General features: G+C 37.4%; 53 protein-coding genes, 1 rRNA gene and 2 riboswitches (1 of these 56 running past the window's edge). Of the genes, 39 read left to right on the top strand and 15 right to left on the bottom strand.

Annotation, left to right across the window (positions count from 1 at the left end; genetic code table 11):
• Window positions 1-77, top strand: the end of a protein-coding gene (locus J4G36_RS17345) for a twin-arginine translocase TatA/TatE family subunit (RefSeq protein WP_210471679.1). It extends 115 nt beyond the left edge of the window; only the last 77 of its 192 coding nucleotides appear in the window; the start codon falls outside the window, past its left edge; its stop codon occupies window positions 75-77.
• 16 nt (window positions 78-93) lie between these two features.
• On the top strand, window positions 94-867 hold the full coding sequence (gene tatC / locus J4G36_RS17340; protein WP_210471678.1) for a twin-arginine translocase subunit TatC: 774 nt from the start codon (window positions 94-96) through the stop codon (window positions 865-867).
• A 37-nt stretch (window positions 868-904) separates the two neighbouring features.
• Here the strand turns inward: tatC and J4G36_RS17335 are convergent, their stop codons facing one another.
• A complete protein-coding gene (locus tag J4G36_RS17335) occupies window positions 905-1642 on the bottom strand; it encodes a CPBP family intramembrane glutamic endopeptidase (protein WP_246880700.1) in 738 nt (245 codons plus the stop codon).
• 184 nt (window positions 1643-1826) lie between these two features.
• Between J4G36_RS17335 and groES the strand changes: the two genes are divergently transcribed.
• Entirely contained in the window at window positions 1827-2111 is a 285-nt protein-coding gene (gene groES / locus J4G36_RS17330; RefSeq protein ID WP_172373519.1) for a co-chaperone GroES, read from the top strand.
• 57 nt (window positions 2112-2168) lie between these two features.
• Window positions 2169-3806 carry a chaperonin GroEL gene (gene groL / locus J4G36_RS17325; protein WP_210471677.1) on the top strand — a complete coding sequence of 546 codons (1638 nt, stop codon included), beginning with the start codon at window positions 2169-2171 and terminating at the stop codon, window positions 3804-3806.
• A 105-nt stretch (window positions 3807-3911) separates the two neighbouring features.
• Here the strand turns inward: groL and J4G36_RS17320 are convergent, their stop codons facing one another.
• Both J4G36_RS17320 and J4G36_RS17315 read right to left on the bottom strand, forming a co-directional pair.
• Window positions 3912-5072 (bottom strand): tyrosine-type recombinase/integrase, encoded by a 1161-nt coding sequence (locus tag J4G36_RS17320; RefSeq protein ID WP_210471676.1) that lies wholly within the window; start codon window positions 5070-5072, stop codon window positions 3912-3914.
• Window positions 5073-5094: 22 nt separating this feature from the next.
• Window positions 5095-5997 carry a helix-turn-helix domain-containing protein gene (locus J4G36_RS17315; RefSeq protein WP_256439619.1) on the bottom strand — a complete coding sequence of 301 codons (903 nt, stop codon included), beginning with the start codon at window positions 5995-5997 and terminating at the stop codon, window positions 5095-5097.
• Window positions 5998-6143: 146 nt separating this feature from the next.
• On the opposite strand from J4G36_RS17315, the gene J4G36_RS17310 reads away from it, so the two are divergent.
• The 13 genes from J4G36_RS17310 to J4G36_RS17250 all read left to right on the top strand — a co-directional run bounded on the left by J4G36_RS17310 (window position 6144) and on the right by J4G36_RS17250 (window position 21315).
• Window positions 6144-6446, top strand: a complete 303-nt coding sequence (locus J4G36_RS17310; protein ID WP_210471674.1) for a MerR family transcriptional regulator — start codon at window positions 6144-6146, stop codon at window positions 6444-6446.
• Between the two features lie 135 nt (window positions 6447-6581).
• Window positions 6582-8222: a DUF927 domain-containing protein gene (locus J4G36_RS17305; RefSeq protein ID WP_210471673.1), complete on the top strand. Its 1641-nt coding sequence runs from the start codon at window positions 6582-6584 to the stop codon at window positions 8220-8222.
• 364 nt (window positions 8223-8586) lie between these two features.
• Entirely contained in the window at window positions 8587-9573 is a 987-nt protein-coding gene (locus J4G36_RS17300; protein WP_210471672.1) for a DUF3800 domain-containing protein, read from the top strand.
• Window positions 9574-10095: 522 nt separating this feature from the next.
• Entirely contained in the window at window positions 10096-11724 is a 1629-nt protein-coding gene (locus J4G36_RS17295) for a DUF6119 family protein (protein WP_210471671.1), read from the top strand.
• A gap of 23 nt (window positions 11725-11747) precedes the next feature.
• The gene (locus J4G36_RS17290) at window positions 11748-14498 is read left to right on the top strand and encodes a type I restriction endonuclease subunit R (RefSeq protein ID WP_210471670.1); all 2751 of its coding nucleotides are present in this window, start codon (window positions 11748-11750) and stop codon (window positions 14496-14498) included.
• 212 nt (window positions 14499-14710) lie between these two features.
• Window positions 14711-15205, top strand: coding sequence for a restriction endonuclease subunit S (locus J4G36_RS17285; RefSeq protein WP_210471669.1), 495 nt, complete (start codon window positions 14711-14713; stop codon window positions 15203-15205).
• 2 nt (window positions 15206-15207) lie between these two features.
• A complete protein-coding gene (locus J4G36_RS17280) occupies window positions 15208-16761 on the top strand; it encodes a type I restriction-modification system subunit M (protein WP_210471668.1) in 1554 nt (517 codons plus the stop codon).
• A 3-nt stretch (window positions 16762-16764) separates the two neighbouring features.
• The gene (locus J4G36_RS17275) at window positions 16765-18012 is read left to right on the top strand and encodes a restriction endonuclease subunit S (RefSeq protein ID WP_210471667.1); all 1248 of its coding nucleotides are present in this window, start codon (window positions 16765-16767) and stop codon (window positions 18010-18012) included.
• Window positions 18013-18432: 420 nt separating this feature from the next.
• Entirely contained in the window at window positions 18433-18948 is a 516-nt protein-coding gene (locus tag J4G36_RS17270) for a DUF6141 family protein (RefSeq protein ID WP_210471666.1), read from the top strand.
• 171 nt (window positions 18949-19119) lie between these two features.
• Window positions 19120-19608 carry a hypothetical protein gene (locus tag J4G36_RS17265; RefSeq protein WP_210471665.1) on the top strand — a complete coding sequence of 163 codons (489 nt, stop codon included), beginning with the start codon at window positions 19120-19122 and terminating at the stop codon, window positions 19606-19608.
• Window positions 19609-20209: 601 nt separating this feature from the next.
• Window positions 20210-20383, top strand: a complete 174-nt coding sequence (locus tag J4G36_RS17260) for a hypothetical protein (protein WP_210471664.1) — start codon at window positions 20210-20212, stop codon at window positions 20381-20383.
• Window positions 20384-20599: 216 nt separating this feature from the next.
• Window positions 20600-20911 (top strand): hypothetical protein, encoded by a 312-nt coding sequence (locus J4G36_RS17255; protein WP_210471663.1) that lies wholly within the window; start codon window positions 20600-20602, stop codon window positions 20909-20911.
• A gap of 122 nt (window positions 20912-21033) precedes the next feature.
• Entirely contained in the window at window positions 21034-21315 is a 282-nt protein-coding gene (locus tag J4G36_RS17250; RefSeq protein ID WP_210471180.1) for a DUF1871 family protein, read from the top strand.
• Between the two features lie 231 nt (window positions 21316-21546).
• Here J4G36_RS17250 and J4G36_RS17245 read toward each other — a convergent pair whose 3' ends face one another.
• The 4 genes from J4G36_RS17245 to J4G36_RS17230 are packed head-to-tail and all read right to left on the bottom strand — an operon-like array spanning window position 21547 to window position 24824.
• Window positions 21547-21786 (bottom strand): hypothetical protein, encoded by a 240-nt coding sequence (locus tag J4G36_RS17245; RefSeq protein WP_210471662.1) that lies wholly within the window; start codon window positions 21784-21786, stop codon window positions 21547-21549.
• Window positions 21783-22229, bottom strand: coding sequence for a hypothetical protein (locus J4G36_RS17240; RefSeq protein WP_210471661.1), 447 nt, complete (start codon window positions 22227-22229; stop codon window positions 21783-21785). Before J4G36_RS17240 ends, J4G36_RS17245 begins: the two co-directional genes overlap by 4 nt.
• 23 nt (window positions 22230-22252) lie before the next feature.
• Entirely contained in the window at window positions 22253-24391 is a 2139-nt protein-coding gene (locus tag J4G36_RS17235) for a pLS20_p028 family conjugation system transmembrane protein (RefSeq protein WP_210471660.1), read from the bottom strand.
• Entirely contained in the window at window positions 24381-24824 is a 444-nt protein-coding gene (locus tag J4G36_RS17230) for a hypothetical protein (RefSeq protein ID WP_210471659.1), read from the bottom strand. Before J4G36_RS17230 ends, J4G36_RS17235 begins: the two co-directional genes overlap by 11 nt.
• A gap of 352 nt (window positions 24825-25176) precedes the next feature.
• Between J4G36_RS17230 and J4G36_RS17225 the strand changes: the two genes are divergently transcribed.
• The 3 genes from J4G36_RS17225 (at window position 25177) to J4G36_RS18600 (ending at window position 29995) form a co-directional block, all read left to right on the top strand.
• The gene (locus tag J4G36_RS17225; protein WP_210471658.1) at window positions 25177-26109 is read left to right on the top strand and encodes an NADP-dependent oxidoreductase; all 933 of its coding nucleotides are present in this window, start codon (window positions 25177-25179) and stop codon (window positions 26107-26109) included.
• Window positions 26110-26597: 488 nt separating this feature from the next.
• A complete protein-coding gene (locus J4G36_RS17220) occupies window positions 26598-29642 on the top strand; it encodes an efflux RND transporter permease subunit (RefSeq protein ID WP_210471657.1) in 3045 nt (1014 codons plus the stop codon).
• Between the two features lie 146 nt (window positions 29643-29788).
• Window positions 29789-29995 carry a hypothetical protein gene (locus J4G36_RS18600; RefSeq protein WP_368668803.1) on the top strand — a complete coding sequence of 69 codons (207 nt, stop codon included), beginning with the start codon at window positions 29789-29791 and terminating at the stop codon, window positions 29993-29995.
• A 45-nt stretch (window positions 29996-30040) separates the two neighbouring features.
• Here J4G36_RS18600 and uvsE (J4G36_RS17215) read toward each other — a convergent pair whose 3' ends face one another.
• Both uvsE (J4G36_RS17215) and uvsE (J4G36_RS17210) read right to left on the bottom strand, forming a co-directional pair.
• On the bottom strand, window positions 30041-31006 hold the full coding sequence (gene uvsE, locus J4G36_RS17215; protein ID WP_210471656.1) for a UV DNA damage repair endonuclease UvsE: 966 nt from the start codon (window positions 31004-31006) through the stop codon (window positions 30041-30043).
• A 38-nt stretch (window positions 31007-31044) separates the two neighbouring features.
• On the bottom strand, window positions 31045-31998 hold the full coding sequence (gene uvsE / locus J4G36_RS17210) for a UV DNA damage repair endonuclease UvsE (protein ID WP_210471655.1): 954 nt from the start codon (window positions 31996-31998) through the stop codon (window positions 31045-31047).
• Window positions 31999-32226: 228 nt separating this feature from the next.
• Between uvsE (J4G36_RS17210) and J4G36_RS17205 the strand changes: the two genes are divergently transcribed.
• Both J4G36_RS17205 and ypfJ read left to right on the top strand, forming a co-directional pair.
• Window positions 32227-32532, top strand: a complete 306-nt coding sequence (locus J4G36_RS17205) for a monooxygenase (protein WP_210471689.1) — start codon at window positions 32227-32229, stop codon at window positions 32530-32532.
• 149 nt (window positions 32533-32681) lie between these two features.
• Window positions 32682-33527 carry a KPN_02809 family neutral zinc metallopeptidase gene (gene ypfJ, locus J4G36_RS17200; protein WP_210471654.1) on the top strand — a complete coding sequence of 282 codons (846 nt, stop codon included), beginning with the start codon at window positions 32682-32684 and terminating at the stop codon, window positions 33525-33527.
• A gap of 63 nt (window positions 33528-33590) precedes the next feature.
• On the opposite strand, the gene J4G36_RS17195 is transcribed toward ypfJ, so the two are convergent.
• Complete coding sequence (locus J4G36_RS17195) at window positions 33591-34097, bottom strand: hypothetical protein (RefSeq protein ID WP_210471653.1); 507 nt, start codon at window positions 34095-34097, stop codon at window positions 33591-33593.
• A gap of 274 nt (window positions 34098-34371) precedes the next feature.
• Between J4G36_RS17195 and J4G36_RS17190 the strand changes: the two genes are divergently transcribed.
• Window positions 34372-35292: a DUF1672 family protein gene (locus tag J4G36_RS17190; RefSeq protein ID WP_210471652.1), complete on the top strand. Its 921-nt coding sequence runs from the start codon at window positions 34372-34374 to the stop codon at window positions 35290-35292.
• Between the two features lie 85 nt (window positions 35293-35377).
• Here the strand turns inward: J4G36_RS17190 and J4G36_RS17185 are convergent, their stop codons facing one another.
• Window positions 35378-36019, bottom strand: a complete 642-nt coding sequence (locus J4G36_RS17185; protein WP_210471651.1) for a hypothetical protein — start codon at window positions 36017-36019, stop codon at window positions 35378-35380.
• A 156-nt stretch (window positions 36020-36175) separates the two neighbouring features.
• Here J4G36_RS17185 and J4G36_RS17180 point away from each other — a divergent pair, with 156 nt between their 5' ends.
• Window positions 36176-37246, top strand: coding sequence for a tartrate dehydrogenase (locus J4G36_RS17180; RefSeq protein WP_210471650.1), 1071 nt, complete (start codon window positions 36176-36178; stop codon window positions 37244-37246).
• A gap of 49 nt (window positions 37247-37295) precedes the next feature.
• Here the strand turns inward: J4G36_RS17180 and J4G36_RS17175 are convergent, their stop codons facing one another.
• On the bottom strand, window positions 37296-39098 hold the full coding sequence (locus tag J4G36_RS17175; protein WP_210471649.1) for a DNA ligase D: 1803 nt from the start codon (window positions 39096-39098) through the stop codon (window positions 37296-37298).
• A 104-nt stretch (window positions 39099-39202) separates the two neighbouring features.
• Here J4G36_RS17175 and ku point away from each other — a divergent pair, with 104 nt between their 5' ends.
• From ku to J4G36_RS17155, 4 genes are all read left to right on the top strand, one after another.
• Window positions 39203-40033, top strand: a complete 831-nt coding sequence (ku, locus tag J4G36_RS17170) for a non-homologous end joining protein Ku (protein ID WP_210471648.1) — start codon at window positions 39203-39205, stop codon at window positions 40031-40033.
• Between the two features lie 19 nt (window positions 40034-40052).
• Window positions 40053-40256: a hypothetical protein gene (locus J4G36_RS17165; protein WP_210471647.1), complete on the top strand. Its 204-nt coding sequence runs from the start codon at window positions 40053-40055 to the stop codon at window positions 40254-40256.
• Window positions 40257-40381: 125 nt separating this feature from the next.
• A complete protein-coding gene (locus tag J4G36_RS17160) occupies window positions 40382-40963 on the top strand; it encodes an NADPH-dependent FMN reductase (RefSeq protein WP_246880697.1) in 582 nt (193 codons plus the stop codon).
• A gap of 179 nt (window positions 40964-41142) precedes the next feature.
• Window positions 41143-41598, top strand: a complete 456-nt coding sequence (locus J4G36_RS17155; protein ID WP_210471687.1) for a flavin reductase family protein — start codon at window positions 41143-41145, stop codon at window positions 41596-41598.
• A 53-nt stretch (window positions 41599-41651) separates the two neighbouring features.
• On the opposite strand, the gene J4G36_RS17150 is transcribed toward J4G36_RS17155, so the two are convergent.
• Complete coding sequence (locus J4G36_RS17150) at window positions 41652-42665, bottom strand: AI-2E family transporter (RefSeq protein WP_210471646.1); 1014 nt, start codon at window positions 42663-42665, stop codon at window positions 41652-41654.
• Between the two features lie 126 nt (window positions 42666-42791).
• Window positions 42792-43625, bottom strand: a complete 834-nt coding sequence (locus tag J4G36_RS17145) for a CPBP family intramembrane glutamic endopeptidase (RefSeq protein WP_210471645.1) — start codon at window positions 43623-43625, stop codon at window positions 42792-42794.
• A 134-nt stretch (window positions 43626-43759) separates the two neighbouring features.
• Here J4G36_RS17145 and J4G36_RS17140 point away from each other — a divergent pair, with 134 nt between their 5' ends.
• Complete coding sequence (locus J4G36_RS17140) at window positions 43760-45097, top strand: MATE family efflux transporter (RefSeq protein ID WP_368668802.1); 1338 nt, start codon at window positions 43760-43762, stop codon at window positions 45095-45097.
• On the opposite strand, the gene J4G36_RS17135 is transcribed toward J4G36_RS17140, so the two are convergent.
• Complete coding sequence (locus J4G36_RS17135; RefSeq protein ID WP_210471643.1) at window positions 45094-45993, bottom strand: diacylglycerol/lipid kinase family protein; 900 nt, start codon at window positions 45991-45993, stop codon at window positions 45094-45096. The two genes, J4G36_RS17140 and J4G36_RS17135, sit on opposite strands and share 4 nt — an antisense overlap.
• Window positions 45994-46110: 117 nt before the next feature.
• On the opposite strand from J4G36_RS17135, the gene J4G36_RS17130 reads away from it, so the two are divergent.
• From J4G36_RS17130 to J4G36_RS17085, 10 genes are all read left to right on the top strand, one after another.
• Complete coding sequence (locus J4G36_RS17130; RefSeq protein WP_210471641.1) at window positions 46111-46452, top strand: DMT family transporter; 342 nt, start codon at window positions 46111-46113, stop codon at window positions 46450-46452.
• Window positions 46453-46465: 13 nt separating this feature from the next.
• Complete coding sequence (locus J4G36_RS17125; protein WP_210471640.1) at window positions 46466-46780, top strand: DMT family transporter; 315 nt, start codon at window positions 46466-46468, stop codon at window positions 46778-46780.
• A 90-nt stretch (window positions 46781-46870) separates the two neighbouring features.
• Entirely contained in the window at window positions 46871-48340 is a 1470-nt protein-coding gene (locus tag J4G36_RS17120) for a nicotinate phosphoribosyltransferase (protein WP_210471638.1), read from the top strand.
• Between the two features lie 12 nt (window positions 48341-48352).
• The gene (gene nadE, locus J4G36_RS17115) at window positions 48353-49180 is read left to right on the top strand and encodes an ammonia-dependent NAD(+) synthetase (protein WP_210471636.1); all 828 of its coding nucleotides are present in this window, start codon (window positions 48353-48355) and stop codon (window positions 49178-49180) included.
• A 261-nt stretch (window positions 49181-49441) separates the two neighbouring features.
• Window positions 49442-50389 carry an AAA family ATPase gene (locus J4G36_RS17110; RefSeq protein ID WP_256439618.1) on the top strand — a complete coding sequence of 316 codons (948 nt, stop codon included), beginning with the start codon at window positions 49442-49444 and terminating at the stop codon, window positions 50387-50389.
• Entirely contained in the window at window positions 50386-51600 is a 1215-nt protein-coding gene (locus J4G36_RS17105; RefSeq protein ID WP_210471629.1) for a DUF58 domain-containing protein, read from the top strand. Before J4G36_RS17110 ends, J4G36_RS17105 begins: the two co-directional genes overlap by 4 nt.
• Entirely contained in the window at window positions 51597-53798 is a 2202-nt protein-coding gene (locus tag J4G36_RS17100; RefSeq protein ID WP_210471627.1) for a DUF4129 domain-containing transglutaminase family protein, read from the top strand. Before J4G36_RS17105 ends, J4G36_RS17100 begins: the two co-directional genes overlap by 4 nt.
• 32 nt (window positions 53799-53830) lie before the next feature.
• Window positions 53831-53932: riboswitch (purine riboswitch) on the top strand.
• A 107-nt stretch (window positions 53933-54039) separates the two neighbouring features.
• Window positions 54040-55593, top strand: a complete 1554-nt coding sequence (guaA, locus tag J4G36_RS17095; protein WP_305792232.1) for a glutamine-hydrolyzing GMP synthase — start codon at window positions 54040-54042, stop codon at window positions 55591-55593.
• Window positions 55590-55691: riboswitch (purine riboswitch) on the top strand. (Overlaps the previous gene by 4 nt.)
• A 99-nt stretch (window positions 55692-55790) precedes the next feature.
• Window positions 55791-57122: an NCS2 family permease gene (locus tag J4G36_RS17090; RefSeq protein ID WP_210471625.1), complete on the top strand. Its 1332-nt coding sequence runs from the start codon at window positions 55791-55793 to the stop codon at window positions 57120-57122.
• A gap of 481 nt (window positions 57123-57603) precedes the next feature.
• A 16S ribosomal RNA gene (locus tag J4G36_RS17085) occupies window positions 57604-57671 on the top strand; the annotation flags it as partial.

The raw sequence follows: 57671 nt of genomic DNA, 5'->3' as shown, positions 1-57671 counted from the left end.
AAAACGCTACAAAAGGTCTTGTCGATGATGAAAATGACGACAAAAACAAAATCGACAATAAAGTTGATGACAAGTAAGTAAGGTGAATGTCCGATGGGGAATGAAAAAGAATTATCGATAATTGAACATATAGATGAATTGAGAAAACGGCTGATGGTTGTCGTCGTTTTCTTTATTGTTGGAACAGCGGGTGGTTTCTTACTAGCCAAACCGCTTATCAATTATCTTCAATATAGTGAAGAAGCAAAAAGTATTTCATTGAACGCGTTTAATGTAACTGATCCGTTTATCATTTATTTGAAAATGATTGTTCTGATAGCCGTTATTATTATATCGCCGGTTTTACTTTATCAACTGTGGTCTTTTGTAAGTCCGGGTCTCCATGAGACAGAACGTAAAGTGACTTTAAGTTATATCCCTTTTGGCTTTATATTATTTCTAGGCGGTATATCATTTTCTTATTTTGTACTATTTCCGTACATTATAAAATTTATGATGAAATTGTCGAATGATCTTGGGATTGTTCAAACAATTGGTATAAATGAGTATTTCAATTTTTTATTTCAAATTACGATTCCTTTTGGTTTAATATTTCAGTTGCCAATATTAACGTTATTTTTAACAAGGCTTGGTATTATACAACCGAATATTCTTGTAAAAGTACGAAAATATGCTTTCCTTGTTTTATTTATCATCGCTGCGTTTATTACACCGCCTGATTTGTTCTCGCATTTGTTTGTGACCGTTCCTTTGTTTATACTTTATGAGCTAAGTATTATTGTTTCCCGCTTTGGTTATCGAAAGTATTTAAAAGCAGAACAACAGCGACAAATCGAAGAACTTCAAAATCAAAATCCTGAACAATAAAAAGTCTTCCATCCGAATTATCGGTGGAAGACTTTTTTCATCCTAATAGGAATGAAATGAATGACTGATGCATATTTTGTAGTTGCTCAAGTTTCTCGTAATTTAGCTGAATCGTGACGACGAGGCCGTTCATTAATAAATGTGAAATCATCGGTGTGATTAATCTTTTTGTTTTATAGTAAACGAAAGAGAAAACAAGTCCTGGTGCCAAGTAAATGAGCAGATGTTGTAATTCACCATGTACTGCTGCGAATATGAGTCCGCTGATTAATGCGGCAATGATGAAATTGGTTTTTTGATAAAGACCTCCGAAGATTACTCTTCTGAAAATAATTTCCTCTAACAGCGGTGCGAAGAACACGATGCAAATGATGATAATGGGAGACACCTTGGCGATTTCAGATAGAAAGGCTGTGTTTTCTGAACCCGGCTCAATGCCGATTAGTTGTTCGATAAATGCCGCTGCCATTTGTCCGAAGAGTGCCAGGAAAAAGCCAAGGATACCCCATAAAATCGTGCTTCCCACTGAAGCAGGTTTTCCCTTAAATACATGAAAGAACTTTTTTCTTGTGAATATTAATAGAAGGAAAATGATCGCGGCTAGTGTATTAGCGGTGAAAAGTGACCATGCGATTCCGTGATATTCAGCTTCTTGGGCGGTTAGGCTTGGATTACCTTTAAAGTATTGAAAAATCGGCTTTACTAAAAACACACTGCCGATTTGCATAATGACATACGTGAAGATCAGGTATAAATAAATTTTCCAGTTTTTCAAAATGTTCATCTCCTAAAATTCCAACTGCTGTTATTTTAGCTGTTTTAAACCACATTAGCAAAGAGAAGAATGTTGAGTACTTTACTTGCAAAATAGTCAGATGTTTATTATGATTAGAATTGTGTTAGCACTCCTTGAAGATGAGTGCTAAAAAGAAATTATAATCTTTGGGAGGTTGTTTTACTTGTTGAAACCATTAGGTGACCGTATCGTAATCGAATTAGTAGAAGCGGAAGAAAAAACGGCGAGCGGCATTATTGTGCCAGATTCTGCGAAAGAAAAACCGCAAGAAGGTAAAGTAATTGCTGCTGGAACAGGGCGCGTTTTAGAAAATGGCCAACGTGTCGACTTAGAAGTAAAAGAAGGCGACAAGATTATCTTCTCAAAATACTCCGGAACTGAAGTTAAACATGAAGGTAATGAATATTTAATCCTGCGTGAAAGCGACGTTTTAGCTGTTATCGGTTAATTCAAGGAAGAAATTAATACTGTACAAACATGCGTAAATTCAGGAGGGAAATTATAAATGGCTAAAGAAATTAAATTTAATGAAGATGCTCGTAGTGCAATGCAACGTGGGGTAGATAAGCTTGCAGATACGGTTAAAGTAACACTAGGACCAAAAGGACGTAACGTCGTTCTTGAGAAAGCATTCGGTTCACCACTTATTACAAATGATGGTGTAACGATTGCTCGTGAAATCGAACTTGAAGACAAATTTGAAGATATGGGTGCAAAACTCGTAGCTGAAGTTGCTTCAAAAACAAACGAAATCGCTGGTGACGGAACGACAACTGCAACAGTTCTTGCGCAAGCAATGATTAGCGAAGGTCTTAAAAACGTAACAGCTGGTGCAAATCCAGTTGGAATCCGTAAAGGAATCGAGCTAGCGGTTAAAGAAGCTGTTGGACAGTTAACAGTTATTTCAAAACCAATCGAAGAGAAAGAGTCCATCGCACAAGTTGCTGCTATTTCTTCAGGTGATGAAGAAGTTGGTAAGCTAATTGCGGATGCAATGGAGCGCGTTGGAAACGACGGCGTTATTACAATCGAAGAATCAAAAGGATTTACAACTGAACTTGACGTTGTAGAAGGCATGCAGTTTGACCGTGGCTATGCTTCAGCATATATGGCAACAGATACGGATAAAATGGAAGCAGTTCTTGACAACCCATATATTTTAATCACAGATAAAAAGATTACAAATATCCAGGAGATCTTACCTGTTCTTGAGCAAGTTGTTCAACAAGGTAAGCCACTTCTAATGATTGCGGAAGACGTTGAAGGGGAAGCACTTGCAACACTTGTTGTAAACAAACTTCGCGGTACGTTTAACGCAGTAGCAGTTAAAGCACCAGGATTTGGTGATCGTCGTAAAGCAATGCTTGAAGACATCGCTATTCTTACAGGCGGCGAACTGATTACAGAAGATCTTGGACTTGACCTGAAAGAAACACAAATCACACAACTTGGAACAGCTTCAAAAGTTGTTGTTACGAAAGATCACACGACAATTGTAGAAGGTGCTGGAGATGCAGATCAAATCTCAGGCCGTGTCAATCAAATCCGTACGCAACTTGAAGAAACAACTTCTGAGTTCGATAAAGAAAAACTACAAGAGCGCCTAGCGAAACTTTCTGGCGGTGTTGCAGTCATCAAAGTTGGCGCAGCGACTGAAACTGAGTTGAAAGAGCGTAAACTTCGTATTGAAGACGCATTAAACTCAACACGTGCAGCTGTTGAAGAAGGAATCGTTTCTGGTGGGGGAACTGCACTCGTTAACGTTTACAAGAAAGTAGAAGAACTAACTGAAACGACTGAAGGCGACGTCGCAACTGGCGTTAAGATTGTTCTTCGCGCACTAGAAGAACCAGTTCGCCAAATCGCTAACAACGCAGGCCTTGAAGGGTCAATCGTTGTTGATCGTCTGAAGCGTGAAGAAATCGGTATCGGTTTCGACGCGGCAGAAGGCAACTGGGTAAACATGATGGATGCAGGTATCGTTGACCCAACTAAGGTTACACGTTACGCACTTCAAAACGCAGCATCTGTTGCAGCAATGTTCCTAACAACTGAAGCAGTAGTTGCAAACATTCCACAAGAAAATGCTGGCGGCGGAATGCCAGATATGGGCGGCATGGGTGGAATGGGCGGCATGATGTAATAACCTCCTATAACCCTTGATATGTAGGGGTTTGAGAGATGGTTATTCATGAAGTGCTAACTTTTTGCTAACTTTCGATAATCCAAACTAATTTAAAATGATTTTTTATAAGAGACCTTTCGTGAGTTCACTGAACTTATGGGAGGTCTCTTCTTCAACATTTTTGGTCATGTGAGCGTAAATGTTCATGGTTGTGTTGACATCGCCATGACCTAATCGCTCTTGGATTTCTTTTACGCCTGCTCCGGCTTCGATAAGAAGTGAAGTATGCGTATGTCTAAAACCATGCGCCGTAATGTGTTTATCTGTATCCATTCGTTTCATCAATCGTTGCAAACGCAAAGCTACCTGCTTTAAGACCCTTGGTTGACCAGTGCTTTCCGCAAAAATGAAATTCTGATCGTCATAGACCAAACGTTGTTTCATTTTTAACTCCATTTGCTCACGTCTATGTGCTTTGAATAAAGCTATGAGTCTATTGTCAATCTTGATTGTACGGACCGACTTTTTTGTTTTTGGTGTCAAAAGTTCATAACTTGTCTTTTTATTACTTGGGTTGTAGTAAGTCTTAGTGATTCTAATCGTTTTTTTACTGAAATCCAAATCAGACCATTTCAATGCAATCATTTCGCCTAAACGCATACCTGTATATGCCAAAGTTGTAAAAGACAAAAAATCCATATCTAGACCATATTCTTTAGTGATGGTTAAAAAGGTTTCTAGTTCATCTAACTCGAGAAACTTCTTTTGAATGTCTTCATCTTCAATATCTTCAACGGTTACTTGTTTTTTCGGCATTACAAAACCAACAGTAGGGTTTGCATGTATCAAATCTTGACGGATTGCATGTTTAAAAATCATATTTCCAGTAGTATGGATACTATCGATATAGTTGTGGCTATATTTCTTATTCAGTTCGTTGATATGGGATTGATACATATGCTTTGTAATCTGTTTAAGAGGAATATGTCCCCACGCAGAAATAAGGTGTTTCATTGCAATACTACGAGCCCTAACACTACTGATTTTAACTTGTGTAGCATAATACTTCACCCATTCGTTTGCAAAAGTTTCAAATGTGATGTTTGATTCTTTAAGCAGGGTTCCTTCTGCAAGGGCTGTCTCAATTTTATTCGCCGCAAGCTGTGCCTCCTTTTTGGTTCTAAAACCCGACTTTGTGATTTTCTTTTTCAGCTGGTTGACTAGATAATCTTTATTATGAACTGAATAAGCCCAGACTTTACCACGTTGATGAAAAGATGCCATTGTATTCACCTCCCTTCAAATTTTATTTATCCAATAATATATCCACCATTTGCAAAATCCGTTTCTTATCATTTGTAGTAAGGATTCTATCATAATAAGTAAGTAATCGACCATCTGATAAAATGTTCTCTAATCTTCTAAGATTTTGGTGTAATTGTTCTTCTGTATATTTTTGGAAATACACGTTTCCTTCTTTATCATACTTCTTGTCGATATAAGGAACAGTGACTTTGATTTCTGTTAAGACATTATTAGAGTCAAACGAATCAACAAAGGTTTGATTCGGTGTTTCTGTAAAAACAAAGAGTAACCAATCTTTAAAATCGCCGACGCCTAATGCACTTCCGATAGGCTTACTGTATTGATTCATAATAGGCGAATTATATGTTATATTCTCTTCTAAATCTTCAAATACATCAACTTCTACATTTAGCATTTCAGCCATTTCTTCACCAGAGATTCCTTTATTTATCCGCAATAATTTTAAGTAGTCACTTGCTGTAGCATTGGTGAAAAAACAATTAGGAAACCGTATATCAATCTCAGGTGAAGGAAGCTTAAGCCCATTCTTTTCACTTAATTTTTCCCTTCCCTCTATTAACTTTTTTACATGTGAATCATGCTTCATCATAAATTGCTTTTTAAATTCATCAGAAGCTGCTTTAACTTGTTCATTTAAATAATTTAGGGTGTTATATGGTTTATTATTGTATCCTGCGATATTTAAAAGGTAGTAATAGTCTGCGTCCAAGCCAATAGCAATCTTTTTTATGATTTCAGGGCTAGGAACATCTCTTCGGTTATTTTCGATTTGTGAAAGATAGGAGTGGGATATGCCAGATAATTTAGCAACCTCACGGATTGTCATTTGATTATATAGTCGTATTGTTTTGATTTCTTCGCCGAAATTATTATGTGCGGACATATTCTTCACCTTTTCATCTTATTTTACTTTATTATACGTTGGTTGCAACCAAAAGTAAAATGTTTGCAATCTATCGAGGTGTGTAATATAGTTTAATTGCAACCATGGTTGCAAGTGTGAAACCAAAAAATGAGGAGGAGAAAAAAATGATAGTCCTTGAGATTGATCAAAAGCAGTTAAAGGATCTTTATCTACAAAAAGTAGAGGAGAAATTGAAAGAACTCGAATCAGAGGTATTCTTTATGAATTCAAAACAACTATGCGGCTACTTAAATATGTCTTGGAATACAATAGTAGACTCGTTTTTATACGATGATGAGTTTCCTAGTTTAAGAGTTGGGACAAAGTGGTTGTTTAATAAAAAGGAAGTCCAAAAGTATATGGAAAAGTATTACGAAGAGTTGAAATATAATGGGAAAGACATTTTGAAGTACCAGAGAAAGGGATGAGAAGATGTTTGAACAAAAGAAAAGCCCTTTAACTCACTGCAATGAGTTAAAAGGGCGAGTAATGCTTTATCTGCCTTTATTCTATAATAATTTGACGACATTCGCAATCACTCCGATTCAAGGAGAGTGTTTTGAATGACTGTTTACGAAACGTTTCTTGAAGAAGTGAAAGGGTTTGGTATTCCAAGCCCTTTTTTCACTAAAAATAATAAATTGTATAGAGTAGATGCTAAAAACGATGAAGAACAGTTTATAAGTAGACAAGTTCCATATATTACAAAGTGTTTTGATGATGTTGAAAAGAACAATGTACAGTATGAATTGAAATGGTTTAGTGGTGGTAAGGTTTATGACGAAGTCGTACTTGCTACCGCATTAGCAACAAAGCGAGAGGTAATAATGTTAGCGAATAAAGGGTTGAGTAGCAATGATCGCAATGCACGTTATCTTATTGAGTATTTTGATCTGTTTCTAGAAAAAAACAGAATAAATCGTTCACTTGTTGTCAGTCACCTTGGTTACGTAGGGAGTCATTTCATTCATCCGTTAATGGAATCAAAGTTTCGTATCGTACCCCCAGATGCAGGGGAATTACAGCGATTAAATGCTATTAGGTGTAAAGGTAGCGTGCAAGAATGGATAAATAATGTCTTAGCGCCACTATACGATAATCCGAAGGCTTTATTCCCAGTAGTGTCATCGTTTGCTTCTGTACTGTTCAAGCAACATGATCTAACTCCGATACTTGTAGATATTTCGGGCGTATCCTCAAGTGGAAAGTCTAGTGTTCAGAAGGCGTGTGCAAGCGTTTGGGGGAAGCCAAGCGAATATATAAGTTCAATGCTAACGACAAAAATAGCAATTGAGCGTATGGCTGCCTTTTTAAATGCCTATCCTTTAATTCTAGACGATACGAACACAGCACACGATCCAAAGGCGTTGCAACAGATGATTTACATGTTTGGCAATGGCACAGGTAAGATGAGGGGAAGCCTAGATGGAAGCAGAGGAACAAGTAGTTGGCAGTCTGTGTTCATTACAACAGGAGAAAACAATATTCTAGAGTATACAAATTCACAAGGAAGCGCAGCCCGTGTTATTCCAATGACCAATTTTAAGTTTGTAAATAAAAATGCCGACTACTTTTCTTTCTTGAATCAAAATGTGGAAAAGTTTTATGGAAGTATTGGATTGGAATTTTTAAATCGGTGGAAACAGCGCTCTAAGCACTTTGACGGTCGTTTTAAGGAATTAACTACGTTATATCAATCATCTACTACTAACAATGATGTCATGCGTAGAGTCGCATTACACTATGCATTCATTGCCTTTATTGCAGAAGTATTGAATGAATTGTTTAAAGAGGAAGGTATGGCAATTCCAGTAGAAGATTTTGCAGAACTATTTTTAGTGATTTGTTCTGAAAACAGCCACGTCGATCGCGCTAAAAATGCTCTGACAGAAGTACTAGAAGAATTAGATGCAAACCGAAACCACATATACGGTGAATTCGAGCCTTCAAATGGAATACACGCCATCGCGAACGCTAATGGATTGTTCCTAACAATTGACTACTTAAAAAGGAAGTTACAGGTGGATGCAAGACAAATAAGAGAATCATGGAAAAATCAGCAATTTACAGTGCATCAAAAGAATAACGGTAAATTGGTTGATTATTTATCAATCACACATAAAGGACAATCTTTCCGTGTGGTGCAAGTAAATCAAAAGTTCTTAAAAGAACAGGGTTTTAATTTTTCTAGAAACAGATTTTAAACACATTAGGTATAAACAAGTAATTTTGTAATTTTGTAATTCACCTTCGATAAAACTGATATTTCCAAGGGTCTGAGCAATTACAAAACCGATTACAAAAAAGATGTTACTAGAAATTTGAAATCACTTTTATTCTGAATTGAAGATTGTATTGGAAAAGTATAGTGCTAGTAGAATGAGCAATGTATATTCATCAAGAAACAGATTTTGAACATAAGAAATCTCGTCAATCAATAAGGTGACTGACGAGATAATCTGCTCTTCATCCCCGCTCAAAAAGGTGAATGAGGATATGCATTATAGTATGCTATTTATACACTGAATTATACAGGTGAAAAAATAAATAGTCAACTAAGGGGTAATCATGAGATATTCGATTTTCTTCGATGAATCCAATAAATTAGATAATGAAAAAAAGTATTCTTATTACGGCGCATTTGGTTGTGACACAGAAAAAACAAGACAATTGAATATAGGTGTAGAAAAAGTATTCGAACGATTCGGTAAAAAAAGTGAGTTTCACTTTACTGAATATAAAAATGATCGAAATCTTAATGCGGCATTTTGTTTCCTTCATTTTTTTATTAACTTAGACCTGCAAGTCAATATTTTTATAGTAAATAACAAACGAGCACTACATATGGCGGCAGAAAGAAATCTTGCAACCAAAGATTTAAGGAAACTTTTTTACGTGAAAATACCTGAAAGGCTATTTTATGGGCTAACTAGGGAACAGGACTTTGATCATAATATGGTTGATATTTACCTCGATCACAGTCCAGAGTATGGGGGCATGCGGGTATACTCTAAAATTAAAGAGCAAATGAATGCCCATTCGTTGTACAGGCAATTAAATTATCAAGTAAATACGGTTAAGTCTAAAAAGTCCGAAGAGTCCTATGCTATACAGATGATCGATATGCTACTGGGAATCATTGTATACCTAATTGAAAAATCGTATTTGGGTATTAGTAAGAAAGATATTGTTAAAAGTGATCTTATTTATCGCTTTCTGATTGAAGAAAGTAATCTTGAAAAGTTTCAAAAACAAGTCAATATATTTAAATGGGATGAAAGTGAAATCAATTCAATTGAAAAAGTGCCCATGAGTGAGTATCTATCTGAATTTATGATGTCTAAATCTAAATTTGATATTCAAGAGATGAGCAAAATTATAACTATAACTTCTAATAATCCAGGGATTGGCATGAAAAACCTTCGTGAAAAACTAGGGTACTCTAGTAATATGTTGCAACTTTTATTTGGTTATCAGAGGCAAATAAAAGGCGAAAAGAGAAACCAGGATATTTTAGATACTTATCATACAATTTTTGAGGAGCCTACTGTTTAAGAATAACGGTAAATCGGTTGATTATTTATCAATCACGCATAAAGGACAATCTATTCGTGTGGTGCAAGTAGAAAAAAGTTATTGGAAGAACAGGACTTAAATTTTTCTAGAAACAGATTTTAAACTAATTGGGTATGAACGTGTATTTTTGTAATCTTGTAATTGACCTCCGATAAAGCTAATATCACCAAAGGTCTGAGCAATTACAAAACCAATTACAAAAAAGATGTTACTAGAAAAAATGACAAATAAAATGTAGCGGGATTACAAGCCAAATGACAACTTGTAATCCTTTTTTTTGTTGGTGTGACAGTGTTTATAGGTGGGAATTACAAAATTACAAGTTTTTCGTGGTATACATGCATTTCTTTTCAAATTGATTCAAGACGAATATGTCACTATCTTGTGACTGATTGTTTTCACTGGTATCATTGTAATAGGCATATTGTTTTATACAATTCAGGAAACTGAACATAAAAAGTAAGTAAGTTTTAATTTGCTAGGAAGATAGGAGGGAAACCATTGGCGAAAGTTAATATATATAAAATAGATGAAGATAGACATAGGGCATTCAAAGATAATATGACCGAAAAATTAACTTTAAGTCGAAACCGTGTTATTGCTCAAGAAGAAGTTGAAGGTCTTGAAAGTGATATTGTGTTTACACTGTATAGATCTGGTGAAAATGATAACAAAAATGTTTCTTGGGAATGGATTCTATCGGTTTTTGAAGATGATATTTTACAAACCAAAGTTCAACCAAGAGCTGTAGTAGTGGTTGAATATGAGGATGAAATGTATGCTTTAACATTTGGACATTCTTACTTTCTAGTCGATAAATACTGCGATCGTAATTTCGCCTTTTCTTTCGCAAGAAAAATGAATTATAAAGAAATAAGAACAACAGCTTTAACGTCACCGAATTCCCAAAGAAATAAGACTATTAACACTTATATAGATTATAGTAGCCTAGAATTTGATAGTGGGGAATCATTTACGAAGCTGAAGGCGAAAGTAAGCCAACCAACAGATTTTGATTTGTATAGTGAGTTGATTGAAGTCGGTAACTCTTTGAAATTTACGCTTAAAGAGAATAGCATACAAAGTATTTGTAAGTTAATCATACATATTATTGAGATATTGGCAGGCGAAGATATTTACAAAATTCCGGTTTTTAGTAAAATTTCAGATAAAGAGCTGTTGGAAGTATTGGATAAAGAGTTAGAAGAGGAAATACAGCAAGGAACAGCATCTATAAATATTTCTGAAATCGATATAATAGGAGCAACGGAAATATTTAACAATAATGATACAACCTTTACTATTGGATACAAGGGAAAGTCTGAAGAAATTTCAATATTGAGCCAAGAAGAGATAGATAAGTTTACAAAAAAGAATGAATTAGAAATGCATGGGGTTTTATTGGATATAAAAGTGGTGAGTTATTACAACGGCGCCCCAGTCCGAACTGATAAAATACGCAATCTAATTGACTACGTCAACGATGAACGAAGGTGCATTCTTTCGAAGGGAGATTGGTATCACTTCAACGATGATTATCAGGAATACTTGGAGGATTCTATAGCGGAAATAGATGTAATATATAACCCAGATTATGATTTTACAGTAGGGATACATGATGATTTTATAGGTGTTAAATACCTAGAAGAAGGCGACGATTTAAAGTATGAGGAAATGGAAGAACGAGATGTTTTGAAGAAATTGAAACAGAAGTATTATGCGGAACGTGTTTTTAACACTATAAGAGAACAGAAGGATGGTTTTACAAATTACGATAGGGAAGAAGAAAGGGTCGGTCAATCCAAAGTAGAACTTATGGATTTGTACAAAGATCAAACTATGTATGCTGTAAAGATTGGCAACGCATCCTCCAAGCTTTGTTATGCTGTGGATCAATCAATTAGCTCTTTACGATTGTATAAACATAATTCATTGGAAGGTATGCCTGTGATAAAAAACGTGGCTGTTTGGTTTATTTTGGAAAGGAAGACCAAGTTGGGTTTAGAAAATGGAAAACCGACAATAAATGAATTGGACATGTTAATGCTAAAGAATAAGTTGGATATTTGGAAAAAAGAAGTTAGAGTGCTTGGGTACAATCCAGTGATATATATAAATTATCGAAGTTAGTTATTAAAAAAGGAGGAATCCCATTGTCATATCAATCGGAAGCACAATTAGAAAAAAAGATGATTGAGCAACTTATTCTACAAGGATATGAAAGTGTTAAGATTAATGACTATGATGCACTTGTTGAAAATTTTCGTAAACAAGTCAATCGATTTAATGAAAAGAAATTAGATGGAAAACCACTAACTGACGTTGAATTTAATCGTTTATTGACATTAGTTGATGGAAAAAGTATATTCGACTCAGCTAAAATTCTTCGGGATAAACAAATTATCGAAAGAGAAGATGGAACAGAGCTTTATATAGAGCTTTTCAATACACGTGAATGGTGTAAGAACTTGTTTCAAGTTACGACACAAACTACAGTTGTTGGGACTTATATGAATCGGTATGATGTAACATTATTGATCAATGGTTTGCCTCTCGTCCAAATTGAATTGAAAAGAAGAGGCTTAGATTTTAAAGAGGCCTTTAATCAAATTCAAAGATACCGAAGGCATTCATATAAAGGGTTATATCGATACCTTCAAATATTCGTAATTAGTAATGGCGTGGATACAAAATATTTTTCAAACTCAGATGGTGAAATACTCTTTGGACATACATTCTTCTGGTCAGATGAAAAGAATCAGATTATCACAAACTTAAATGAATTCACAACTGATTTTCTAGAAAAATGTCATGTTGCCAAAATGATTGCACGATATATGGTATTAAATGAAACGGATAAGCTGTTGATGGTTATGAGACCTTATCAAGTCTATGCAGTAGAGGCACTAGTAAATCGGGCATTAGAAACGAAAAACAATGGATATATATGGCATACAACAGGTTCGGGAAAGACACTTACATCATTTAAAGCGAGTCAAATCTTGGCGAATGAACCACATATTAAAAAAGTGTTGTTTCTTATAGACAGGAAAGATTTAGATGGTCAGACGATTGCGGAGTTTAACAAGTTTCAAAAAGGTTCAGTGGATACGACAGATAAGACTGACGTTCTTGTTGAACAGATTCAAGACATTATGAATCCGATTATAGTAACGACGATACAAAAGATGGCAAATGCAGTTAAGAATCCTAGATATGCTAAAATTATGGATCAGTACCGAGATGAACGTGTCATTTTTGTTATTGATGAGTGTCATCGAAGTCAATTCGGAAAGATGCGTACAATGATTGCAAAACATTTCCAGAATGCACAATACTTTGGTTTTACAGGGACACCACGTTTTATAGAAAATAAAAGTCAAGATGGTCGAACAACCGCCGATCTTTTTGACAAATGCTTACATACGTATTTGATCAAGGAAGCAATTCGAGATGGTAACGTATTAGGATTTTCAGTAGAATACAATAAAACCGTGCACTCTTCTGTTGATGAAACTGATCCAACGCAGGTTCAGGGAATTGATACAGATGAAGTTTGGATGCATGAAGACCGCATGCAACTTGTAACACAAAACATTTTGGAACACCATGAACGTAGAGCTAGAAATAAAGGGTATACTGCAATTTTCACTGTAGAATCGATACCTATGCTCATTAAGTATTATGATTTATTTGAGAAACATAATCATAATTTAAAAGTAGCTGGAATTTTCTCGTATGGGGCAAATGAAGATAGTGAAGGAAAAGATGAGCATTCGAGAGATAGCTTAGAAAGAATGATTAAAGATTACAATGAACTATTTAAAACGAATTATTCTACGGACACATATGATAGTTACTTTTCCGATGTCTCCAAACGTGTAAAAACAGCGCAGATTGATATTTTAATCGTTGTAAAAATGTTCTTAACTGGATTTGATAGTAAAACGCTTAATACACTTTATGTCGATAAATTTTTAAAACATCACGACTTGTTACAAGCATACAGTCGAACAAACCGAGTTGAAAAAGCGACAAAGCCTTATGGAAATATTATCTGTTATCGTAATTTAAAAGATGAAACAGATGAGGCGATTCGTCTGTTTTCTCAAACGGATTCTGTCGATGATGTTTTAATGAAAAGTTATAATGAGTATCTAGGAATGTTTTTAACCGCATTACGACAAGTAAAAGAGATGGCAGCTTCTCCCGTGGAAGTTGATGCATTAGTACGCGAAGAAGACCAAAAGCAGTTTGTAGATGCATTTAAACAATTAACTAGGATGCTTGTCCGACTTCAAACTTTTACAGAATTTGAATTTGATCCTGAAATACTTGAAATAGATAGTCAAACGTATGAAGATTACAAAAGTAAATATTTGAAAATAGCGGATAATGTTAAACGAGCGGTGGAAAAAATATCTATTTTACAAGATGTAGACTTCGAGCTTGAACTTATGCATACGGATCGGATTAATGTTAGCTACATTATGAATTTAATTCGGGATATTGATTTGGATAACGAGGAGGAACTGAAAGAAAAAATTCGGTTTATTGAAGAAGAAATAGAGCGTGCGGATAGCCCGGAGTTGCGATTGAAAGTAGATTTGATTAAAGGATTCTTACAAAAGGTTGTACCTGGGCTTACAAATGAAGACTCGATTGATGATGCTTACAATAAGTACGAGGAACAAGCGAGAGAAGAAGAAATCAATCAATTTGCAACTGGTATGGGCCTTCCAAGTAGTGATTTAAAGGAATACATCGAGGAGTACGAATACAGCAACATCATTGATCAAACGAAGATAAGTGATTCTTTACAAGTCAGTTTACTCGTGAAAAGTCAAATGGCGCATAATATTATTTCATTTATTCAAGAGAATACAGAGCGTTATTCTGTTTGATAAAAGACGGTGTGTATACAAAATACACACCGTCTTTTTCTTATTTAAAAACAACATGAATAAATGTTGCTATTTTTAAAAATAACATTTAGAATGAATCTTGAAAGGAGGAGGGGGGGATTAAACTAAAAGATGTTGCTTCGCTGACTATAGGTGTAAGTTATGGAAGATTCGAAACAAATAAAAGTGATGAAAATGCGATTGAGTGTGAATTGTTTACCTTACAAGAATTTAATGAATCGCTGAATATACCATATCGATTAGACGCTAAGCGGGTTAAAACAGTGTTTATTGAGAAACAGCATAAGAATAAGTTGCATTTCACAAAAGAAAATGTTGTGTTAGTGCACCTTTTAACTCAAACAGCGCTAGCAATGCCAAAAAAGCACGAGTCACTACTAATACCGTCAAACTTTGTTGTGATTGAATTCAACAGTACCGTTGATGCTCAATTTTTTGAGTGGTACTTCAATGAACATCCAATGATACGGAAACAAATTGCCAGAAACACACAAGGCGCTGTTATTTCTACATTGTCCATTGCAAACCTTCGTGAGTTAGAAGTTGATTTGCCTTTACTCGAAAAACAAAGGAAAATAGGTAGAATATCTCAATTACAACGAAAAAAGAATATTTTAGCGAAAGAAAAAATGTTTTTGGAAAGAATGCTAATTAAGCAAACAATACTTAATCAATTGGAGGAATGAAAATGACAACATCTGAAAAACAAAGAAAGCAACAAGCTGAATTACATAAAAAACTATGGAATATGGCCAATAATCTTCGAGGACAAATGGAAGCGAGTGAATTTAAGAACTATATTTTAGGCTTAATCTTCTATCGGTTTTTATCTGAAAAAATAGAAGAACGAGTTACAAAGTTGTTGGAACATGACAATCTAAGTTATGGAGAAGCTTGGAAAAACGAACAGTATCGAGTGGTACTTACTGAAATGTTATTAAAAGAGGTTGGCTATGTAATTGAACCTCAACACCTTTTTTCTTCAATGTTCCGAGAAATTGAAAAAGGGGAAAATGGAAACTTTGATACGGAACTATTGCAAAGGGCAGTCAATTCAGTGACAGAGTCTACACTTGGTGCAGAAAGTCAAGCAGACTTTGAGCATTTGTTCGATGACCTGGATTTATCATCTGCTAGATTAGGACGCGATGTGAAAACCCGTTCTACTCTAATTGCTAAGATTATTGTAAATGTTAATGACATTCCGTTTTTGCATGACGATGTCGACATTGATGTCTTGGGTGATGCGTATGAATATCTTATTTCTCAGTTCGCAGCAACGGCTGGAAAGAAAGCTGGCGAGTTTTACACGCCACAACAGGTTTCAAAGGTAATTGCTAAAATTGTTACAAAGGATAAAAATGACCTGAAAAGCATTTATGATCCGACTTGTGGTTCAGGCTCATTATTGCTTCGTGTTGCAAAAGAAGCTAACGTTCGGAAATTTTATGGGCAAGAATTGACATCTACAACGTATAACTTGGCACGGATGAACATGTTGCTGCACGATGTATCCTATCAGAACTTTAATATTCAGAATTCGGATACATTGGAAGACCCACGCCATATTGGTATGCGATTTGAAGCAGTTGTTGCAAATCCTCCTTACAGTGCAAAATGGAGTTCGGATGACTCATTTAAAGACGATGAGCGATTCAGTGCATATGGTCGGTTAGCACCAAGATCAAGAGCAGACTTCGCTTTTGTTCAACACATGATTCACCACCTAGACGATAACGGAACAATGGCAGTCGTCTTGCCACATGGTGTGTTATTCAGGGAAGCAGGAGAAGGCGTTATCCGCAAATACCTTATTGAAGATAAGAACTATCTAGATGCGATTATTGGACTTCCTGCCAACATTTTCTTCGGTACGGGTATTCCGACATGTATTTTAGTTTTTAAAAAATGCCGGGAAGCAGATGCCAACATCTTATTCATCGATGCGTCAAGTGATTTTGAGAAAGGAAAAAATCAAAATGTACTAACCGATGAAAATGTTGAGAAAATAGTTGAAACTTATAAGTCTCGTGAAACGCTCGAAAAGTATTCGTATACTGCGACGTTGGATGAAGTTAAAGAGAATGACTACAACCTAAACATCCCTCGCTATGTTGATACGTTTGAAGAAGAAAAACCTGTTGATTTAAAGGTTGTTGCGAAACGGTTGAAAGATGTAGAGGAAGAGATTTCTGAGATAAATCAGGAACTGGCGAAATATTTTGAGGAATTGGAAGTGTGAGGGATGATGAAGTATTCACGATATAAAAACGATGTGCCAATTATTCGCTTTAAGAGCTATAAAAAGAGTTGGACTAAAGTATATTTAAATTCAATAGCGAAAAAAATCACTCGGAAAAATAATGATCTTAAGGTTGAAAATGTTATTTCAAATTCTGCAAAATATGGATTGGTTAAACAAAGAGAGTATTTTGATAAAGATATTGCTAATAGGTCGAATATTGGTGGTTACTATGTTATTGAAAAAGATGAATTTGTATATAATCCCCGAATTTCTAATAACGCGCCATATGGTCCTGTTAGTAAATATAATTATGATGAACCTGGTATAGTATCCCCGTTGTACTTATGCTTTTCAGTTAATAATATAAATACAGACTTTTTATTCTATTTTTTTAAATCTAATAGATGGTATAGGCATATTTATATTAATGGTGATACAGGAGTAAGGCATGATCGTGTCAGTATAAACGATGCAAAGTTTTTTGAGTTAGAACTTTCTATACCTACCAAAGAAGAGCAAGTCCAAATAGCGAAATTCTTTATGTTAATTGATAAAAGAATTGAAAGACAACAAGAAAAAGTGGATTTGTTAAAAGAACAGAAAAAGGGCTACTCGCAGAAGATTTTTAGTCAAGAATTAAGATTTCAGGATGAGGATGGAGAGAGATTTCCAAAGTGGGAAAAGTACCGCCTTCGCGAAATTACAAACAGGGTAGTTAGAAAGAATAAGGAATTGCAATCTACTTTAGTTTTAACTATCTCTGCACAGGAGGGATTGATTGATCAGGAAAGATATTTTAATAGATCTGTCGCCTCCGCTAACCTAGAGGGATATTCCCTCCTTAAGAGTGGTGAATTTGCATATAATAAGAGCTATTCGGAAGGTTATCCATTTGGTGCAATAAAAAGACTGAATAGGTATGATATGGGTGTTTTGTCATCATTATATATATGTTTTCAACCCAATGAACAAAAAGTTCATAGTGATTTCTTAGAGCAATATTTTGAATCTGATAGATGGCATAAGGAGGTTTCTATGATTTCTGTAGAAGGTGCGCGTAATCATGGACTTTTAAATATTTCAATAGTAGATTTCTTTGAGACTATTCATGAATTACCAACATTATCAGAGCAAATAAAAATATCTAACATTCTTAAAACGTTTGATAAGAAAATTGAAGTGGAACAGGAAAAACTTGTGGCATTACAGGAACATAAAAAAGGATTTATGCAAAAAATGTTTTTATAGTATTATTGCCGGTGATTGGGAGCAGCAAGATAAAATGAACTAGTTGGTGTGAAGTTAAAGCGATTTATTGATATTAAGATGATGTAAGTTGTCACTCTGATGTGACAGTATATCGTTTTCTTGTCACACACTAGTGACACAATAGAAAAATGTGACCCCATCCAAATATCAGGCTCTGCCTGATCCCACACTGAAAGTGGGGGCACATTTCCCTTATGCTCTTCCTATCTAATATTTGCGATCTAAGTAAAACATAAAAGTAAAAGTGTTTACTACCTCGCATTTTCTAGATGATTAAAGTGGAAAAAAACATACGCATATCCAACTATTATTGTTATACTTGTTGTACTAATTAGATTAAAATTCTCTAAGAACTGTATTCAACAAACGGGCCATTTTGTGGTAAAGGGAGGGATCTAGGTGGATAAAAAAACTAAAGTTGTGTATCGAGAAATTCAACGACCACAACAAGTTTGGTTATGGGTGCTGATTTTATTGGAGGCTGCCTATATGTGGTACTGGTTCATTCAGCAAATTATTTTTGGTGTGCCAATAGGTAATAATCCTGCCCCAGATTTGGTTACAATTATTTTTTGGATACTTTTTGGAGTTGCTTTACCAGTGTTAATGCTTGGAGTATTGAAGTTAATAATTGAAGTTCGTATTGATGGACTATATGTGCGTTTATTTCCTCTTCATATTCAATATAAGCAGTACCTATTTAAAGAGATTAGTAACTATGAAACACTCACTTATAGCCCTCTTAAACGTTTTGGAGGTTTGGGGATTCGTTTTAACGCTAAGGGTGAAACGGCTTATAACTTGAATGGAAAAAAAGGGATTGAATTAAGGTTGAAGCATAACAAAGTGGTAATCGGTACTCAAAAACCAGATGAATTAAAAAAGGCAATAGATTCAGTACTAAAAGTACAATAAAGATTTTTTATTTCTTCAATCGGGTGCTTTACTTGAAAATCATTGAGCTGCTTTGGTAGCTCTTTTTTCTTATTGAACTAACGAAGCAGGTTAGTTCAACAGGGAGGTATAATTGGGTGGGTGTCGAATAGTTAGCAAAATGGGTTGCGGATAAATAGAAGGGGGCATAAAATGGTTGGTATAATTATTACACTGATTTTCCTGTTTTGTTTTATTCTGTTTAGAAATGGTATCGAGTTAAATAACGTAACGACTGAATTTACAATCTTATTCGTAGCATCCTCATTGATAATCCTCTTGTTTTGGAAAGTACGAAATGAGCTTCCTAAAAAAATCGGAATTGGTATCTGTACCATATTAATTTTACAACTAGGGGTTATTAGTTTGTATGCATACGATAGGCAGTCGAATCAATTAATAAATGAACAAAATCGTTTATTAGTCATTTTAGGGAATTCCTCTGACTATCAACAATTAAACCTTAGTTTTCAAGATATTGATAAAGTCTATTTAGTTGGAGATGCGAAGAAAGGTAGTTTTAACCATCCATTCGATTATAGGATTGAACTTAAAGTTAAAAGTGAAGATAAAGTTTATCAATTTCAATGCAAGGGACAAGGACCTTGGTGCAAAGAATTGGGATTAATAAATGCAAAATAGATTTATTGTTTTGTCCCCATCAACCGAACCCGTTAGTAAAAGAAAAGAATTCCTTCTTCAATTATTGGGTGCGATTGTTGCATAAATTTTATGCCATTAACGGGCCAAATCGTTGTAGTTATGTAACTATTTACTATCTCGTTCCGTCTTAATTAATGAGAATCTTCAGTGTGACAACGTTATGGTTTTTCTTAATGTGTTAACTGGCAGGATACGTTATTTGAAGTATGCTTTTCATCTGGTACTAAAAGGTTTGGAATTAATCGAAATAGAAGAGATGTGGAAAGGAAGCGGTTTGGATATATATTTATATTATTTCGGGCGTGGTATACTTATTAGTAACTGCCTTAATGCTTTTTATAAGAACTAAATATGACAAGTACTTTATTTTAAGTTTTATTGGAGTACTTTTGCTAAGTGTAGGAATCATTTGTATTGGTGCATTAATTGATGGTTGGGGTGGGGCAGGGTATATCTTTATTGGTACTTTTATTTTTATTTGTATAATCCCTTGCACAGTTATAGCCGTTTTAATATTTCACATAATTAAGTATTTTAAGAAGAACCGAATACAAAAAAAATGTAGGGAGATGACTACTTTATGAAAAAAAGAATTTCTATAGTATTAGCAACGATAGCTATTAGTACTTTTGGTGTTTTTACTTATTATGCGTCTGTGACCGAGGCTAATAAGGAAACCGACAGTATTGTAATTGATAAAGATGGAGAAGTAGTAGAACCACTTAGCGGTAACAACGATAATATGGGTCATTAATACACATTAATATCGGCAGACATTTTTCTTCACGTTCTATTTGTACCAATACTCTCTTAAGCAAACGGGTGCGTTTGCGTGATAAGGACAGTGTATCAAACGGGCCAAATAATCGATTGAGAGAAGGTAATTAAAATTAAAAAGTTGGTATTTATTTTTTCTGTATTAATTTTGTCAGTAATGGTTATTGGATGTACAAAAGAGGAAGTCCTTAGAGTGGGCACACCTTTTATTGACGATGGAGGCGAAGGCGTAAAATTTCATAGTGATATCACACATTCAGCATCAATTGGAACTTTGAGAGAAATCATTAATGATGAAGATGATGTGGGAAAACCAAAAGACTTAGGGGAAGTGGCAGACACTTTCTTTTCACTCGACAGCCCCAAGGAAGGTATTGCTGAAATACGGAGATATGTTTGGTATCAAGATGATGCTAGCTCAATATTATACAGTGAAGGTGCCGATGTTTATTCTGCTCTTACAGCGGAACAAACGAATGAGTTAAAGAGGATATTGGAACAATAACTCATTTTATATTAAATTAACGGGTGCGTTTGCGTGATAAGGACAATGCATCAAACGGGTCAGGTTAGCTAAATAAGGGGATAGCATAAGTCTCTGAAAATACATCTTGAAAGAGGGATATTATGAACCACTACCAAATTGTAAAAGAAGTAATTAATGAATGGGACCCGATGCACCTTTTACGTTACACATCTGAGGATGAATATGATCCAGAAATAAGACTTATTGTATCGGCATTACCAACTGCATCTGTTGAAAAGTTAGCTTTAGTGATACATCAGGTCTTTGAAAAAATGTTTTCGAGGAGTGGAGCACCTTCGATTAATAATTGTTATCCCAGTGCATTAAATATATGGAACAAAATTTATAATAATAAATTCCCGAATTTAAAAAATCTAAATTAATCATGGCATATTATTGAACTAACGGGTGCGATTGTTGAACATCAAAAGCCTAATTCTACGCTAGCAGCACGCAGGAATTAGGCTTTTCTCTTACGCTATTTTAAATCCTTTAATAATTAACTGGTGGCAATTGCTGAAAGAAATGTCGCAGGTGGTACGCTCCATTGGCAGTAATTAAAAGTGCTTCGTCCACAGGGGTTATCTAGGACGAAGCACTTCTCTTTATTCAATCTACCTTCGATTTTGTATTGTTGTTTCAACTAGCTTTAAACATTTAACACATAGGTCAAGTGCTTGGCGAAGTTCGTCATGTTGTTTGGTAATTGTGTTATGAAGTTCTCTTACATCGTGTTGAATTCGATAGATTGCTACGTAACTATCTGCAAATAAATCCATTGCCTGTATGGGGTCGTGTCCGATTCTATCTTTTATTTCACCCACTGTAAATAAATCAAACTCTTTAGACTTCATCCTCTTTTCGAGTCCTTTCTCTGTTTTAATGTGGTGATTTTCTCTTGTATTAAGTTTTCTACCTCCGTTAAAAAAGGAGGTTTGTTTAAGTCAGTTGTTACGATGTGTTCTAGATTTTGCATTTGCATAAACCCTTGTAGCAATTCGATAAGAATTTGTGAGTTTCGATCTGTGTTATTTGTACCGAGACGTACCCGATTTAATTCTGTTGATAAGGTGTTGTTCACTTGGGTTGAAACTGTATGTGCGATGTATTGGAGATTCCAATCATTTTTCTTTAACTCTTTATGCTCTTGTAAAATAGCATCTAGTGTTTCACCGATATTACCGTAGTCATTTACAATTTGGTAATCCTCCAAATAATCATAATTAGTGTTTTTAACACGTGCTCGAAATTGATGTTTTGTGCTCACGGTTACCATTCCTTTCGTAATTAGATTCACATTTGTTACTAGAAAAAAGGGGGCTATTTATTTCTGTAATTCTTCATTCTATCAATCACGTTTGAACTTCCTTTATCGACTGGATAATTTCTCGGTCTTTTGCGCTCATTCGATTGATTGATGCGTGAGTTTTGATTCCCCGAACTATTTCTATCGGTACGTGTTGTTGTAGTAGCTGCGCTCTCTTGAATCACATTAGAAACTTCGGTATCTGTCGTAACAGTTGAATTACTTGTTACTTTAGATGTTTCAGTGGTATGTGAGCCACTTGTAGTTTTCGCTGTATTTGTACCACCCGTATTAACTCTTTCCGTTGGTGCTTGTGTCGTACCACCACCTGTACGTGACGTAGATGTTGATGTACTACCCGCAACTTCTTGTACTGTATTAGAAACTTCCGTGTCAGTTCTCACTGTTGCATTGTTGTTTACCTTTGCTGTTTCTGTAGATTGAGAACTACTTGTAGTTTGTGCGTTGCTTGCTCCACTTGGTTGAGTAGTCGATGGTGTTTGTGAACCACCACTACCACCTGTACGTGTTTGTGATCCAGTTGTATTACCTTGTACGCTGTCTTGAATCCCCGTTACGTTTGCTGTTTCTGTAGATTGAGAACTACTTGTAGTTTGTGCGTTGCTTGGTGATTGTGAAGCCCTACCCATTCCAGTAGTTGTTGAAATTCCTTCAACATCATTCGGTGAAGGTGCTTTTGATTGCTTTCTTTGTCCTTTAGCTTGTTCATCTGCTTGTTGAGATACGCTTGAAGTAGTGTCAGTACCTTCATTCTGTTTACTCTCATCAGTTTCTGCATCATTTGGCGAAGATGATTTGTTTTCGCCTAAACCGTCACTAGCATTTGCATTGAGTTTCGCAGTGCTAGAACCATCATTCTTTTTATTTTTATTAGATTCGTATTCTGCATCATTTGGTGAGGGTGCTTTCTCTCCATCAGTACCACCAGACGTAGCAGACAAGCTTTTATTCTTATTATCTGTATTTCCTTTACCAATATTTGAAACACCTTTACCGAGACCTGCAACCACTCTTCCACCTGCATATGCCCCTGCAAGTACACCCCAACCGTTTTTGAGTCCTGCATCAATGCCAAACAACCTTTCAACGATATTTGGCCCATCAACAACAGCGAGTGAGAACCCAATTAATGCAATTAAGTAAGGGAAGGTGGAAAGAGTATCTTCCAAATAAGCTGTTCCAATCATATAGACCTTCATTGATAGAAAAATTAAGATGGTTGCAAAGAAGGTGTTTAGTATTGCTTGAATGATTTTCTTTGTCTTCTGTCCGTCATGAATATCAGCAGGTGCCACAATTAAAGCCAGAATATAGTTGAATGTAAGTTCAAAAAACAACTTGGCAAGTTTCAACGCTATTGAAAAAAGCGTAAAGCCGATTATTCCCAAGGTGACAAAAATCGTGAACCAGTTGACTGAGTATCGGAAATAATACTCGTTGTTCCATTCCAGCCCTGATTGATCAAGTTTGTCTGCCCGATACTCACCAACGTTGTTAAGTGAAAGCATGTATTTAGAGATGTCTTTTCCTTCACTTGAAATGCCCTCAGTATCATTCCCGTATGTCTCACGGATATTGATATTTGCAATCCTACTTGGCGGTGTGCTGTTGGGAACGGTCAATTCATTTGCAGACCAGTTACTTTTATCGAATTCAGTGAGATCGGTAATATTTCTTTGAACAATTGAACCACTTACAGTAGAGTCATCGTTTGGAAAAAGTGTTTCGACTTTTACAGCATCAATTGCTACATCAGTAAATTCATTCGCCTTGTCCATTCCAGCGTTTAGCGCAAGAATGATGATGAAAGCAATGAAAGTATTTATAACGATTCCCTCACGGTTGAACTTCTTGTTAAAGATTAATAAGTATCCTGTATAGAGAAGAGAAAAAGCTAAGAAAATATACAGAATGGGTTTGATAGTATCGACAAACGCAACAATCTCTGGGTTGTTGTAGAAAGTTTTAATCAATAAAATATCATCGGTTAAGTTTTCAAGTGAGTCAACAATCCATGCCAAGCCTTTGACGAGTACCCAGGCTAGCCCTCTCATAATGTCGGTAAAGATGTTAGAGATGCTTAGGTACTCTTGAAACTCTTCTAGTTTACGAGCAAGTTCTTCATTGTTCATTCGTATCACCTTTATGATTAGGCATGGAATCAATGAAATGATGTAATTCTTCTTGTTGACGAAGACCTTCGTAGGCTTCCAAATCATACTCACCAAAGGCTTTTCCATCCTTAATGTAGTAGACGGTGTTTACGTGGGGCATTTCAAAGCGAAATGGATTCTTACTTAGTCCATCTGCATTTTTGTTTTTTCCATCATTATAAAAAACGTTGAACTGTAAGGCATCTTCCTTTTTTTCTAGTAATGCTTTTTGAACTTCCTCCAAGAAAGGTGCATCTGTTTCATTTGTGATGATGACAAAGCCCGTTTGTTGGTCATCTATTAATTGTTGTACATCGTCAGCAGCCCCAACTTTTGTTCCGTAGTGATGGCTACAACCTGATGCAACCAGTGCTATACTAAAAGCAATAAAAGCCGATTGAATCAACTTCATTCTGTTCACTCCTCACAAGATATGCTAACTTTTTTGCTAACTTCATTTTGCTTTTGATAGCGTTTCATGTGATTGTAAAACGTACAATTCGATGTTAAATCAACATCTGCAAAGCCCATCCAAGCGTAAAAAACACCTTCTTAGATGGGCGGCATGATGTAAGGAATCCATTAAATTAACTTCCATATATTTGATTTAAAGGTTCTTCATTAGTTTTCATCTAATGAAGAACCTTTTTTTTTACAAAGTAGATTTAACTAATAAGGAAAGCAATGTGAGTTCAGTAAATGAATACTTTTTTAATTAAACGGGTATGTATATTGAATGAACAGGATAAGGAGAGTGCAGTTTCATGAAAGCAATCGTTATTGAACAATACGGTGGAGCAGAAGAACTTATTGAGAAAGAACTACCGAAGCCGGAAATTCAACATAATCAGGTGTTAATAGAGATGCATGCAACGTCAGTGAATCCTATTGACTGGAAAGTTCGAGAAGGTTATATGAAAGAGAATATTCCTTTTGAATTTCCGCTTATTTTAGGATGGGATGCAGCGGGAGTGATCGCTGAAGTAGGGAAAGATGTGAAGCGTTTCAAGGTAGGAGATGAGGTATTCGCTCGGCCAGCAATGGAAAATGGAACATACGCTGAGTATGTTGCTGTAAACGAAGACTTAGTCGCTTTAAAACCAGCCAATGTTAGTTTTGAGGAAGCTGCTTCAGTTCCACTAGCAGGACTAACAGCTTGGCAATGTCTGGTTGACTTTGGACAAGTTAAATCTGGAGATAAAGTATTAATTCATGCTGGATCAGGCGGTGTTGGAAGCTTGGGTATTCAAATCGCTAAAAGTTTTGGTGCTTATGTTCTATCAACAGCTAGTGGCAAGAACGAAGCTTTCTTAAAAGAACTCGGTGTTGACGAATTTATTGACTATGAAACAACTGACTTTACAGATGTCGTAAAAGACGTTGATTTAGTTGTTGATACAATGGGCGGCGAGATTTTAGATAAAAGCTTGAGTGTAGTTAAAAAAGGTGGTCGATTGGTTTCGATTGTAGGCCAGCCAAATATAGAAAAAGCTGAGGCTAATCAGATTACAGCTGAATCTCTTTGGCTTAATCCAAATGGAAAGCAACTTGCTGAACTTGGTGAGCTAATGGAAAAAGGAAAAGTGAAAACCCATATCGGTCATACATTTCCTCTTTCCGCTAAAGGATTACGAGAAGCACATGAATTAAGTGCAACTCACCATGCAAAAGGAAAGATTGTTATTGAAGTAAAATAAGAGCTTTTCCCAAGTGAAGTAGACAATTTTATCATAAGTAAGGCTACCCCCTAAAAAACTAGGAGGTAGGGTAGCCTCTTTGTAAAAGAGCTTTCAGGGAGCGTTGAGGGTACTTAGTATTCTCAGATAACTATAATTTTAATTAGTAATTGAAATTAAAATAAAATCCTATCTACTATCATATCTTAGTCTAAATGTGAAACTATAGAAATAATGAAGATGTTGAAAAAGCTTTCCGTAATTTTTCTAACTTTGCGAGAAGCTTTTTTCAGTTTTAAGAAATAAATTTTTATCACATATCAGTCAGTGAAACGAGCAAGAATATCAAACTACAAAGGACGATGCAACTACAGCCAAGGTGTAGTTTTAAAATAAAGTCGCATTCCTTGTTCTAGAGTTCTTTCAATTGAGATTGGAGGTTTACTATGGAATGATATAGGGGATTAATAGAGTTGTAATTATATTTAATATAGAAGGGAATTACCCCATTGAAATATTTATTAAAACGGAGTAAATTATTCATTTTCTTAATTTTTATCTTAATGCTTGTTGGTGCATATACGTTTTTAACGTTGCCGAAAAGAGAAATTCCTGAAACCCCTGTCAACCTTGTGATGGTTTCTGCTATTCTACCTGGTGCAGAACCTTTGGAAGTAGAAAGAACCGTAACGAATCCACTGGAACGGGCGATTAAGAAAATAGACGGAATCGATACAATGAATTCTGTTTCCGCGAATTCGGCATCAATCATTACACTGTCATTAAAAGATGGCATCGACCATGAACAGACAATCAATAAGTTGCAACAAGAAGTGCAGCGTTCTGCGAATGAATTACCAGAAAACGCACAAGCACCAGAAGTGAAAAAACTGGATCTAGCATTTCCACTCGTTTCTTACATGTTTACTGGAGACGAAAAAGTACTCGCTGACATGGAGGCATCGTTTGCCGAGCTGTCAGATGATATTCAGTCAATAGAAGGCGTTGCAGGAACAACAGTTAAAGGGTTCACGGAAAAGCAGCTAATGATTACGCTCGACCCTGAAAAACTGGCTAAAAATCGACTACAACCCTATGATGTACTGAGTGTTTTGCAACAAGCCAATCAACCCCTCTCATTAGGTACTCATGATGACGGCAAGGAACGCGTCGTTTTGACAGTGAAACAGGACGAGGGAATTGAAAAACTAAAACAATTGCAAATCGGGGATGCTGCTGTGCCGTTGGCTGAATTAGCCGATATTGGAGAAGTGGCAAAAGATGCGAAAGACATTGTTACTTTTGAGGGGAAATCTGCAATCTCTTATACGATATTCCTTCAGCCTGGGCAAGATATCCCCTCTATGGATAAGAAAATCGACAAGAAGATGACGCAGTTTATTGAAGAACTGCCGAAAGAAGTAACCGCGCATACGTATGAATCTCAAGCTGACAATGTAAATTCAATATTTAATAGTTTATATATATCGCTTCTTATTGCAGTTATTGCAGTACTGATTGTTACAACAGCAGGATTAACATTGTTCGGTTCATTTGCGGTCGCATTTACCGTTCTCGCATCCGTACTTGTTGGTCTCATTCCGATTCCATTCATGGGTGTCGACTTGAATCAAATCTCGGTTATTGGACTTATTATCGCTATCGGAATTCTAGTTGATGATAGTATCGTTGTCAATGACAATATTCAGCGACGCTATAAGCTAGGCGATTCACCACTGGATGGTGCCGTAAATGGTGTCAAAGAAGTCTACACATCCATTATTTCTTCCAGTTTAGCAATCGTTGTGACGTTTTCCCCGTTACTTTTACTATCTGGTGGTAATGGCGCATTCATCAAAGCACTTCCAAGTATCTTAATCACGACTATTATTGCATCAACGATACTTTCAGTCACGCTCGTTCCGATGCTTCAATTCATCAAGACGAAACGACGCAATAAAAAGATATCGGAAACGCCAGGGTTTTTAGGGAAGCCATTGGAGAAAATAGCCGTATTCTACGCTGAAAAAGTACTGCGAAAAGTATTAAAGCGGCCACTACTTGTTGGAATCGGTGGACTTATTATAGCCACAGGGTTGCTGTTCTTAGCATTTTTGACGCCGTTTGAATTCTTCCCTGCCGCGGACAAAGAAGAAGTGACGATGAACGTTCGACTCGCAACGGGGACGACAATTGACGAAACGAATAACGAAATCCAAAAGATGATCGATGAAGTTTCGGACGAAGATAAAAACGTAAAAGAAACAGCTATTTTCACAGGTAGCGGATTGCCTAATCTGTTTGCTGCTTCGATGGATAATACAGGAGAAAACACTGGGCAAGCAGTGTTCCGTATAAAAAAAGACAATACGAGTGCTTCTGAATTCATCGACAAGTGGGAACCGGAATTACGCAAACGCTACAGTGATGCGGAAATCTTCTTGGATACAATCGTCCAAGGACCGCCAGTCGGGGCGCCGGTAACCGTTACGATTAAAGGCGATGATATCGACCAACTCACACAGCTACGCGATGATTTGAAAGATCGCTTGCTTGAAAACGGCGCTAATATCGTAACGGATAACTTGGGAGAATCCATACCAGCTATCCAGTATGTGCCGAATCGTCAAGCGCTTGAGGATAATGGTATTTCCTTGAGTCTAGTCACCAATCAACTACAACTGCTGACACAAGGTGTTCCTTTATTTAAGTTGTATGAGGGGGACATTTCAAAGCAAGTTGTGTTGAATGAAAAAGGTGTGACCGAAGGGGAGGCTGTTGACCTCTCACAATTTTCCGTCCCATCCATGATGACTCAAGGTCCGCCGAAATTCGTGTCATTGGATGAATTGCTAACTTCTGAAAAAACATCCTTAATCGCTCAAGTCCCTCATGAAAAAGGAGAGCGAGCGATTACGTTAAAAGCGTATGGCGATGCGGATGGATTTAAAGCAGATATGTTAGAGGCTGCAGAAGCAGAAAAGAAAGATTTACCTGAAGGCTATACAATTTCAACAGGTGGAGAGAATTCAGATCAGCAGGCATTCTTTGCAGAAATTGGAATCCTATTCCTAGTTGTCATATTACTTGTGTACTTAGTCATCGCATTCCAGTTTAAGTCGTTCAGTTTACCATTCCTTGTATTGTTTGCGGTGTATCTAGGTATATCGGGTGCGATTCTGGGATTGTTTATCACACAAACACCACTCAGTTTCCTAGGTGTCATGGGGATTGTCTCGTTAACCGGTATTGTCGTGCGTAACGCGGTTGTATTAATCGACTTCGTAGAAGCGCGCCGCCTTCTGGGCAATATGGATGTGATTGAAGCGATTGTTGAGTCAGGGTATGCGCGTATCAAACCGATCATTTTAACATCATTGACATCGATTGTCGCATTGATTCCAGTTGCCGTATCGGGCGATCCATTGTTTGAAGCACTTGCAATTACAATCATTGCGGGACTCGCATTCTCAAGTTTGTTTACATTGGTGATGATTCCATCGCTGTATCTTGTGTATTATAAACTAATCGGACATAAAGCAGAACGAGTATAATAAATGAAAAATCCACAGCGATTCAGCTGTGGATTTTTCATTTTAATGGTCATCTATTTAATTATATGCCGACTCATGTTATCATGAGGAGCTTAGGATAATTAGACATTGATCTGCCTAGCGGTAAAATATGGAGGTGCTTGAGAATTAACAAACGATGGACGATTGCTAAAATCAAAGAATTTGTAGAGAACAATTCAGATAGTAAATTGTTAACGACGGAATATCGTGGATTTTCTCAAAAGTTACTATTTGAATGTGCATGCGGTAACAATTTTGAGAAAACATTTACGAAATTTAACAATAAAAATCAACGCAAATGTGACGTATGCCAACCACCAAAAGAGTGCTAATTTCTATAAAGAGAAATTAGTGCTCTTTTTTTAGTGAGTTGTCATTTACTTTAGGAGAAAAGAGGAACCGTCAATCATTTCAATGTCTTTCCTGGATTTCACTTCATCCATTAATTTAAAAAGTGCTTCATCTTTCCGCTTGGCCTCAACCATGCAGTCAATTTGCGATACACTGCCTTTTATACCTTTAAGGAATTTAAAAAACATATCGACGTCTATGTAATCTGAATGATGGCGAAATGCTTCCTCACTTTTAGGACTTGATATATGCATTTTTATTGGAAGTGGAGAATGAATCCAAGTCTGCACCACTCTATTCCAGTTGTTTTCCCAATTGGCATCCTGATGATGGGCAAGATGGTGATGATAATCAAAAACTAGCGGTATATCCAGTTTTTCACATAAGTAAAGCGTATCTTCTAACGTAAAAGAAGTATCATCGTTTTCAAGCATGATCGTATTTTGAATCTGTTTCGGGACCCTCATCCAATTATCTACAAAGCGTTCAAGTGACATTTCGGTATCTTTATAATTACCGCCAACATGCATGACACAGCGGTGAGTTGGGTCAATGCCCATCGCCTTTAATAATAGGTAATGTAGCTTTAAGGTGCTTATTGAATTTTTCAAGATATGCTTCTGCTTAGAATTAATGAGGACAAAGTGATCTGGGTGAAAATCAACTCTAATCTGATGTTTTTTTGCGAAATCTCCAATCTCACGAAGTGTCTCTTTTAATGGTTTGATATAATTCCAATCAAGAAGCTCCTCGTGGTTTGCTAATGGGATAAGACGAGAAGTTAATCGATAAAAGCGAATGGCAGACGCTGCATTATGTTTTAATAGCCTTAATGTGTTGTGCAAATTCGAAAGTGCAATACGCTCTAATTTTCGGATGGCAGCTTCCCGGTCCTCAATCTTTTGGAATTGAGTAAATGTCATGGTTTGGGACGGGGATGCATTTTTAAGTTCCATACTCATTGCGACATAACCAAGACGTACAATCGTCATTTATTCCACCTCAATAGTTTTTCATTCTAATTTTACGGTTACCATTCAACAGATGAACTTGATATGCGTTTGACACCGCGAATTGCAGCTGTCTCTTCTATAAGTTGCAACATAGCAAGGTTCTTCTGTTTAGCTTCTATCATGATGTCAAAGTCCTGATTGAGCTCTTTTGCAATCTTTAAGAAGGGGAGGACAAAGTCCAAAGAAATATAGTCCGCATGGGCACGAAAGGCTTGTTCAGATTTAGGTGAAGATATATGGACTTTTGGTACAACTTTAGTATTACGCCAAGTCTCAAATATTCGAGATAAGTAAAGTGGCAGGTCAATTTCGCCGCTATTCGCCACATAGTGATGATAATCGAATACCATTGGCATTTTTTCTTTTTCACAAGCAGTGAGTGTTTCCAAAAGATCATATGTTTTATCATCATTTTCTAACGTCATATGCTTCTTAATTTTTTTGGGCAATTTTTTGAGGTTCTGATGGAATCGCTCTAACGATTTAGTTTTGTCGCCATAGGCTCCGCCAACATGAATATTAATTAATCCTGTATCAAGGGCATTCATTGCGCTCAGCATCTTAAAATGATATTCCATACTTGTTACTGCGTTCGTTGTTACTTCTTCTCGTGGGCTGGTGAAAAGTGTAAAATGATTCGGGTGAAAACTGACTCTAAGATTATATTTTTTGATTAAATCTCCAATTTCTTTCCATTCATTTTTGAATGGCGTTAAAAAATCCCACATGACTTCCGGATGGGTTGCTAATGGAACAAGTGAGCTTGAAAATCTATATACTTCAATTTCATGCGCGATATTATAATACAAAATCCTTTTTGTGTGCGCTAAATTTTGTGCAGTTAAAGATTTTAACTGTTCCATTCTTTCGCATTCGGGAAGTGTTGAATACCGTGTGAATGTTAACGTTTTGGATGGACTTGCATCCCATAAACCGACTGCGTTTGCTACATAGCCAAACCGAATTTTCATCTACTTTACCCCTTTATTAAATTTTAAGGGCATATAATTATTTAGGCGGACAATTGTATCTAATATTGTATTATCTGTATGAATCCATTTATGTATACACAAAATGAGAATGGGAAAATCATGAAGTATGATCCACTAATAGCTAACTGCACGGCAAGTGCTAAAGTAAGTATTGTTCTTGTCTGGATGCTATTATAAATACAATTAATGCCTAAAGGAGTGGTAATCATTAATTATTTATTACAAGTAGATTTTAAAATGGATGGACCGTTCGGTGAGGAAATGTCAACGGGGTTTGCTGATTTAGCCAAAAGTATCAACAATGAGTCAGGTGTGATTTGGAAGATTTGGACAGAGGATCCAGCTGCTAAAGAAGCTGGCGGGATTTACTTATTCGAAACAAAAGAGGATGCTGAAAAATATTTAGCTATGCATTCGGATCGTCTAACAAGTTTTGGGATTACCGATATTCGCGGTAAGATTTTAGAAGTGAACGAAGCATTATCCCTTATTAATAACGCACCCATTAAATAATCAAGGTCTTCCAACAGTTTACTTAACTGGGGGAAGACCTTTTCTACTCTATTTTCAGTTTTATGTGGGCCTTAAAATGCACTATTTCTCAAGAAAAAGGGTATACCAGGATTACCGAAACTTGAGGCAGTATTTTTGGAGGGATCATAATGAAATATAAAGGTAGAAGAGGAAGCGCTAATGTCGAAGACAAGCGCGGAATGGGTGGTAAGACACTCGTAGGCGGCGGAATCGGCGGGTTGATTATCGTCCTTATCATAACATTCATGGGCGGAAATCCTGAGGAAGTTTTAAATGATTTAGGTGCAACAGGTACGGATCAAAATGTAGCGTATGAAGAAACAGAAGAAGAGAAAGAGCTGGTGGAGTTCGTATCGGTTGTGCTAGCTGACACTGAGGAAGTGTGGAGCGGTCTTTTTGCAGAGGAAGGTTTGACGTACAAAGAGCCGAAACTTGTCTTGTATTCGGATAGTGTTCAATCTGCTTGCGGTGTCGCGGGATCGGCGGTCGGTCCGTTTTATTGTCCAGGCGATCAAAAACTGTACATCGATTTAAGTTTTTATCAAGAACTGAAGAACAAGTTCCAGGCCCCGGGCGATTTTGCAATGGCTTATGTCATTGCGCATGAAGTGGGACATCATGTTCAAACTTTGCTAGGGACAAGCGGACAGGTTAACGACTTGCGACAGCGTTTAAGCAAAGAAGAATTCAATAAGTATTCCGTAAAGCTAGAGCTACAAGCCGATTATTACGCTGGCGTATGGGCTCATCATGCACAAGGAATGGATTTACTGGAGGAAGGGGATTTGGAAGAAGCATTGACCGCGGCAAGTGCAGTCGGTGATGACACAATTCAAAAGCGATCCCAAGGTTACGTTGTTCCTGAAAGTTTCACTCATGGGACATCTAAACAACGGAAAAGTTGGTTTTATAAAGGATTCGATATCGGAACAATAAAGGATGGCAACACATTTGAAGGGACCGGCATTAAGTAATTAGCTTTAAATAAATGGAAGGATGACAAGTTTAATATAACTTGCCATCCTTCCAATTTGTTATTAACTAACCGTAATGTTTGGGTTAGCGGCATTCACAGCATCTATGAAGTTTTGTCGATTCTTAAAACCAATTAAACCAGCTGGAAAAGAAAAGTGGGTTCTTCCAGATGCGTCCAATACATATACTAATCTTTCAACTTTACGCTCCTGGTTTACGGGATTCATCTGATTTGAGCTGAAACTTAGTCCACTTGGTCTTACATGATGATTGTCATGTTGTTGGTTTCGCTCTACAATTGTTTCTACCTCTCTCGTAACAATTTCAGAAACATTATTTAATGAGACTTCGTTACCTCCAAATAGTTTTTCATAGCGCAAAAGATCTTTCTCGATTACTAGTTTAGTTTTTAGTTGAGCAGCACTGAAGATGACTGGAACGATTAATAGTAGTAATGTCCATGCGGGCATAGATTCGTTTGTGAAATAAAGGGCTACGATTACTACAGCAATAATTATTGGAATTACAACGGAAACCAATAAATTCGCCTTGAATATTTGTGGTTGCATATTAAACACTCCCATCCTATTTTTTTTGTAGCCTTGAAACATCAAAAAATGAATATAGTAGAATTTACACCATACCCCTTCTCAAATATTTCTCATGCAACGACAATATAACAACTGAAGGTTAATTAGAGGTTAAGACGCAGTATAAAATCAGTCGAAATCTCTGCATCAGAGTGAATAAAGAATCGCAATTCGTTTTCAGTTCACAAAGTCTTCCACTAACATTACAATTAATGCAAAGCACTATTAATACTAAAAAGGTGGCTATGCTCCATTGAATAAAATTTATTATATATTTTTGTCTTTATTACTTTTGTTGGGCGGTTGTGACAGCATGGGGAGTAAAAATGGCGAGGAATCGAAGAATCTAGATGAGCAAAATACATATGAAAAAGAAACCTTTGTCAGGATTCAAGATTATAAAGGTGAAGGCTTTGAACTACGGGGCAGTCTAAAAGAAATTGGTGAAATTGCTCAAGATAATCGTGAAGAAATCGAAAAAGCAGTTCAAGGTTATTTTAAGGAAAACTACAAATCGGATGTGACAGTTCATAATATCGTCAGCGCAACAGATGGGGTATCTGTGTTTGTGGAGTCGGTTGGCGAACCACATTTCTACACATTTGCGATTGTCCCAGTAGATGTTAAAAATAAAGAAGTAGAAACAGATAGTGTTTGGTCTCAAGAAGGCCAAGTTGAAAACGCCATACAAAGCGGTCTTTATGCAATGGCTTTTGATCAAAAGTTCCAAAAGTTAGATGAGTACTTTAATAAACTCGTAAAAGAATATCCCGTTGTCGGTAGACCTATGGAAGTTGTTGAAAATGTGAGAGCAGATGGTTTTGCGACGCCCTACTATTATATGAGTACAGTTGGAGACACTTTTGAGACGATCTTGGAGATGTATTTGGAAAATCCCAATCTATCTAAAGAGGATATCATGTCATACTTCCACCATAATGAATTCGACACGAAGTATGCAATAATTACTGTTTATTTATTTATGGCGGAAGCCACTGCAGAACCAGATAGTGAGATATTTACTAGGATTGTGTCTGACCTAAATGAATTACAAGGAATTCCTCGGGGAGAATATACAGTCCTATTAAATGACAATCTTGTCGATAAGCGAAGAGGCATTGGAACGAAAGATAATACATTGAGAACGGATAAAGGGAAAATTATTAAAGAATAGGGAGTTATTTGTGTGTGGTCATGCTGAGAATTCCAGTGAAGCTAGTTAAATGATAGAGACTTCTTCTATGAAATAAACAGCATCTTTACTCCTTCAATTCCTTGTTTTTCGCTTTATCCAATTCCTTCATTTCTTCAATAAATTCTTGTTCCCTTAATTCTTTTTCTTGTTCAAGTTCTTTAATTGCTTCCATCGCCGCTATGTATTGTTCTTCTACTTCCGTTGTTGAAGGGATAAAGGGCTCGTTATTAAAATCCGTACGTTTCCCATAACGAATCATTTCATAAAGAATCATTCCATTATTGGGTTTTCCGTTTATGGTGAACATCGGAACTATATCGAATAGCACAAAATAAAACGCATAAAAAACAAAGCGATCAAAAAATGTTTTGTACTCCTCAAGATACCCATTGGCTAGCAACGCATTGAGGGTTAATGCAAGAGACATATTGATTAGAATGGGTGCAGCATAAATTGCAATATAGGCTAATTTGCTTGTGTTTCTTAACTCATCATAAGAAAACCAGCTATACAGATGATAATGTTTTCTAATATCAAATACCCATTTCTTATATAGTCGAGGACCTGAACCAATCGTCAATCTAGGGTTTTTCACGCCGAAAATACCGCCGACTATAAAGTAACCAGATTCTCTAATGAATGACACAACTGGTAGAATAATAAATGCTGAAATGATTAAGGCGAGTAAATCAGAAAGTCCAAACATTTTAATCTCCTTCCAATCAAAAGTATGCTAGTAACAAAATACCCGTTGGAAAGGAAATGAATCATTTATATCCAGTATTGTTTACAATAGCAACATAATTTCATGTAAGCTTAAATGACGGATTCGATATAAATACATAGAAAATAGGTGGAAATGATGAAACGATTTAAAATTGCGCTTATACCTGGAGATGGGATAGGTCCAGAAGTTGTTGCAGAAGGTACGAAAGTTTTAAAGGCGATTGAGCAGCTTGATCCCACTATCACTTTCGAGTTCACTGAATTTCCTTGGGGCTGCGAATATTATTTAGAAACAGGGAAAATGATGGCAGATGACGGAATCGAACAATTAAAATCTTTTGATGCCATTTACCTTGGTGCTGTTGGTTATCCCGGCGTTCCTGATCACATATCTTTATGGGATTTGCTCCTTCGTATTCGAAAAGAATTCGACCAATATGTAAATATTCGACCGATAACACTGTTAAATCCTACCTTGACGCCGTTAAAAAACAAAACGCGAGAAGAGATTGATTTTCTTGTGATTCGAGAAAATAGCGAAGGTGAATATGCAGGGGCTGGGGACTGGCTATATAAAGGAAAGCCGGAAGAAGTTGTACTTCAAACTGGCGTATTTTCTCGAAAAGGAACGGAGCGTATTATTCGCTATGCATATGAAGAAGCGCAAAAGTCTAATCGAACCTTGACGAGTATTAGTAAAGCGAATGCATTAAATTATTCGATGGTTTTTTGGGATGAAGTATTTGAAGAAGTCGGCTTAGAGTATCCTGATGTTCAAACGTATTCCTATTTAGTGGACGCAGCAAGTTTATATTTTGTTGCGGAACCCGAACGATTTGAAGTAGTAGTCACGTCTAATTTATTTGGAGATATTCTAACGGATATCGGGGCGGCGATAACCGGCGGCATGGGGCTTGCGACGGGAGCGAATGTCAATCCAGAACGGAAATATCCCTCAATGTTCGAGCCGGTTCATGGATCCGCACCGGATATTGCAGGTAAAGGCATTGCGAACCCGCTCGCCGCAATTTGGTCGATAAGTCAGATGATGGACTTTTTCGGAGAAGAACAATGGGGAAAGCGTATTCTTTCAACCTTGGAGCTTATTTTGACTGAAAAAGATAACTTGACGCCAGATTTGGGCGGAACCGCTTCAACAAGTGAACTTGGTGAACGTTTTATTGAGTTATTAAAGTCGTCGGATTAAATCTGAATGGAAGTCTTTCAGTTATTTACTACGCTGAAAGACTTCTTTTTTAATCCAGCAATTTCCGTAGCTGAATAAGGACGTCGTGGAATTTTTGTTTCTCACCCATCTGTCGAAAGTTTTTCAAAGGATCGCCTTGATTTTTAATTCGATCTAAAACGGCAGGGATCTGAAATAATGTTGGCTGTAGCTGGTCATTTACCTCCTCCCAGAATAGTGGCGTAGCGATAATACCTTGTGCATTGCCTCTAGGAGAATACGGAGCGATAATTGTTTTCCCTTCTGCATGTTGAACATAATCTAAGTATAATTTATTATTCCGATTTTTCTTTAACCGTTCGATGGTGAAACGCTCAGGTTCTTGGTCACATAAGAAACGACAGACAAACTCTGTGAATATCCGTGTTTCTTCGTAGGTGAAAGTGTCCTTCGGCAATGGAATATACAGGTGAAGTCCCTTGCCGCCGGAAGTTTTAACATAGGTATGAAGGTTGAACTGATCGAATATGGCCTTCATTTTCAACGCCGCCTCTATTGCCAATGTAAATGAACTTATTGAAGGAGGATCTAAATCGAATACAATTTCAGTAGGGAATTTCGTATTCGTTGTTTGAAACGGAATATGAAACTCAAGCGCGAGCTGATTTCCTAACCACAATAAAGATTGAAGATCGTTGCAGACAATATAACGAATATCTTCCTGCTGTTTAGTTGTCATAAAGTCAGGTATATAATCGGGTGCGTTTTTCTGGTAAAAGCTTTCTCCTGGCGCGCCGTGAGGGAAACGGATTGCGGTCAAAAGACGGTCGTGCAGAAAAGGAAGAAAGTGGGGGGCTATCTGCTGCAAGTAAAATAAGTAATCATCTTTTTTAATGTCGATAGCTGGCCAAACAGGCTTTTCAGGATGAGTTATTTGAACTGACGGCGGTATTGGATGTAGTTGCTTTTGCATGTTTCTCCAGTTCACCTGTCCCGGCTCAATATCAAAATTGAATTTATAAAATCTAGGCTCCCTCAATTTTTTTCCGTCAAAATCGATGCAGGCGATATCAACGCAAATGGACGGGGACAATTCCCAATGATCTGCTGATACCTTCGTGCCATTCGTTTGAATAAAATCAACCAAAGTCCTTCTTTCTTCATCCGTTAACCCGTGTCGAAAAACAGTCATTTCCACCAAGCTATCCGCCTTGTATACTGACCCGTGAAAAAAGCCATTTTCCTGATTATATTTCGTCAGCACGACAGTTACATATCTCCAGTTTTTAATTTTTAACCATTGATTTGTCCGCTGTCCGCTTATCCAATCACTCGTTTTTCTTTTTGCAACAATACCTTCCGAGTTATTTACTTCTGCAAGATTCCACACTGTATCGGCATCTTCGTAGACATTTATGACTTCGATTTCTCCGATTGATTGTAATAGCTTATGGAGTTCGTATTTCCGGGACGACAAAGGAAAATTCGTCAAATCCTCACCTTTAATTCGAAGCAAATCGAACATAATATAACTGCAAGGTTGATTTTTGGCATGTTTTGAAATGACATTTCCATTGCGCATTCTGCCGCGTGATTGAACGATTGAAAAATCACTTTTATAAGCATTGACTAAATGTACCAATTCACCATCCGCAGTTAGCGGAAGAAAAGGTACAAATTTTTCATATATATTAGCGTAAAATTGAGTGATTTCGGGAAACAGGTGAGTCAGGTCATTGCCATTTCTACTAACAAAAGTGGGGGACTTTTCATCCCAAACTAAAATACAGCGAAAACCGTCGTATTTTACTTCATAAAGCCATTCATCGCCAACAGGAATCTCATTTGCTGAAGTTAAAAGCATCGGTTTCATATATCCGCACCTCTTCCCGTTTTTTATAGGATTCGATTAAATTTATTTCTTATACATAAATTTAATCGGTGCACACATAATAAGCCAAAAAGCGGGTGAGCAGAATGCATACGGTTTGGAAAGGTAGCATCAGTTTTGGATTGGTGAATATCCCTGTGAAGCTTCATGCAGCCACTGAAAATAAAGACGTAAAACTGCGCCAATTACACAAGGAATGCAATACGCCAGTGAATTATCAAAAAGTTTGTCCGATCTGCGATAAAGAAGTGAAAAATGAGGAAATCGTCAAAGCATATGAGTACACGAAAAATAAATTTGTCGTTCTAGATCAAGAAGAATTGGATCAATTGAAAAAAGAGAATGAAGACAAGGCTGTAGAAATTATCGAATTCGTTAAGTTAGAAGAAATTGATCCCATCTACTTTGAACGTAGTTATTTTATGTCCCCGGATAGTGGTGGGGGTAAGGCTTATGCATTATTAAGAAAAGCGTTAGGTGATTCTGGCAAAATCGGCGTAGCGAAAATCGTCATTCGCTCGAAGGAACAATTGGCTGTCGTTCGTGTTTACGGCGACACATTGCTAATGGAAACCATTCATTTTCCCGATGAAGTACGTAATGTCCAAGAAGTTCCGAATATTCCCAGTGCAGAAACAGTTATCCAGAAAGAACTAGATACCGCACTCCTATTGGTTGAGCAATTGACGACGACATTTGATGCCTCTAAATACACGGATGAGTATCGATCAGCGTTAATGGAATTAATCGAAGAGAAGAAATCAGGCGAAAAGACTGTAACGCCAAGTGAAAAAGGACCAGACATGCCGTCGAATGTAATGGATCTGATGACTGCGCTTCAGGCCTCACTCGATAAAACAAAAAAGAAACCAGCGGCACGAAAGAAGTCGACGAAAACGGCGAAAAAAAATGCGTGATGTATTGGAGGGAATTTGTATGATTGAAAATTTCCAAATGGAGGAACCATTATTTCTAGGGCAAGTTCATGAATGCCAACAGTTCACACTTACAATCAAAGGAACGGAATTCAAAGGTGTCTTTAAAGATGATGAAATTAACTGGTATCATCCGCAGCCTACTATTGAAAATGATCATCGCGTAGCGATTGAATTCGAAGTGTATAGCTTGTTGAAACAATGACAAAAAGGCTTTTCGCTATTTTATAGCGATGAGCTTTTTTTTAGTATTTTAAGTAGATAGTATGTAAAATGATTTTTGAGTGAAAATAGAGAAGCAAGCGACACTGAAATAATATCAATATAAAAATGGAGTCTTATATAATGACAATTAAAGTAAAAGCGATAATCGGAAGTACGAGTTCAACTTCATATAACTTGAAATTAGTGGAGCATTTGAGAAAACGTCATGCAGATAAATTAGAAATCACTCCGGTATTTATCAACGACCTAGAAATGTTCTCGATTGATACAGAAAGCACGCCACCGGAAAACGTACAGGATTTTAAAAACAATGTGAAGGATTCGGATGCAGTATTGTTTGCAGTCCCTGAATATAACTTCTCCATACCGGGGGCAATGAAAAACGCGATTGATTGGTTATCACGTGGCGGCGACTTTACAATTAAAGAAAAACCAGCATTCATCGTTGGTTCTTCAATGGGCGTATTTGGAAGTATCCGTGCACAAATTCACTTAAGAGAAATTCTTTCAAATCCAGCGCTAGCGCCTGTTATACTTCCAGGTAACGAAGTGTATGTCGGTTCCGTTCATACGAAAATGAACGAAGCCGGTGAAATAACTGATCAAGCGACGATTGATTTTTTAGACACTGTTGTTGACAATTTCGTTGAATTTTATAATAAATCGAAAGCTTCTGCTACGGTTTGATTTAACTGAAAACGGATGATGCGTTAGGGAAAGTTCTCGCGCATCATCCGTTTTATTATTCGCAAAATCAAAAAGTAAGAAAGATTACTGTGAATTTGGTATGCTTTTAATGTATAAGTAGAAAGGGAGTTGCTAAAGTGGGAACTACTAGTAAACAAATAGAGCGTTTTAAGCAAGCAATGGGGAATTATCCGACGGGAGTCACGGTTGTCACTGCATTCGATGAAAATAATGAACCGATGGGGTTAACGGTAAACTCGTTTGCATCTGTATCTCTTGAACCTTTACTAATCTTATGGTCAATTAATAACGGTGCGGGTTCATACAATGATTTTCTGAAGACCGACAAGTTCGCGGTTAATATTTTGGCATCAGACCAAGCGGATTTATGCACATTGTTCTCTAGCAAGGTCGAGGATCGATTTGGCGTGTGCGATTGGGAAAAGTCTGAGCTAAATCTGCCAGTTTTAGCAGGCTCACTGGCTACTTTGCAATGCAAAGTGTATAAAAAAGTCGATGCGGGTGACCATACAATCATGATTGGTGAAGTACTCGATATACATAACGAGGAAAAAGAACCTCTTTTATATCACAAAAGAACAATCGGAGCTATTCCCGAAACGTTTTATAAATGATGAAAATAAAACTGTCTGTCATCCGCTATCGATGCGGTTGACAGACAGTTTATTTATTTTATCGTTGCTTCTTTATTCGTTACATCAAGTATATCGAGAAGGAATACAAATACTGGGATCCCGATGATTAGTCCCCAGACACCGAAGAAATGTTGAGAAAAAATCAGGACAACGAATGTATAGAAAACAGGCAAATCTGTTTTTGATGACATCAGTTTAGGATTTAGGATATATGCTTCTATCCCATGTATGAGCATGATTGCAATGAAAAGATAGAGTACTTTCAGGTAACCGCCGATTGTGAAGGCAATGATGGTCAAAGGGACCAAAGAGATAATCACCCCTGCTACAGGGATAAGTCCTAAAAAGAAAACCATAATTGCTAATCCAATGATTTGCGGGAATCCAAGCATGATGAATATTAGCACCGATAGAATCGTGTTAACGATAGCAATGATAAATTGTGCTTCAATCACTTTTCCGAATGTGCGTGTAAACTTTTCTCCGAAAAACTCAATTTCATAATAAAAAGCAGCGATTTTACTATTCTTAAACTTGCCGGTGAATTCTTTTAATCTTGGTTTTTCAAGTATGAAAAATAAGCTTAAAATTAAGGAAAGCAATACTTGAATGCTCGTCTTACTAATATCAGTGAACGATTTCAACAGAAAAGAAAGTCCGTCTTCCAAATATGTAGCAATCTTATCGCTTGATAGTATTGTTTCTATGTAGTTCATTAGCACATTGTCATGTGATGTTGCAGAAAAAGTCGTAATCCTTTTGACCAGTTGACTGATTTCCGATGTAATGATTGGTAAGTATTTCGCGATTCCAACTGTCAGGAGTCCTACGATTATTGAATAGAGCAGTATGACGAGTAAAGTGCGCTTTATACGTACGCGTTTGGCCGTAAATTCTACGAGACGATTCATTAAATATGTAAATATAAATGTTAGTAAGATAATATTGATCATACTTCTAACACTAAACAGAATGAAAATAATTAAAGCAAAAATAATAATACGTTTTACTTCTCTCTTTCGGAAGATATCTATTAATCCGTCCATCAAGCCAGTCTCCTCACAAATCATAATCCATCACGACAAACCATTTACTTTAAGTATTAACCTATATGACAAAGAAAACAAGCGATTGAATTTCAAATAAAAAGGAGCTTTAAAACCATGCAGGTTTTAGCTCCTGATCGATAAATTTGTGCGAGATACACCCTTGCCTAATCGGTAGACGATAAAGGCGGTCAATATGCTGCTAATTATTAAAAGTATGAGATGGGGTCCTGCTGTAGCTGCAATATCTGAACGGCTAGTAATCGCAATCACGTCAAGCCATTCAACCCAGGTAGGCGGAACATACATTAATAAAACAGCAAGCGTATTATTAAGCATATGCAATAAAATCGGAATCAGTAAATTACCGGTTCGTATAACTAAAAGGGCTGTAATTACGCCAAAGATAAATGCCCCGATAATATCAGCATGCAAAATCCCGAATAAAATACTAGAGATTAAAATCCCGCCCCAAACAGAACTTTTTTTGATAAGCCGCTGAAGAATGACGCCGCGGAAAAAGAATTCTTCAACAATCGGCGCAAGAATTGTAATCATGATGATTTCAAAGGCTAAGAACAATCCACTTTCTGGCATCGGCGTTTCTTCCAATAAAAAATCAACTAAAAATGGTAATACCGGACTTAGCAAATATAAATAAAGCCAGAATGCACTTAATGAAAAAGCGATGGAAATAATCACGATGCCGAAGATGGAAGGTATCCACCGGGTAACGCCTTTCGTATAAACAACTTGGCGAATAGAAAGTTTTTGTTTTCTAAAATCATAACCGAAGTAAACAACTGGAACAACTACATAAAAAACAAATCCGAATGTCGCAGAAATAAAATCGACATTCCCATCAGAAAAGAGTAATAAGAAAAATAAGATCACCATTGTTGGAACTAAAAATAATGCTGTAACCCCGATCAAATGTCGGATTTTCATCTCACCAAACATTAAACCACCTCACTATCTATTCATACTGTACGAAACGAACGGAAAAAAGTTTCAGCTTTTCGTATTCAAAATCAAATTCTGGTAAAGTAATGAGTACTTTGGTGATTAACAGGTTCGAGGAAAGGAGTTTTGATGTGGCGAAACAATATGACTTTACGGAAGGGAATATATTCAAGCAGCTCTTTATTTTTTCTGCACCTATTATTCTTACCAACCTGTTGCAAATCTCCTATCAATTTATCGATAGTCTTTGGGTTGGAAACTTAATCGGTTCAGATGCACTAGGGGCCGTAGCTATATCAGGAACAGTTATTTTTACAGTCCTTTCTTTTGTGATTGGGTTGAATAACGCGGCACTCACCATATTATCGCAACAAAAAGGGAAGGGAAGCGATGGAGGACTGAAGCGCTACTTAAACGCATTCGTGGTCATGTTATCCGGCATGTCTATTGTCTTAGGTATAATCGGATTTATGATGGCTGAACGCATTTTGCTTCTACTGGGGACCCCTACTGCGATGATTGATATGGCGGCATCGTATTTGCAAATTAACTTTATCGGTATGTTATTTTTATTTGGCTATAATTTCATTGGGACCGTATTTCGTTCTGTAGGAGATTCGAAAACGCCTTTATATTTCGTATTAATTGCCGTCATACTAAATACCGTCCTTGACCCGCTTTTCATCTATACATTTGACTGGGGAATAGAAGGGGCTGCCTATGCAACAATCGTTTCGCAAGGAGTGGCGTTTGGTACAGGTCTCTTTTTCACCTTAAGGAAAAGCCTCGTTCCTTTTTCAAAGCCGCATTTACCGGCGCGGAGTGAAGTAATCGATATTTTGAAATTGGGAATACCATCCGGTTTGCAAATGAGTGTCATTTCAGCTGGTTCCATGGCAATCATGAGCGTCATAGCGTCTTTTGGTCCGGCAGTTGTAGCGGGATACGGGGCGGCGCAACGATTGGATAGTCTAATTATGTTGCCTGCACAAGCACTTGGTGTAGCTGTAAATAGTATGGCGGGCCAAAATATTGGCGCAAATCGATGGGACCGCGTCCATCGTATTACCTTTTACGGATTTATTTACAATCTGATTGTGATGCTCATGCTCGCATTAGTCATGTTTTTATTCGCGACTTATGGCATACGTCTCTTCATAAAAGAACCTGATGCTGCACGATTTGGAACGGACTATTTAAAAATGGTTGCTTTTTTCTATCCATTCCTGGGCATAAATTTTATATTAAACGGTACAGTACGAGCCGCTGGTGCGATGTTTCAAGTTCTCGTACTAAATATTATTTCATTTTGGGTTCTTAGGTATCCGATGACGTATTTACTTTCAACGCTATATGGAGAAAAAGGAATTGCGCTCGGTATCGGTATAAGTTTTGCGATCAGCAGCGTTTTTGCATTCCTCTATTACAGATTTGGCCGTTGGAAAGATGCAAAAGTGTTTGGTGATTAAGTTAAAAGTAAAAGTAGCGCCTTTTCACGAATCGTTATATGAAGTGGCGTGGATGTGGTGATTTCACCGTCAACAATTGCAGGAATTGGCCGATTCGTTTCAAGTGTTATTTCTTTTCCTGCATTATAAAATACGCCTTCTCTCGTAACCGGGCTTCCCCGAAGCAAATGAGGGAATAGTCGAAACAGGACGTTAAGACGGTTGGCATTATGTAGATGAGTGATATTTAGAATGCCATCTGACGGAAGCGCATGTGGACAAATATTTAAACCGCCACCATAATATGCGGTGTTGCCACAGGCAATAAGCCAAGCGTTGGTCAATGGAAAAACTTTGCCATCGATCGTCAGCTTGCCGTTAAATGGTTTGAAAGTCAATAGTGTAATCACGGCGGCAATTATATAGGAGAAAGAACCAATGCCGAGCTTATTGAAAATCGACTTGTAAAATGACTGATTGACTTGATTCCCGATTATGGAATCGAGACCAGCGCCCGCGACGGTGATGCCGAACCGCCCATTGACGTTCAGTAAATCAATCAAAGTCGTCTTACCCGCTAGCATTTTAAGAACGAATTCTTTAGGGTTATCGGTTAATTGAAACATTCTAGCAGTGTCATTACCTGATCCTGCAGGAAAAACCGCAAGCGGGATAGTCGTTGCGGCTAGTTGTTGAATGACCGAATTGATTGTTCCGTCACCCCCAATAACAGCAACTGCTTTTATGTCGCTTGGATTTAATAGATGTTTGGACATAAACTTTTCTGTTTTAACTTGTGAATGACTCATGATTTTTTTGAAAGAAATATGTTGATCGATCAATAGTTTTTCGATTGCTGCCCAGTTTTTTAATGTATTTTTATTGCCAGATTGCAAGTTGACGATAAATAGATACATAACATGACCCCGTTTCTTCTTGGGCATGATTACCCTATATACATGTAACAATAGGGTATACTTAAAGGAGAATCAATAGGCGGATAGATGAATATATGCGGAAAGGGGAAGATAAATATGGCATGGCTCTACGTACTTTTTGCGGCAATTGTAGAAGTTTTCTGGGTGATTGGATTACGCTATTCCAACTCTGTTTTGGAGTGGACGGGAACAACGATCATGATTATTTTCAGCTTTTACTTTATTATCAAAGCTTGCGAAAAACTACCTTCTGGAACCGTATACGCCGTGTTTACCGGCTCAGGTGCTGCCGCGATTGTTCTGATAGATTTTGTAATTTTTGATGCAGCGTTTTCTCTTGTGAAAGTTCTCTTTATTGGTTTAATCATCGTTGGTGTCGTTGGAATTAAGATGACGGATAGCGGTGAAAGAGAATCGCAGGCCGATCAAACAGCGTAGAGGAGGCAGGCAAATGGCTTGGGTATATCTTGTGATTGCGAGTATAGGAGAAATACTTGGTGTTATGAGTATCAATTTATACATACAAAAGAAATCAATGGCCCGGTTGCTACTCATCGTTTTCACCTTTACGTTTGGATTTATATTTCTGGCACTTGCCATGCGTGACATTCCGATGGGTACGGCATATGCAATCTGGACGGGATTAGGTGCGGCGGGTGCTGTTCTTATGGGGGTTTTACTATTCAAAGAACCCGCAAGTTGGAAACGTCTTGTCTTTTTGTCCTTTATCATCGCGGGTGCAGTAGGGTTGAAAGTTTTCGGCTGAAATCCACTAAAGTGATTGAATGACGTTGGAAAAGGGTAAATAGTGTATAATAATGAGTGACTATTTGAATGTTGAGAGAAGGAGATTGACATGAGTTCGATTTATGCAGACGATAGCAATGCATTACATACAGACTTATATCAAATAAATATGGCCGAGTCGTATTGGGCAGACGGGATTCACAATAAGAAGGCAGTTTTTGAACTGTTTTTCAGAAGTTTACCATTTGGAAATGGATATGCCTTATTTGCAGGTTTAGAAAGAATTTTGGACTACTTGAAAGAATTCAAGCTAAGCGAAAGCGATATAACATATTTGAGGGAAGAGCTTCACTACGAAGATGATTTTATCGATTACTTAAAAGATATACGTTTTACCGGCGATGTTTATTCAATGGTAGAAGGGGAACTCGTATTTGCGAATGAACCCATCTTACGCGTTGAGGCTCCGCTAATTGAAGCACAATTAATCGAATCAGCGCTTTTAAATATCGTCAATTACCAAACGCTCATCGCAACGAAAGCGAGCCGCATCAAGCAAGTTACCAAAGATGAAATGGTTTTGGAGTTCGGAACAAGACGGGCTCATGAAATGGATGCTGCAATCTGGGGCGCGCGCGCTACGGTTATTGGCGGCGTCGAAGCGACGAGTAACGTTCGGGCAGGAAAGAAATTCGGTATCCCGGTTTCGGGAACCCATGCCCATTCACTTGTACAAGCATATAAGAGTGAATATGAGGCATTCCATTCTTATGCAAGGCGTCATAAAGATTGTGTGTTTTTAGTCGACACATACAACACGTTGAAAACCGGTGTTCCGACAGCGATTCAAGTTGCGAAAGAACTCGGCGATAAAATAAATTTCATAGGGATCCGTCTAGATAGCGGAGATATCGCATTCTTATCAAAAGAGTCCCGTCGCATGCTGGATGAAGCTGGATTCCCGGATGCGAAGATCGTTGTCTCAAATGATTTGGACGAATATACAATCTTGAACTTAAAAGCGCAAGGCGCAAAAGTAGACGTTTGGGGAATCGGCACGAAGCTAATTACCGCATACGACCAACCCGCACTTGGCGCTGTATATAAAATTGTTTCGATTGAAAATGACGAAGGTGAAATGGAAGATACGATTAAAATTTCATCGACAGCAGAAAAAGTGACAACACCCGGTCAGAAAAAGTTGTACCGCATTATCGACCGTGAAAACGGAAAAGCTGAAGGCGATTATATAACGATGCATGATGAAGATCCGGCTTCGGAAAAGCGCTTGAAAATGTTCCACCCGGTTCATACATTCATTTCTAAGTTTGTCACGAATTTCGAGGCGAAAAACTTACATGTGCAAGTAGTAGAAGCGGGGAAAGTGATTTACGAAAATCCAAGTCTATTTGATATGCAAAATTACGCAAAAGAAAATTTAGACCTATTATGGGACGAATATAAAAGATCTCTGAATCCGGAAGAGTATCCTGTCGACTTAAGCCAAAAGTGTTGGGATAATAAAATGCGTAATATTCAAGAAGTCCAAGAAATGGTGGAGGAATATACGCACGAATAAGGAGAGATTACGATGAAATCGCTTCAAGAAGAAATTATTGCTGAATTGAAAGTTAAACCAGTCATTGATCCCTGGGAGGAAATTCGACAATCAGTGGATTTCATGAAGGAGTATGCAAGAAAGCATTCATTTTTAAACGGTTTCGTTATTGGGATTTCAGGCGGACAAGATTCCACGCTCGTAGGTAAGCTTGCGCAGATCGCAATTGATGAATTAAATGATGAGGATGAGACGGATCGTTATCAATTCATTGCAATTCGACTGCCGTACGGTACGCAATTTGACGAAAAAGATTGTCAGGATGCATTGGATTTTATCCAGCCGACTCAAATATATACGGTTAATATCAAGGAATCAGTGGATGCTAGCGTTCGGGCATTAACCGAGATTGGCCTGCATTTATCCGACTATGCAAAAGGAAATGAGAAGGCTCGTGAACGTATGAAGGTTCAATATTCTGTAGCTGCCGTGAATAATTGCGTTGTGTTGGGAAGCGATCAGGCGGCCGAGTCGATAACTGGTTTTTATACGAAGTTCGGAGACGGCGGCGCTGACCTTATGCCGATATTTCGGTTGAATAAAAGACAGGGTAAAGAATTATTGAAAGCGTTGGATTGTCCTGTACATTTGTATGAAAAAGTACCGACTGCGGATTTAGAGGACGATAAGCCTGCAATTCCGGATGAGGTAGCACTAGGTATAACCTATGACCACATCGATGATTATCTTGAAGGAAAAGAGATTCCTGAAGAATCGCGAGAAAGACTCGAAAATTATTATTTAAAATCCATGCATAAACGCCATATGCCAATAACAGTCTTTGATGACTTTTGGAAATGAATCGTTGAAATCTTAAAGTATAGAAGAGAATTTTTATATTCTCCTTCTATACTTTTTTGTTTGGAGATTTTTAATGCTAAATAAGACAATCATTATTCAACCTATATTTCTGCAAGCTGTTTCAATGATTTTCAATATAATTTAACAGTTCTTTTTTCCTTCCTGCTTAAGTTGTAGATAGTAGGGTTATCCTGTAATATGGAAGTGTATAGTTACTTTTCGGATAATTTGCTATATATTGATTCATTGGGGGGGACCAAATTGCATAAAGAATTGATTGGAAAAGTTTTAAATAATATTGAAAAAGTAATGATTGGTAAACGAGATATCGCGGAACTCAGCATGACGGCACTTCTTGCGGGCGGACATGTCTTATTGGAAGATGTCCCGGGCGTGGGGAAAACGATGATGGTCAAAGCGTTGGCGAAATCGATTGGTGCAGATTTTAAACGAATTCAATTTACGCCAGATTTATTGCCATCAGACGTTTTGGGCGTTTCTATATATAACCCGAAAGAACTGGAGTTTGAATTTAGACCAGGTCCAATTATGGGGAATATTATTCTTGCTGATGAGATTAACCGAACATCGCCAAAGACTCAGTCGGCATTGCTTGAAGGTATGGAGGAATCCTCTGTAACCATCGACGGTGAAACAATGCGCATTCCACAACCTTTTTTCGTCATGGCAACACAAAATCCAATTGAATATGAAGGAACTTATCCGTTGCCGGAAGCTCAATTAGACCGATTCTTATTTAAATTGAAAATGGGGTATCCCACACCGCTTGAAGAAATTGAAGTTTTACGGAGAGCTGAACAAGAAATTCCAATTGATAACTTAGAACCGGTAATTTCTTTGGATGACCTCATAAATTTGCAACATGCTGTAAAAGACGTAATTGTCAGCAATGCTGTAAAATCCTACATCGTAACTTGTGCAAGTGAAACACGAAATAATCCATTCGTTTATCTTGGGGTAAGCCCACGTGGATCCCTTTCCCTCATGAAAGCATGCCAAGCATATGCGTTACTGATCGGGAGAACGTACGTGACACCGGATGATGTTCAGTACTTAGCACCATTTGTTTTTGGTCACCGAATGATTTTAAAACCGGAAGCCAAGTATGAAGGAATTGAAGCCGATGAAATTGTAGAACGGATATTAGCGAAAGTTAATGTGCCTCTTGATAGGGTTTCGGTTAAATGAAACGATTTAAGAAGTTATTGTCAATATGGGGGCGGCTTGTCTTTGTCTTGATCATATTTCTATCGGCCTTCGTCTTTGCAATGTTTCAAGGCGGATATGTTAGTTGGGCAATTTTTTACGCAATCTTTCCATTTATACTTTATTCTGTTGCATTGTTTTTATATCCGCTTCGAACAGTTACAGCTGAACGTGTTATTCGCACAGCTAGCGTAGAAAATGGCGGTAAATTGATTGTTAGTTTAAAGGTGAAGAGAGATTTTCCATTCCCTTTACTCTATACAGTGATTTCCGAAAAATGGCGTGATGAAGACATAAGATTCGTTACCAAAGGCACTATGAAAAAACTTTTTGTTTTCGGTTTTCAAAAGAAAGAAGAATGGCAGTACGAGATTGATAGAATGCCACGTGGAGAACATGTATTGGAAGGTGTGGAAATAGAAGTTTCGGACTTTTTCGGCTGGATTCGAAAAAAACATTTCATTCCGCTGAAAAATACAGTGTTGGTGTATCCAAAAATGACAGATCTTCACTATGCACCGATTGATACTCAATATGATTTAGGTTCGATGATTTCACCATACAATGTTGTGAAAGATACTACTATGGCAACGGGTGTCCGCGATTATCAAGCGGGAGACCGGGTATCATGGATTCATTGGAAATCGTTCGCCAGGACGCAAACTTTAATGACTAAGGAATTCGAAGACCGACGTTCTCAAGATTTGCTAGTCATATTTGATGGTCGACCATCTGAAACATTTGAAGAGCAAGTTGAACTTGCAGCCTCAATTTTAAAAGAAGCAACGAATGACCAAGCGGGAATTGGCTTTTTATCAACAGGAAAAGAGTCCGCAACTTTTCCGTTCATTCAATCGGAAGAGCAGTTTAGAAAAGTGCTTGTTCATTTAGCGAAGATCAAACCTTCGGATGACAGTGCAGCTATTATCTCAACCGACTATAGAGATGAATTTATCCAAAGTGGAAGTGTCATTTTAATTACCTCGCATCCGGATTGGGCGTTTTTGGAGTCAGTGATTAGTAATGTGACAAATGCCCGGTCAATTACCTGTTTTACTGTAGTGAAGAAGGATACACCGTTAAAAAGTGTGCTTGCGGCGGACATTCGTTTAGCCAAGTCCAAAGGAATATCAGTTCATGCGCTTACGAAAGAACAATTCCCAACCGCGTTTAAAGGGGTGATTCATTCATGAGTGAAATGCGGCTCGATAAATGGTTTCTATCTATATTGTATTTATTGGCTATAGTCATGTTAAGAGAATGGCTTCTCCCTGTAATGGAGCTCACGCAAACTGGACAAATTTCTTTGTTTTTAATCTTTATTGGTCTTGCTTTTTACTTATCATTGATGACTGTTAGATGGTGGCTTGCTGCGTCCGTAAAAATTCTATATATAATCTGGGCCATTCATTTTATGTTCTTTGATGGAATTCTATTTACGAAGGAAACTACAAAATTACTTCTAGAAGATTTCAATTCGAATTTCGCCGTCATCTTAGTTGGCAATTGGTCTGAAATATCAAATCCATTTCGAACGATCCTTTTTTTCATTCTATTATGGATGACGACTTACTTAATCCGTCATTGGATTGAATCAAGAAAAAGCATATTTGTATTTTACTGTATGACGATTATCTTTATCGCCGTTATTGACACGTTCACGGTTTATTCCGCAAAAGGTTCCATCTTGATCATTATGATAACTGGCTTATTGCTATTAGGCTTATTAACGATTCCTAAACTTGCTGAAAAGCATGGCCTATCAATCTCGTCGCATAAATTAGCGAGCATTTCAATTCCTTTGGTAGTGATTCTAGTTATAAGTGGCATATTCATATTAACATTGCCGAAATTAGAGCCGGTATGGGCTGACCCGGTTCCGTTCTTGAAATCAGCCGTTGAAGGTGCTGGCGAAGGGGGCGATGGGGAGGGGATTTCTAAATCTGGCTATGATCCTGATGACTCCAGGCTCGGCGGATCATTTACTCAAGATAATACCTTGATTTTTGAAGCGGCAGTTCCCAAAAAACAATACTGGAAAATTGAAACGAAAAATACGTACACTTCAAAGGGATGGGAACAGCCCAGTGAGAGTGATGTAATCACGTATACTTCTAATATGGGAATGGGTTCATATGCGGAAAACGAAGGCATAATTGCCGGTGAATCGAAGCACGCACAATTGAATATGTTGAAACGATTTCCTTTTATCGTATACCCATACGGCATGATTAATGTAGAGACAGATGAAGACGTGCAATTTATGAAATTAGAAACGTTGGGGCAATACCGCACGGCAATTGGTGATGAGCCGATATCGCTTGATTCATATGAAATTGAATATATTGAGCATGATTTTAGTTTGAAGGCATTGCGGGAAACAACTATGGAAGCAGTGAGTTTATTAGGGGATGAATTTTCGGACTATCTACAACTTCCGAATGAGTTACCCGCAAGAGTAGGTGAACTTGCAGAGAAAATTACTAATTCTAGTGAAAATGTATACGATAAAACAAAAGCAATTGAACGCTATTTTAGTAGAAATGGATTCGTTTACGATCAAAAAGACGTTGCGGTACCCGCCGAAGATCAGGATTATGTTGATCAATTTTTATTCGAAACAAAAAACGGTTATTGTGATAACTTTTCTACGTCAATGGTTGTGATGCTACGTACAATTGGAATTCCGGCTAGATGGGTGAAAGGCTTTGCACCGGGTGAACTAGGGCGTAATGAAAATAAGGAAAGTGTTTATAAGATTACAAATAACGAGGCGCATTCGTGGGTTGAAGCTTATATGCCCGGTATCGGTTGGATGCCATTCGAGCCAACAATCGGTTTTAGCGGAGCTTCAAATATTGAGTATGATACTGAACTCCAATTAGATGATCCTGAAGTTCCTGAAATGCCAAAAACTGAACGAGAAAAACTTGAACAGAAGACGAAAACCAAAAAAGAGAATAAAAAAAGTGTTTTTGATTTCAATAAATCATTTGATCTTATTATTAAATGGATAATTGACCAGAAGTGGATATTGTTAGCTGTTCTCGGCATATTAACGTCAATTGGGTCATTACTCTATGGAAGAAGAAGAAAATGGATTCCTAAATTACTTGTTCGATATTACCGGTTTGGTCCGAACGACTGGGCGAAGTATTCAAAACGCTATGGTAGTTTATTGAAACAATTGCACCGATTTGGATTAAAACGCAGGAACGGGGAGACGTTGTTGCAGTATGCAATTCAAGTCGACGCGCACTTTGGCGGGGATTCTATGCAAAGGCTGACGACTGCCTATGAAAAAGGGATTTATGGAGAAAATAGAACAGAGCACGATTGGCTACGCTTACAGGAACTGTGGGAAGATTTAATCAATAGGACTTCCGATTGATTTTTTGCATTTTTAGCAGTAGAATTATGAAAAGAACTGCTTTTAAATACCCTCATATATGTCCGATAATATGGTTCGGATGTTTCTACCAAGTTACCGGAAATGACTTGACTATGATTACGCGAAACGGACTTAGTTAGAACTGTTTCGTAATTATGAAGGATGAGACGCGCAGTTTATCAGATTGTCGCGTCTTTCACTATTTAGGCAATCTTAGCAAAATGAAGAAGAGGTGGAAAAATTGTCAACTACTCCTTTGTTAATTGAGCAAGAGAAAATTGTAATTCTGGATTATGGCAGTTCGTACAATCAGCTTTTGACGCGCTCAATCCGTCAACTTGGCATGTACAGTGAGCTTCACCCGCATACAATCACTGCGGATGAACTAAAAAAAATGAATGCTGTCGGAATTATTTTATCAGGTGGCCCTAAATCCGTTGCTGATATAGACGCGTACCCTATCGATTCTGAGATTTTTTCAGCAGGCATTCCAATCCTAGGAATTTGTTATGGAACGCAGCTAATTCTCAAGGAATTTGGCGGCACTACTGAAACGATAAATGAACGTACTTACAGTGAAGAAAAAGTGGAACTAGATACATCTTCGAATCTGTTTATGGGACAAGTTGGAGCACAAACAGTTTGGTTAAGTAATGGAGATCAGATTACAGCAACACCAGAAGGATTTAAAGTGATTGCAACAACGAATAATGGTGAAATCGCGGCAATAGGAAATGAAGAGCGTCAAATGTACGGTCTGCAATTTCATCCGGAATCGCCGAAATCTGAGCACGGACTTGAATTACTCAAACATTTCATCTTCGATCTTTGCGAAGTGAAAACAAAATGGACGATGGAGAATTTCATTGATATTGAAATTGGTAAAATTCGTTCAACAGTTGGAGACAAAAAAGTTCTTCTGGCGCTAAGCGGAGGCGTAGATTCTTCAGTAGTTGCAGCATTAATTCACCGCGCAATTGGCGATCAACTTACATGCATGTTCGTAGACCACGGTTTACTTCGTAAAGGTGAGGCTGAGAGCGTTGTTGCTACATTCGCTGACCAGTTCAATATGAATTTCATAAAAATTGATGCGCAAGAGCGCTTTTTAAGTAAATTAGAAGGTGTTTCTGATCCTGAACAAAAACGCAAGATTATCGGGAATGAGTTTATTTATGTATTTGATGATGAAGCAGCTAAGCTTGACGGTATAGACTTTTTAGCTCAAGGAACGCTTTACACCGACATTCTTGAAAGTGGAACACTAACAGCGCAAACGATAAAATCGCACCATAACGTCGGCGGACTACCCGAAGAAATGGAATTCGAATTAATCGAGCCGTTGGCTGCCCTATTCAAGGACGAGGTACGTGAACTTGGATTAGAATTGGGTTTACCGGAAGAAATTGTTTGGCGTCAACCTTTCCCAGGTCCAGGTCTTGGGATTCGCGTATTGGGTGAAATTACGGAAGAAAAGCTAGAGATGGTTCGTGAATCTGATGCGATTCTACGTGACGAAGTTAAAAAAGCAGGACTTGAAAGAGACATTTGGCAGTATTTCACAGTCTTGCCGAATATTCAAAGTGTGGGCATTACAAACGAACAAAGAACGTATGACTATGCAATCGGAATTCGTGCAGTGACATCCGTAGATGGTGTGACATCCGACTGGGCGAAAATTCCGTGGGAAGTTCTTGAAAAAATTAGCGCTCGAATTACTAAAGAGGTACCTAAGATTAACCGCGTCCTCTTTGATGTGACGAGCAAGCCACCTTCAACCATCGAGTGGGAATGATAATTGAATAAAAGCGTCGTATATATCCAAGAATATGGCTTGGACGTTTCTACCGGAACACCGTAAATGTTTTGACTACGATCTAACAAGACAGGGGTATCTCTGTCTTTTAGATTTGTATTATGGAAGCATGCGGCTAAATGTTCGCATGCTTCTTTTTTGTTTAAAAATCTAAAATTATGAATGGATGGTCTTCAATGAAGAAGTATTTTGAGTTTGATAAACTGGGTTCGAATTACCGCAATGAGATTATTGGTGGCGTTACAACTTTCCTTGCGATGGCATATATTCTAATCGTAAATCCACTTATGCTATCTTTGGATGGCATAGATGTTCCGGAAGCAATGCGTATGAACAAGGGAGCGGTTTTTGTTGCAACAGCTCTTGCTGCCGCGGTTGGCTCAATTATGATGGGTGTGATTGCAAGGTATCCGATAGGACTTGCGCCAGGAATGGGACTTAACGCATTCTTTGCATTCTCAGTCGTATTGGGAATGGGAATACCTTGGCAAACAGCTTTAACGGGTGTTTTATTTTCAGGATTAATCTTCATCGTTTTGTCATTGACAGGATTACGTGAAATTGTTATCAACGCTATTCCAGCTCAACTTAAGTATGCAGTCGGCGCTGGTATAGGGCTCTTCATCACATTCCTCGGATTTCAAAATGCGAATATCATTGTTGCAGATCCCAATACGCTAGTAACGCTCGGTGATCTTTCAAAAGGGCCGACCCTACTTGCGATTTTTGGTCTAGTTATCACAGTGATCATGATGGTTCGCAAAGTAAAAGGCGCGATATTTTACGGGATGATCCTTACAACGATACTAGGCATGTTTGTTAACTTAATTGATGTGCCAACTAAAGTAGTCGACAAAATTCCGAGTGTTGCCCCTACATTTGGTGCGGCATTTGAAGCGATTTTCCAAGATCCAACTTCATTACTTACAACACAATTTTTAATCGTAGTTATTACATTCTTGTTTGTAGACTTCTTTGACACAGCAGGTACGCTTGTTGCAGTTGCTAATCAAGCAGGTTTAATGAAGGAAGATAAATTGCCGCGTGCAGGAAAAGCGTTAATTTCTGATTCACTCGCGACTGTAACCGGTGCGGTCTTCGGAACATCGACAACGACATCTTATATTGAATCATCTGCAGGAGTTGCAGCTGGTGCCCGAACCGGATTTGCTTCAGTTGTTACGGGCATATTATTTCTCTTAGCGCTATTCTTTTCACCTTTATTGCTCGTCATCACATCTGAAGTGACAGCGCCAGCGTTAATCATTGTAGGAGTCTTAATGGTTTCTAGTCTTGGCAATATTGAATGGAATCGCTTTGAAATTGCAGTACCCGCATTTTTGACGATTATTGCGATGCCACTTAGTTATAGTATTGCAACAGGAATTGCAATCGGGTTCATCTTCTACCCAATTACAATGATTGTGAGTGGGAATAGAAAAGAAATACATCCAATAATGTATGGCCTATGGGTTATCTTTGTTCTATACTTCCTATTTATAAAATAAAGTACAGCGTTTAGAAAGGTTCTCTCGTATTTACTTATGAGAGAATCTTTTTTTGATTTATTTAATCAGAACATATTAGAGTATTGAATTGAAACGACATTAATGAGTTACGAGATTAGAAACAAAATGGGAGCTGTCAGAACCTGTGTTATAAAATTAAAACTTTATGTTGACTTTATTATTAAAGTGGGTTATATTTAGGTTTCGCCATAAGAGAAAGGCGTCGTGTATTAAAAAAACACGCAGTGACGCATCGAGTCCAATTAAAATTTAATTGACGAGAAGTGTTGACTTATGTCGAGATACTTGTTATGATGTATAGACCGTCAAATAACGACGGCAAACAAATACAATCTAACTATATGAACCTTGAAAACTGAACAGCAAAACGTCAAGATATAATGTTTCGTTAAATCGAAACAAAAACGAATCTTCGGATTCAAAGTCAGCAAAATGAAACTCGAGCTATTCAAGTTTCTCTATTATGGAGAGTTTGATCCTGGCTCAGGACGAACGCTGGCGGCATGCCTAATACATGCAAGTCGAGCG

Source organism: Sporosarcina sp. 6E9, from assembly GCF_017921835.1.
Classification (GTDB): Bacteria; Bacillota; Bacilli; order Bacillales_A; family Planococcaceae; genus Sporosarcina.
Note: the sequence above shows the minus strand (reverse complement) of the source record. Positions and strands in the feature narration are given on the sequence as shown.

Excerpts from the sequence above, each read along its gene's own strand:
- J4G36_RS17320 (WP_210471676.1), bottom strand. The coding sequence starts at position 5,072 with ATGGCATCTTTTCATCAACGTGGTAAAGTCTGGGCTTATTCAGTTCAT.
- J4G36_RS17105 (WP_210471629.1), top strand. The coding sequence starts at position 50,386 with ATGAAACGATTTAAGAAGTTATTGTCAATATGGGGGCGGCTTGTCTTT.
- uvsE (WP_210471656.1), bottom strand. The coding sequence starts at position 31,006 with ATGACGATTGTACGTCTTGGTTATGTCGCAATGAGTATGGAACTTAAA.
- nadE (WP_210471636.1), top strand. The coding sequence starts at position 48,353 with ATGAAATCGCTTCAAGAAGAAATTATTGCTGAATTGAAAGTTAAACCA.
- J4G36_RS17155 (WP_210471687.1), top strand. The coding sequence starts at position 41,143 with ATGGGGAATTATCCGACGGGAGTCACGGTTGTCACTGCATTCGATGAA.
- tatC (WP_210471678.1), top strand. The coding sequence starts at position 94 with ATGGGGAATGAAAAAGAATTATCGATAATTGAACATATAGATGAATTG.
- J4G36_RS17135 (WP_210471643.1), bottom strand. The coding sequence starts at position 45,993 with ATGTATCTATTTATCGTCAACTTGCAATCTGGCAATAAAAATACATTA.
- J4G36_RS17090 (WP_210471625.1), top strand. The coding sequence starts at position 55,791 with ATGAAGAAGTATTTTGAGTTTGATAAACTGGGTTCGAATTACCGCAAT.
- J4G36_RS17150 (WP_210471646.1), bottom strand. The coding sequence starts at position 42,665 with ATGGACGGATTAATAGATATCTTCCGAAAGAGAGAAGTAAAACGTATT.
- J4G36_RS17130 (WP_210471641.1), top strand. The coding sequence starts at position 46,111 with ATGGCATGGCTCTACGTACTTTTTGCGGCAATTGTAGAAGTTTTCTGG.
- J4G36_RS17245 (WP_210471662.1), bottom strand. The coding sequence starts at position 21,786 with ATGAAGTCTAAAGAGTTTGATTTATTTACAGTGGGTGAAATAAAAGAT.
- J4G36_RS17145 (WP_210471645.1), bottom strand. The coding sequence starts at position 43,625 with ATGTTTGGTGAGATGAAAATCCGACATTTGATCGGGGTTACAGCATTA.
- ypfJ (WP_210471654.1), top strand. The coding sequence starts at position 32,682 with ATGAAATATAAAGGTAGAAGAGGAAGCGCTAATGTCGAAGACAAGCGC.
- J4G36_RS17185 (WP_210471651.1), bottom strand. The coding sequence starts at position 36,019 with ATGTTTGGACTTTCTGATTTACTCGCCTTAATCATTTCAGCATTTATT.
- uvsE (WP_210471655.1), bottom strand. The coding sequence starts at position 31,998 with ATGAAAATTCGGTTTGGCTATGTAGCAAACGCAGTCGGTTTATGGGAT.
- J4G36_RS17310 (WP_210471674.1), top strand. The coding sequence starts at position 6,144 with ATGATAGTCCTTGAGATTGATCAAAAGCAGTTAAAGGATCTTTATCTA.
- J4G36_RS17230 (WP_210471659.1), bottom strand. The coding sequence starts at position 24,824 with ATGAAGTTGATTCAATCGGCTTTTATTGCTTTTAGTATAGCACTGGTT.
- groL (WP_210471677.1), top strand. The coding sequence starts at position 2,169 with ATGGCTAAAGAAATTAAATTTAATGAAGATGCTCGTAGTGCAATGCAA.
- J4G36_RS17235 (WP_210471660.1), bottom strand. The coding sequence starts at position 24,391 with ATGAACAATGAAGAACTTGCTCGTAAACTAGAAGAGTTTCAAGAGTAC.
- J4G36_RS17300 (WP_210471672.1), top strand. The coding sequence starts at position 8,587 with ATGAGATATTCGATTTTCTTCGATGAATCCAATAAATTAGATAATGAA.
- J4G36_RS17250 (WP_210471180.1), top strand. The coding sequence starts at position 21,034 with ATGAACCACTACCAAATTGTAAAAGAAGTAATTAATGAATGGGACCCG.
- J4G36_RS17265 (WP_210471665.1), top strand. The coding sequence starts at position 19,120 with ATGGTTGGTATAATTATTACACTGATTTTCCTGTTTTGTTTTATTCTG.
- J4G36_RS17195 (WP_210471653.1), bottom strand. The coding sequence starts at position 34,097 with ATGCAACCACAAATATTCAAGGCGAATTTATTGGTTTCCGTTGTAATT.
- J4G36_RS17225 (WP_210471658.1), top strand. The coding sequence starts at position 25,177 with ATGAAAGCAATCGTTATTGAACAATACGGTGGAGCAGAAGAACTTATT.
- J4G36_RS17100 (WP_210471627.1), top strand. The coding sequence starts at position 51,597 with ATGAGTGAAATGCGGCTCGATAAATGGTTTCTATCTATATTGTATTTA.
- J4G36_RS17315 (WP_256439619.1), bottom strand. The coding sequence starts at position 5,997 with ATGTCCGCACATAATAATTTCGGCGAAGAAATCAAAACAATACGACTA.
- J4G36_RS17280 (WP_210471668.1), top strand. The coding sequence starts at position 15,208 with ATGACAACATCTGAAAAACAAAGAAAGCAACAAGCTGAATTACATAAA.
- J4G36_RS17275 (WP_210471667.1), top strand. The coding sequence starts at position 16,765 with ATGATGAAGTATTCACGATATAAAAACGATGTGCCAATTATTCGCTTT.
- J4G36_RS17305 (WP_210471673.1), top strand. The coding sequence starts at position 6,582 with ATGACTGTTTACGAAACGTTTCTTGAAGAAGTGAAAGGGTTTGGTATT.
- ku (WP_210471648.1), top strand. The coding sequence starts at position 39,203 with ATGCATACGGTTTGGAAAGGTAGCATCAGTTTTGGATTGGTGAATATC.
- J4G36_RS17160 (WP_246880697.1), top strand. The coding sequence starts at position 40,382 with ATGGAGTCTTATATAATGACAATTAAAGTAAAAGCGATAATCGGAAGT.
- J4G36_RS17180 (WP_210471650.1), top strand. The coding sequence starts at position 36,176 with ATGAAACGATTTAAAATTGCGCTTATACCTGGAGATGGGATAGGTCCA.
- J4G36_RS17175 (WP_210471649.1), bottom strand. The coding sequence starts at position 39,098 with ATGAAACCGATGCTTTTAACTTCAGCAAATGAGATTCCTGTTGGCGAT.
- J4G36_RS17125 (WP_210471640.1), top strand. The coding sequence starts at position 46,466 with ATGGCTTGGGTATATCTTGTGATTGCGAGTATAGGAGAAATACTTGGT.
- J4G36_RS17260 (WP_210471664.1), top strand. The coding sequence starts at position 20,210 with ATGAAAAAAAGAATTTCTATAGTATTAGCAACGATAGCTATTAGTACT.
- J4G36_RS17120 (WP_210471638.1), top strand. The coding sequence starts at position 46,871 with ATGAGTTCGATTTATGCAGACGATAGCAATGCATTACATACAGACTTA.
- J4G36_RS17165 (WP_210471647.1), top strand. The coding sequence starts at position 40,053 with ATGATTGAAAATTTCCAAATGGAGGAACCATTATTTCTAGGGCAAGTT.